We start from the raw sequence: 57,671 nt of genomic DNA, 5'->3' as shown, positions 1-57,671 counted from the left end.
CTTCATCTGCAAAATATTCCTGCAAATAAAGTACAATGTCCTGAGCTTTAAGTAGATAAGCGGAATTACCTGTTACTTCCTGCAATTTAATATATGCCTGTACCAGGTAGGCATAATCATCCAGGAAGGCGGGAAATTTGGCATCCTTTTTCCAGCAATGCTGCCAGCTGCCATCAGCTGCCCGTAATTTATTTTCAAGGAATTGCATGTTTTTTTCTGCAATTTCCAGGTAAGAAGTGTTCCCTAATACTGCGTAGGCTTCGCAATAGGCTGTATTTAAAAGCGCATTCCAGCCCAGCAAAATCTTGTCGTCCAGCAATGGGCGTATGCGGGTGGCCCGGATAGCCATCAGTTGTTGATGCCATTGTACCACTTTCTGCTCCAGCCAGAATAGCTCCAGGTTCTTTTCTGTAGCAAAAGAGGCTAGGCTTTCCGGTAACCATATAATATTAGTATGCTCCTCGTGCCAGTTGCCTTCCGGGGTAATATTATATAGTTCGCAAAAAAGAGCAGCGTCTTCCTGTAAAGCAGCTTCAATTTCTGTGATATGCCAGGTATAAAATAGCCCTTCCACCCCTTCACTATCTGCATCCAGGGCACTATAAAAACCAAAATCAGGCGACAGCAGCTCCCGCTCTATAAATTGCAGGGTTTGTTCTATTACCTGTTTGTATTCTTTTTGGTGTGTAAGCGCATATGCTTCCGACAAAGCACTGATCATCAAAGCATTGTCGTACAACATTTTTTCAAAGTGAGGAGCAAACCATTCTTTATCTGTGCTGTAGCGGGCAAAACCACCACCCATCTGGTCGTAAATACCTCCCTGAATCATCCTGTTCAGGGTAAGCAGGGCTTGCTCTGCCACTTCGGAATTACCCGTTAAGTGATAATGTCTTAACAAAAAACGGATGGTGAATGATTGCGGAAATTTAGGAGCGTTACCAAAACCGCCCCATTCTCTGTCGGAGGAGGTTAACACATTTGCCGCCATTTGCTCCAGGCTTTCGCGGGTAAATAAACCAGCGTTTTCTTTGGCTCCGGCGCGGTTAATACCAAACTGGTTGGCATTTTCTAAATGTGCGGTAAGATTTTCGGCTTGGGTAAGGATGTCATCCCTGCGTTGCGTCCAGGCTTCTTCTATTCCGGAGATAGTTTCCCGCCAGCTGCTTCTGTTAAAAGCACGAACCGGGGGAAAATAAGTACCTCCATAAAAAGGTTTCAAATCGGGAGTGAGAAAAACATTGAGTGGCCAACCTCCGCTGCCGGTCATTGCCTGCACAGCATCCATATAAATATGGTCAAGGTCGGGCCGTTCTTCCCGGTCAATTTTAATGTTCACGAAAATGCGGTTCATTAATGCCGCAGTTTCTTCGTTTTCAAAACTTTCACGTTCCATTACGTGACACCAATGGCAGGCAGCATAACCAATACTTACCAGTATTGGTTTATTCTCTGCTTTCGCTTTTTGCAATGCTTCCTCACCCCAAGGATACCAATGAACCGGGTTGTGGGCATGCTGCAAAAGGTAGGGACTGGTTTCGTGTAATAGCTGGTTAGCCATTATATTTCTTTACTACTCTAAATGTGTTTATTTAGCCAGTTTTTGACTGCTTAAATATTGATCCAGCGCCGATACCATGCTGGGAGCCTGCGGTGCCGGAGCTTTAATTTCCAACGGCAACCCTGCTTCCTCAACTGCTTTGGCGGTGTTACTACCAAAAGCACCTATATGGGTATCAGTTAACTGAAAGTCGGGATAGTTGTCGTATAAACTTTTTACACCACTGGGAGTGAAAAAACAAATAACGTCGTAGCGCTGGCTATCCATCACCTCTTTTACATCATTACTCACCGTGCGATACATAAAGCCCATCTGGAATTCGCACTTGTTCGTTTTTAGCCAGTTTACAATTTCGTTATCCTGCTGGTTTTCGCTGCACACATACAGGAAACGTTCATTTTCCTTATGCTTATTGATAACGTCGAACAAGCTTTTGTTGGTACCATCTGCGCCGTAAAACACCTTACGCTTACGATAGAGGATAAATTTCTGGAGATATAAAGCCACAGCTTCTGTAATGCAGAAATATTTTGTGTCTTGTTTAATACTCACCTTCATTTCTTCGCAGGTGCGGAAAAAATGATCAATCGCGTTCCGGCTGGTGAAAATAACAGCTGTAAACGATGCGATATCCACCTTTTGCTTGCGAAAATCACGCGCAGGGATACCCTCCAGCTTAATGAATGGATGAAAAAACAACTCTACATTATACTTTCTGGCCAGCTCAAAATATGGTGATTTATCGCTTTCTGGCCTAGGCTGGGTAATTAATATTCTTTTAGCACTGCTTTTCTTAGCGCCTAAGCTTTTTGCCCCATTTTTTACCATGCTGTTGTTCCCCTGGTTACAATTAAAAATATTAAATAGATAACCCTAATTTGCTGAACAAAATCTTATATATCAGCAAAACAGGTAATATTTCCACGGCACAAAGGTAAATAAAAAAGTGAAAAGGACTAATACGCACCATGTTGCGCACTGCTGCTAACGACAATATATACCTGTATATGAGTAGAATACCGATTAAAAATGTGGAAATTGTAAATACAATTACATTCAAATCTCCTGTAGAATAGGCTAGTAACCATACCAGTGGTAAAAGTGCCACCGCCAGTAATTTATTCACCAGAAATACAATAAATATATAGGTTTCAGCGGCTTCTGACACTCTGAACACCCACCCGGTGAACCGGAGAAAGAGAAATTTAAGCAAGTAAACAGCTGATAATATCAGCATGCTATATAGTACAAAATACCAAAATGTGATGTGGGTAAGTTTCTTCTGTGTAGCAACGATACTGATGTAGATAGCTGCCACCATAATAAACAGTAAGTTCATCATCAGCGAGGGCAAACGGCCTTGTAATAATTGCTCACGGGTTTGTTTTTGCCGGAAGGAAGTTTGCCTTATCAACATAAACATATAAGTGAAGTACTTCGGGAAACTGGCCCTGATAAACCCTAAAATCAGTAAAAGCCCCATCAATACATAAAACAGCTGATCTTTCTCCTGTAACACCTTGTACTCCGATACCATAAAGACAGGCGTTTTTCCTATAGGCAGGTAAGGATTTTTAAACAGGTGCTGAAACAAAGTGTCTTCCTGCCAGTTTACTGTATGTTGAGTAGCAACAATAGTTGGGGCAGCCGCTTTAGCAAGGCTGTCTGCTTTCATTTTTATAGAATCGGCAGCCCTGTTATGCTTTACGGAATCGGTAGCAGATGTTGCTACTGGTGGCACTGTTGTAGCAGGGGCCTTTCTGGCAGTATCTGTTTTTTTAACCGTATCCCGCGCCGGAGCAATCCGCCGTTGCACAGAATCGGTCTGTGCCCACGCCTGAATAGAAAACAATACAAGGGCTATAAAAATGAAATGCTTTAGCATGAGTGAACAAATATATAAACACCCGTGCAACCTATCAACTTCTGTATTCGGCTATTGATAGATGTTCAATTACTTTTGCACTATAAAGTAGCTGCGGCTATCATCACTCAACATTAATTTTCCGTAAAATGTCAGGCATTTATATTCATATCCCTTTTTGTAAAAAAGCCTGTCACTATTGCAACTTCCATTTTTCTACCAACCTGAAAACAATGGATGCGCTTTTGAGTGCTATTTCTAACGAAATAACCTTGCGCAAAAATTACCTGCACGATACAGTACATACTATATACTGGGGAGGCGGCACTCCTTCTATCCTTCCTGCTGCTGTTATCCATACTATGCTACATCAGATACGGTCACAATTCACGGTTGCGCCAGACGCAGAAATAACACTGGAATCAAACCCTGACGACATTACCACAGAAAACCTGCAGCAATGGAAACAGGCAGGCGTTAACCGGTTAAGCATAGGCATTCAATCTTTTTTTGAAGAAGACCTGGCCTGGATGAACCGGGCACATAATGCCACCCAGGCTAAAGCGGCTATTGAACTGGCACAAGCTGCCGGGTTTGATAACATCACCATCGACTTTATTTATGGTGGCCCCACTTTATCGGACGAACATTGGAAACAAAATGTACAAACAGCCATAGCGCTGGGCATTCCCCATTTGAGTTGCTATGCGCTTACTGTGGAACCTAAAACAGCTTTGGAAAAGATGATTGCCCAACATAAAAAAGAAGATGTTGACACTGATAAGCAGAGCCGGCATTTTGATCAACTGGTGCAATGGGTTACTGCTGCGGGTTTTGAACACTACGAAATTTCCAATTTTGCCAGGCCCGGCTACCGTAGCAAACATAACAGCAATTACTGGGCAGGTACCCATTATTTAGGTGTGGGCCCTTCCGCACACTCTTTTAACGGCATTAGCCGCCAATGGAATATTGCGAATAACACCTTGTATACACAAAGCCTGGAAAAAGGCGAAGTTCCCTTTGAAGTAGAGTATCTAACCACCAAACAGCAGTTGAATGAATATATTATGACCAGCCTTAGAACTATGGAGGGGCTTCATTTAAAAAAGATACAGGAAATTCAACCGGGGCTGGCGGGCGAAAAAACGGTAGAGCAACTGAAAAAAGGAGCAGCCAAATACATACAACAAGGATTGATGCTGCAACAGGAGGATACCCTTATAATTACCAATGCAGGCAAATTTTTAGCCGATGGTATAGCAGCAGACTTGTTTTGTTAGCGCCTGCTTATACCAGGGCTGCTTCTATTTTAGCAAATCCTTCTGCCGCCGGCAAATGCTCCCACAATATCTCGTAAATGGTGGCCGCAACGGGCATCGCCACTGCAAACTGCTGGTTGGTATGGAATACGCACTTGCTGGCGTTATACCCTTCTGCCACCATGTTCAGTTCCAATGTAGCTGCTTTTACAGAATAGCCTTTCCCAATCATGTTTCCAAACATACGGTTGCGGCTGTATAGCGAATAGCAGGTAACCAGCAAATCGCCCAGGTAAACAGAAGCGGTATAGTTAATGGCTTCCCGTTCTACACCAACAGGGTAATGTTCGATAGACCGTTGTAAAAAACGGTTCATCTCATTGGCTGCGTTAGCGATATAAACACTTAAAAAGTTATCTCCGTATTCAAGGCCATGTGCAATGCCTGCCCCTAATGCGTAAATATTTTTTAATACTGCTGCGTACTGCGCCCCTACCACATCGTGATTTACTACAGTATTAATGTAATCAGTGTGGAAATAAGCCGCTATTTCAGCTGCTGCATTTTCATCTAATCCGGAAAAAGTAAGATAAGAAAGTTTTTCGGCCGCCACTTCTTCTGCATGGCAAGGCCCTAGTACTGTAAAGTAATGATGAATATCTAATTGAAACTTTTCGGCCAGGTATTCATGTAACAGCTGGTTGCTGCCAGGTAAAATTCCTTTTACCGCCGAAACCACCTTTTTGCCAGCAAAGGCATCTGCGGGCAAAGCCTGCAAGGCATCATGTACATAGGCAGATGGAACTGCTATTACTATTACATCAGATTCGGCAACCACCTGCTTAACATCGTTGTACATGTTAAGCAGGGTGTTATCGAAATAAGCAGAGCTTAAATAATGAGGATTATGGTGTCGTTGGCGAATGTGCTGCACCGTATCTGCATTACGCACCCACCAGGCAATACAATGTTTGCCATCCGTTAATATTTTCGCCAGCGCCGTAGCCCAACTTCCACTTCCTATTATTCCAAACTGCATAACACGCCTGTTTAAACCAATAAATCAGGCGACAAACATAGGGAGATTTGTCTTAATTCTTTTTAAAAGTCTGAACCAGCTCACTTTTCGGAACTACTTTCACTTTAGTACCCTGCTTCAGCTGCTTGTTCACCACATCATAAGGACCGCTAATCACCTCATCACCTGGCTTCAGGCCTGTTTTTATTTCAATATTATTGATATCCTGTATATCAGTGGTCACTACCACCTTTTTAACAGTACCATCCTGCTGTAGCACAAACACCACTTCCTGCAAGTCATCTTTATTTACTTCGTCGTCGTTATTGCCAGAGGTGCTAGCTTTATCTGCATTATCTTTTTTCTCCTTTTTGTCTTTCCCTGCCGCATCATCACTGTTTTTATCACGCGTGGTAACCGCATTCAATGGCACTGACAAAGCCTGTGCATGTGTTTTGGTTTGAATATCGGCGCTGGCAGTCATATTAGGCCGGAAAGGGAAAGCCTTGCCTTTCACCAGCAAATCTTTATAACTATCCTGCAATAACCGGATATGCACCTGGTAATTGGTGATAGTAGTTGAAGAAGATGCCGAACTGGTAGTGCTGGAAGATGCGCTGGAAGGGTTGGCTATTTTATATACAATTCCTTTGAACTTCCTGTTATTATAAGCATCTACCTGAACAATAGCGCTGTCGCCTATTTTCACTTTAGGAATATCATTTTCGCCTACGTCTACCTGTACTTCAATGCTGTTTAAATCGGCAACACGCATCATTTCTGTACCGGTCATCTGTGCAGTACCCACTACTCTTTCGCCTTTCTTCACCAGCATTAAACTTACCACACCATCCATAGGAGCTGTAATAGTAGTTCTGCTTACATCTTTACTGGCCCTGTTTAAACTAGCCTGGGCACTTCTCACACCTGCCAGGTTTGCATTAATGTTATCCTTTGATGCCTGATAATTGGACTGGGCAGAAAAGTAAGCCTGTGATGCCTGCTCAAATTCAGATTGGGAAATCACCTTTTGATCCAGCAATGTTTTTTGTCTTTTATAAGCCGCTTCTGTCTGGTCCAGTGTAGCTTTCAATGCTCCCAGCTGTGCTTTCGCATTAGCTACCTGTGCTTCTGTTTGGGAAACGGTAGCCGCTGCCTGGTCGCGCTGTGAAGCATAGATATCTGCATAAATGCGCGCCAGCATTTGTCCTTTTCTCACGGTGTCGCCTTCGGCAATTGTGAGCTCTACAATTTCGCCGGAAATATCAGAGCTTATTTTCACTTCTACCTCGGGATATACCTTACCGCTGGCTGTTACCGTTTCTGTAATAGAACGTACAGCAGCCTTCTCCGCTGATACTTTTGTCCCTTCGTCCTTACCCAACGCTCCACTTTTTTTAAGAACTACCAGTAAGATGACCAACACCACCAGTGTACTGATAATCCATATTGCTTTTTTACTCATATACAAAAACAGTTTCTAGGATCATTGAATTATAATTTAAGCCCCTGCCCTTTGTAAAACTCCAGCAATTTCATGCGAAATACATATTCATACTGGTTGCTTAACTGTTGCAGTTTGGCTTTAAGTAAGTTGTTCTGGTTAGTAAGTAAATCTATTGAACTCAATAGCCCTACTTCATATCGTTTAGTGGCAAAGTCATATGCTTTTTGTGCAGAAGCTACGCTTCTATCACCTGCATAAAATTTTTGCATTGCCGATGTTGCATTCACGTAAGCTTTATAAATATTCTGTTGCAAATCCTGATTTGCCTGTGCTTTTTGCAGTTGCAATGTTTTCAAATCCAGTTGCGAACGCTGATAATTGACTTTATAAGTGTTGCCTGAATTAAAGATGGGCACACTTAGCGTGAATCCTATGGACTGGTTAAAATTCTGATCCAGCTGAGAACCATATCCATCCCACCATTTGCCAAATGATTTACGGGAATAAGAACTGGAATAAACCGGTGTTTGCACAGGATATATCTGGCCATTTATATCCGTAAAATAAGGCAAATAATCATAACCGGCTATCGTATTAGTAGCAGACTTCAATGAACTGGAAAAGCGGGACGTAAGGCTATAACCCAGCGATAAAGAAGGATACAATTGCGATTTATACGCTGCAATTGTTTTTTCAGCTCCTTTTATTTTAAGTTCATTTACTTTTTGCAGCGGCTGATTGTTTAAAGCCAGTTGATATACAATATCAGGCTGCATATCTGCAATATTTTCCAAAGGAATTTGTTCCATAGGAGGCGTATCTACCTCAAAGGCATCTCCTGCTTCTATGTTAAGAAGTGCCTTCAAAGAAAGCACGTTTTGCTCAAAAGTAGCTCTGGACGTAATCAGCGCAATACTATCTGTTGCCAGCTGCGATTCAATTTCTGCAAGGTTGAGTTCAGGTAACGCACCTGCATCTACACGGCTTTTGGTATCCTTATATTGTGCCAGATCCTGCTTTATCTGAACTTCTGAAATATTGATCTGCTCTTTAGAAGCTACTACCTGCAAATAATAAGTGGCAACATTCATAGATACATCATTAGCGGCCCGTTCTATATCCTTTAAAGCAGCTTCTGCATTAAATCTGGCGGCCTGAATGCTGTTTTTGAGCTGTCCAAATCCAAATACCTGTACACTCCCCTGCAATCCATAATTCTGATACAATAATTGTGTGGTAGTAAATTGGTTGGTAGTAGGATCAATAGAACGCCCAAACTGTGTCCCCAATCCTGTAGAAAACCCAAGACTGGGAAACCGGTTCATTCTGGCCTGCTTTAGTTGCAGTTCACTAATGCGGGCCTGTACATCGGCCTGCTTAACAGAAATATTATTTTTTACCGCGTATTCCACGCAACGGCGAAGGTCCCATTTTTCCTGTGCAAACAACGCAAAGGGCATTGCAGCAGCCAATAGAATCAGTAAGCGCTTTCCCATGTAACAAAAATAACCGAATAGCCGGCATGTTTCTTAAAACTTGATGAGCGGAAGTTGAACGGGTTTTGCGGATGAATATGATCAGTTTTGTACTTCGCTTTTCAGAATATTCAGCTTAATAGCAATATGAACGATCAGGGTAGCTGCACAACACGCTCCAAAAAGTGCCGCAATCAGAATGGTATAATATTGAATGGTCCACTCCAATGTATTTTTAGTTTGCGTAAAAAAGCTGGCCTTTTTTCCTGCCGAACCTTCAAACAAAGACACCCTCACAGTGCAATACTCATTTTCAGAATTGAAATTCCCCAACTCTACACCTAACTCCTGCAATTCCTTTTCTATCTCCAGAATTTTATCATGTAGGGTAACAAAGTCGGAGATTACGCCGCTTTCCGATTTCAGTTCCTGTAAAGAGGCCAGTGTTTTTTCCAGTGACTCCCTTTTTGCGTTCAGCTGGCGGTACTCATTGGTTTTATCCACTTTTACCACTTCCCGCTCTTTTACGGTGCCTATTTTTTGAATAGCCGTATAAAAACTATCAAAGGCAGATGGTACTACACCAATAGATAAATGTAACTGTCGGCTACCTTTATTTCCCACACTTTGCTCGTATTGTATTACGGCACTAAATTGTTTGGTTGCACTATCCACCGCAGCAGCATCTGCATCAAATTTGGTAGTACGGGTTTGTACCGTAGCTGTTTTTTCATATTTCTGGTTATCGGCCCAATCAGGCGCACTTACCCGTTTCCCACCCTTTTCCGATGCATAGTTTTTTCTTAACTCCCCTATACTGCTAAAGAAATCAGAATCGGCCACCCAATTGTTTCTCTCTACGGAGGAAACCAGGTAGCCATATGACAGCCTGAAAACAAATAATACCAGGAAAGGAATGGTGAGATATATGATTACTTTTTTAGTTCTGCGCTTGAATGTTACATTCATTGGTTAAGATTTTAAGGTTGAAAGCTGAAAGTAACGGAATTTGTTTGTTCTTAATAACACAGGTAAACCCTTTTTATACAGGTGGCATCCCGGAAGCAGAAGTGTATATTTGCTATAGCAGTTAACCTGGTTTAAAGTACAATACGAATGCCTATACATGAAAACAAAATATGTCCCCGCTGCCAGCAGCCCTTTGAATGTAAAGTAGGCGATGTAAGCAACTGTCAGTGTAACGGATTACACCTTACCCAAGCCGAACGCGATCATATTGCACTGAAATACAATGATTGCCTTTGTATCGGTTGTATGCGGGAACTCAAAAACAAATACACCTTATTCAAAGAAAAATTCTTCCCCGATTTTCAGTAATGCCCCTTCTATGTTTCACCCTTGAATAGGGGAATTTTTACCAAATGCCTATGCAGTGAGGGTTCTGTTTATTGTGTAAAAAGTATGCACACCCTGTTTATAAGTTTCTTTCCCATTACCTGTTTTCTGCCCGAGATTGCAGGAACATTAAGGCACTATGCTATCCGTCTTTAAAGAGGAACCGGGTGAGATTCCCGGGCTGTGGCGCAACTGTGTTTTCCGTTTTGCATGGAATTAGTCAGATACTCGGCCTTAATGATATTACTGACAACCCTTACGCTCATAAGCTTGTCGGAGTTTAGACACCATAACATTGTACAATTCCCCCCGTACAGTCATAGGATCTTACACTCTGCCCGGTTAAGAAATATATTGATACTCATTTGATTATATTATAAATGGCCCGGTTTATGGAAACAGAATTATTACTACAGGAGAACAAGGAACGGTTTGTTTTATTACCCATCAAGTACCCTGCTATATGGGAAATGTATAAGCAGCATGAAGCCAGCTTTTGGACCGCAGAAGAAATTGATTTGTCGCAGGACTTAAAAGACTGGGCTGGAATGAATGAAGGGGAACAGCACTTTATTAAACATGTATTGGCATTTTTTGCAGCCAGTGACGGTATCGTAAACGAAAACCTGGCGGTGAACTTTATGAGCGAGGTGCAGCTGCCCGAAGCACGTTGTTTTTATGGTTTCCAGATTATGATGGAAAACATACACTCAGAAACCTACGCCTTATTAATTGACACTTATATTAAAGACCCGGCCGAAAAAAATAAGCTGTTCAACGCTATTGAAACTGTACCTGCGGTTACTAAAAAAGCACAATGGGCACTGCGCTGGATTGAACAGGGCTCTTTTGCCGAACGCCTGGTAGCTTTTGCAGCGGTGGAAGGCATCTTTTTCAGCGGCAGCTTCTGCTCTATTTTCTGGTTAAAGAAAAGAGGATTAATGCCCGGCCTTAGCTTTAGCAATGAATTGATTTCGAGAGATGAGGGCCTGCATTGCGAATTTGCCTGTTTACTATATAGCATGCTTAGCAATAAGTTATCACAGGAAAGGGTTACGGAGATAATTACAGATGCCGTGCGTATTGAAAAAGAATTTATCTCAGAATCATTACCTGTAAGACTGATTGGCATGAACGCCGATTTGATGAAACAATATATTGAGTTTGTGGCCGACCGGTGGATTACTGCACTGGGCTACCCTAAAATATTCAACGCCACCAATCCCTTCGACTTTATGGAAATGATCTCTTTACAGGGAAAAACCAACTTTTTTGAGAAAAGAGTGGGTGATTACCAGAAAGCGGGTGTGAATAGTTCGAAGGAGCAAGAGATCTTTTCAACAGATGAGGATTTCTAATATACATGGAACAATAATTGAGCGCTGAGAACAACGAATAACAAACCAATAACTCTAACACAAAATTCTGTAACCTATGTTCGTTATAAAAAGAGACGGCAGAAAAGAATCAGTAAAATTTGACAAGATTACAGCTCGTATTGAGAAACTGTGTTACAGTCTCAACAGCAAATTCATAGACCCCACTAAAGTGGCTATGAAGGTAATTGAGGGACTTTATGACGGTGTTACCACCACAGAGTTAGATAACCTGGCTGCAGAAACGGCAGCTTCGATGAGTACCATTCACCCGGATTACAGTTTGCTGGCATCCCGCATAGCCGTAAGCAACCTCCATAAGAATACCACAAAGTCGTTCTCCATCACTATGGGGGAGCTATATAATTATGTAGAACCTAAAACCGGGCTAAAAGCATCCTTACTGGAAGATGAAGTATACGCCGTAATCAGCAAGCATTCGGCATTGCTGGACAGCACTATTATATACGACAGGGATTTTGCCTTTGACTACTTTGGCTTTAAAACCCTGGAACGCAGCTACCTGCTGAAACTGAACGGTAAAGTGGTAGAGCGCCCGCAACATATGTACATGCGCGTGGCAGTAGGTATACACCTGGACAATATAGAAGAGGTGATTAAAACCTATAATCTGATGTCGGAAAGATGGTTTACCCATGCTACCCCTACCTTATTTAATGCTGGTACGCCTAAAGCCCAGATGTCGTCTTGCTTTTTATTAACCATGAAAGATGACAGCATTGAAGGCATTTACGATACTTTAAAACAAACCGCCCGTATTTCGCAAAGCGCAGGTGGTATTGGTTTAAGCATTCACAATATCCGTGCTACCGGTTCGTATATCAGCGGCACCAACGGCACCAGCAATGGTATTATTCCTATGCTGCGTGTGTTTAACGATACCGCCCGTTATGTAGACCAGGGTGGTGGTAAACGTAAAGGTGCGTTTGCTATTTACCTGGAACCATGGCATGCAGATATTTTTGACTTCCTGGACCTGCGTAAAAACCACGGTAAAGAAGAATTGCGTGCGAGGGATTTATTCTATGCCTTATGGATAAGCGATCTGTTTATGGAGCGCGTAGAAGCCAATGGCGAATGGAGCCTGTTTTGCCCGCACGAAGCCCCCGGCCTGGCGGATACTTTTGGCGAAGAGTTTGAAAAATTATACCACCAATACGAGCAGGAAGGCAAGGCCCGCAAAACCGTAAAAGCACAGGATTTATGGTTTGCCATACTGGATGCACAGATAGAAACCGGTACACCATACATGCTGTACAAAGATGCCTGTAACCGCAAAAGCAACCACCAGCACCTGGGTACCATCCGCAACAGCAACCTGTGTACAGAAATAGTGGAATATTGTGCGCCGGATGAAGTGGCAGTGTGTAACCTGGCATCTATTGCTTTGCCCCGTTTTGTAATCGACGGCCAGTTTGATCATCAGAAATTATACGAGGTAACTTACCAGGCAGCGGTAAACCTCAACCGTATTATAGACCGTAACTACTACCCTGTAGAAGAAGCACGCAACAGCAATATGCGTCACCGTCCTATAGGATTAGGTATACAAGGTTTGGCAGATACCTTTATATTAATGCGCTATCCTTTTGAAAGCGAGCAGGCTAAACAACTGAACATAGACATTGCCGAAACCATGTATTTTGCCGCAATGACCGCTTCTAAAGACCTGGCCAAAGTAGAAGGCACTTACAGCTCGTATGAAGGCAGCCCACTAAGCAAAGGTGCATTCCAGTTTGATTTCTGGGGTGTGGTACCAGGCAACAGATGGAACTGGAGCGCACTGCAACAGGAGATTAAACAACATGGCGTAAGAAACAGCCTGTTAATTGCTCCTATGCCAACTGCCTCTACTTCACAAATACTGGGCAATAACGAATGCTTTGAGCCATACACATCCAACATCTATGTAAGACGTGTATTAAGTGGCGAATTTGTTATTGTAAACAAGTTCCTGTTAAAAGACCTGGTAGCACTGGGATTATGGAATGACGAAATGAAGAACAGGATTATTTCTGCCAACGGTTCTATTCAGGCTATTGAAGAGATTCCGCAGGAGATCAAGGAAATTTATAAAACTGTTTGGGAGATCAAGCAACGTACACTGATTGATATGGCAGCCGACCGTGGTGCCTATATCTGTCAATCTCAATCATTAAACCTGTTTGTTCAGCAACCGAACAAGGCTAAATTAACCAGCATGCACTTCTATGCCTGGAAAAAAGGCCTGAAAACCGGTATGTACTACTTACGTACCCAGGCAGCTGCACAAGCAGTTCAGTTTACTGTAGAAAAACAAGGCAGTGTGCAAATGCAGCCTTTAAACAACAGAAACCAGGCTGCAACACCAGCTTCTGATGAAGAGATTACCGGTGCGGCTTGCCCCATAGATGGCAGCTGTGAAGCTTGTAGCTCATAAGCTTACTACTCCTACTAAATATCAAAGGCCCATATCTATCGATATGGGCCTTTTTGGGGGCTGATCCCAAAGGCTAAGCTTTAGAAAAAGAAGCTGTCGGCCCTAAAAAGGTCGGCCCCAACTTTTTTAAGCTGAACCTTTTTAGTCAGCCTAATAGCAGAAAAAACAAAGCGCAACAGCAGCAAGTGTCCTCAATAACTGTTAAAACAGAGTTGCACTTTCCGCCCTCCTATTCTAACAAACGGGCGCTTCGCTTGCACTTACGAGTTGCTCGTCCTATAGGACGAGGTATGGGAAAGCACTTCCAGACACCCGGAGCATGCTTTTTTTATGCTCATTCCATCTGCCAGGCCACCGATTCCTTCAATCCCAACGCGTATTCTAACGTACAGGCAACTGATCTGTTGTGCTGAGCTGCTCGTTCTATAGCGCAAGCAGCTCAGCACAACAGACGAGCAGCTCATCCTATAGAGCAAGCAGCTCAGCACAACAGACGAGCAGCTCATCCTATAGAGCGAGCAGCTCAGCACAACAGACGAGCAGCTCATCCTATAGAGCAAGCAGCTCAGCACAACAGACGAGCAGCTCATCCTATAGAGCAAGCAGCTCAGCACAACAGACGAGCAGCTCATCCTATAGAGCGAGCAACTCGCTCTATAGGATGAGGCTTCGGAAAGCTCCCTTTTTAAAGCAACCAGGCACACCTAACAGCTGTTTTTGAAACAGAGATCCTTGCTTCTACTGCATTTACGGGGTATTCGTTCCTGATCAAATACGTATGATTTTCGTGTATCGGTAAGCATACGCCCCAATACTCTGCCGCCTGCATGTCTTTGGCCCAATGATCTTTTTCCATTAATTGCCTGCCAGTCCCTACCTTTGCCCTGTGTTCTTTGTTATAAGGTCAATTCAGTAAAAGGTTTCCGCCAAAAGCGGGATTAATAAGGAACCGTGTGTAAATCACGGGCAGACGTGCTACTGTAAGTTTATTCCGATGATGGGGTTACACTCTGTCAACGGCTGTACAGCAATCACGCCACTACAGTGCGCAATGGCGCAGTGGGAAGGCGCTCTACAGAAAACAAGCCAGGATACTTGCCTTTTTTATTGTAAATGATGAATGCTTTCACGATATAAAGCGTAGTCAGTAATTGATAAGTGCATAATCAGCCCCTTTATATGGCAGGGCTGTGCTTTGTCTTGTCCTTACTCCTACTCCTCTTTTATCCTGTAAACATTTGCTGGCAAAGAGCATGTTTGAATTGTTTCACGTTAAAACAAACAACATGTTCACTAACATTTTGGGCTACCCACGTATTGGTGGCCACCGCGAACTCAAAAAGGCTTGTGAAAGCTATTGGGCTGGTGAGAGTACACTTCGCGACCTTCAGTTAACTGCAAAAGAGATACGCAGGCATAACTGGCTATTACAGCAACAGGCAGGTATTGACCTGATTCCCTGTAACGATTTTTCGTTTTATGACCAGGTACTGGACATGTGTTTAACAGTAAGCGCCATTCCTGAGCGTTTTCACCCCCTGGTAGAGCAACAGCAGTTTCCGGAAACAGATCTTCTTTTTGCCATGGCCCGTGGCTATCAAAAAGATGGTTATGACATTACTGCCATGGAAATGACCAAGTGGTTTGATACCAACTACCACTACATTGTACCTGAGTTTTATGCCAACCAGCAGTTTAACCTGCTTTCGGACAAAATTGTAAATGAGTGCCGCGAAGCTATCCAGGCAGGGATACAACCTAAACCTGTGATATTAGGACCTGTGTCATTTTTATTATGTGGCAAGGAAAAAGAAGAAGGGTTTCACCGTATTGACCTGCTGAAAAATCTGTTACCTGTTTATAAAAAACTGATGCAGCAGCTGGATGAATTAAACATTCGTACCATACAGTTTGATGAGCCTTACCTGAGCTTAAATCTTACTGACGCGGAACGTAAGGGCGTTGTCTATACCTATAATGAACTATCTAAAGTAACACCACGAATTTCTATTTTATTAGCCAGCTACTTTGAATGTTACGGCGAAAACCTGACCACTGTGTTGGGTTTACCGGTACAAACCATTCACCTGGACCTGGTAAGATGCTCTTCTCAATTAGATGATATTCTGGCAACTGACTTTGCGAAAAGCGACAAAAAGTTATCGCTGGGCGTAATTGATGGCCGGAATATCTGGAAGAACGATTTTGAAAACTCATTGAAGCTGATTCAGAAAGCAGTAGCAGCGATTGGCACCGATCGTATTATGATTGCGCCATCCTGCTCTTTATTGCATGTACCATGCGATCTTTCTTTTGAAACAGCGTTACCCGCCGAAATTAAAAACTGGTTGTCTTTTGCTAAGCAAAAGGTAGAGGAAGTGGTTGCCCTGAAACAACTGGCAACCAACGCTGCAGGTGCCGCCGCCTTGCTGGACGAGAACAAGCAAGCCATTGCCAGCCGCCGCACTTCTCCTTTGATTCACAAAACGCATGTAAAAGAAAGAGTAGCTGCTATTACAGATGCAGATGCCCATCGTAACTCGGTTTTTGCAAGCCGCAGGCAACAACAACAGGCACTGCTAAAGCTGCCTTTGTTTCCTACCACTACCATCGGTTCTTTCCCTCAAACAGCCGATATACGTCAGTTACGTGCACAATTGAAAAAAGGCAGTATTACACTGGAAGCTTATAACACTGCCATTAAAGCTTCGACCGAAACCTGTGTAAGAATGCAGGAAGAGTTGAACATTGATGTGTTAGTGCATGGAGAGTTTGAGCGTAACGACATGGTGGAATACTTTGGCGAACAACTGGAAGGTTATGTATTCACTAAAAACGGATGGGTACAGAGTTATGGCTCCCGTTGTGTAAAGCCTCCGGTTATTTTTGGAGACGTAGAGCGTAAAGCGCCTATGACTGTAGAATGGACCAGCTATGCACAATCGTTGACCAACAGACCCATGAAGGGTATGTTAACAGGCCCTGTTACCATATTGCAATGGAGCTTTGTCCGTGACGATCAGCCACGGGAAACCACTACCATGCAAATTGCACTGGCTATCCGGGATGAAGTAAGCGACCTGGAAAAAGCGGGTATTAAAGTGATACAGATAGATGAACCTGCCATCAGAGAAGGTTTACCATTACGCAAAGAAAACTGGGCCGCTTATCTGCAATGGGCAGTGAAGGCGTTTAAAGTTTCGTCGTGCAGTGTAGAGGACAGCACCCAGATACATACGCATATGTGCTATAGCGAGTTCAATGATATTATCGACAGCATTGCCGCAATGGATGCAGATGTCATTACCATTGAAACTTCCCGCTCACAAATGGAGCTGCTGGACGCCTTTGCAGATTTCAAATATCCGAATGAAATTGGCCCCGGCGTTTACGATATACACTCCCCCCGTGTACCTACCGTACAGGAAATGGAGCAACTGCTGCAAAAAGCGGCGGATGTAATTCCTGTAGAACATTTATGGGTGAACCCCGATTGTGGATTAAAAACCCGCAAATGGCCTGAAACCAAACAAGCATTACAAAACATGGTGGAAGCTGCTGCAAAAGCAAGAGCTAAAGCCGGTGTGGTAGTTGCTTAAGAGGACGTTTTTTTACGGCGGTATTACAGTAGTACTGTAATACCGCTTTTTTATGGGTTATTAATACCAAACCTTATGCTGCAGTTATGAAGTAGTGCATAATGGCATACGGCTGTTAATGCTGCCGCCTCCTGCTTCATAATCGCCAATGTGGCAACATCTACACTCCATAACCTCAGCTCTTGTAACAGGGCTTCTTCTTTACCGGATTTGCATTCCTGCTCCAGGTAAATAATCAGCCTGTTGTAGTATTCCAGGTCTTCCAGCATTTTAGCAGGAGATAAAAATTCTTTATTCATGGGTGTAAGCCCTATCACTTCCAGCATATTTTCATCGCCCGCAAAATCGTACACTGTATAATGGTACTGATCCTGTATAAGATCGTGAAACAGATCTCCCATAGATAGTATATACAGTTTGTAAATATCAGCGCTTTGGTTGGGCTCAAACTCTTTAAATCCCGATGCTGCCGGGATATATAACACCTGGAAATAGCTAACTGCCATAAAAATATTACTCCCTATTGAGTGATTTAAGATATCCAGATATCAGCAATAGCCGCCCCCCTTACCTAAGGGTAGTTGCAAAATGGCATAGTTTTTTTCTCCATTGGCTAAAAGCCCTATGCAATTCAACATCGACAAATTCTATGATAAAGCTTATGACTGGCTTATCACTTTTGGCCCGAGGATTCTTATAGCTATCCTCGTTTTTCTTGTGGGCCAATGGCTTATACGCATTCTGAAAAAGAGAACTGCCAGCACTATGCACAATAAGGATGTAAACCCTTCTTTACGGCCTTTTATGCGCAGTATGATTACGGCCGCCTTACAAATAGTGCTGATATTGCTTGTGATGCAGATTCTGGGAATTCAGCTAACCATTTTTGCAGCATTGGTGGGCGCTTTAGGCGTAGCTGCTGGCTTAGCACTAAGTGGTACCCTGCAAAACTTTACCAGTGGCATTCTTATACTGATTATGAAACCCTTTACAGTAGGCGATAACATTATTGCACAAGGCCAGGAAGGTACTGTAACAGATATCAGGATCTTTTATACCGTGTTAACCACCTACGATAACAGAACTGTCATTATTCCTAATAGTAAGTTATCTAACGAGCTGATTGTAAATCTGAGCAGTGAAGGCAAGCGCAGGATGGACATTGAAATAAAAGTTCCCTTTACTGTTGATTATGTAAATTCAGAAGGCGTGTTAAAACAGGTAATTGCAGAAAATAAGAAAGTGTTACAGGAGCCCACCCCACGTGTAGGCGTATCTGCAATAGAAGGAGATGGCTATAAGATTATTGTAAATGCCTGGGTAGATGCGCATGGTTTTCATGATGTTCGACTGGCCTTACAGGAAAAACTGATCGATGGCCTTAAACAGCAAGGAGTAAAACTGCCGGGAATGTAAATGTAGCCGGGTTTTACAGGTGTTCCTTTTTAAAGGCCCAACATTGTTGATAAAATTCTACAGCCATTCCCGGTATTCCGGCATATTAGGGCCCAAACAGTATGCATTGCAGGTATTTAGCCTGTTTTTAGTATGTTTGTATAAAGCCCTCCCTATGTCCATAAATCTTGATCAGATTATTACTATTACATTTACGCTATTTGCGGTAATAGATATTGTAGGGTCCATTCCGCTGCTTATTTCCATGAAAGAGAAAATGGGTGGGCTACGCGCCATGCCTGTTACCATTATTTCCGGCGTTTTAATGATCTCTTTTTTGTTTGTAGGTCAGCAGTTTTTGAAAATACTGGGCCTGGATATCCGGTCTTTTGCTGTAGGCGGCTCTATTGTAATATTCCTGCTGGGCCTGGAAATGGTGCTGGGGCATGAAATTTTTAAAGCAGATGCGAATGCCAAATCAGGCACATTTGTGCCTATTGCCTTTCCTATCATAGCTGGTAGCGGAACTCTTACTACCATCATGTCGTTAAAAGCCAACTATGGAGAATTGTACATTGTAATAGGAGTTGCCATCAACCTTGTTATAATTTACACGGTATTGCGTTCTTTAGTATGGCTGGAGAAAGTGCTTGGCGAAAACGGCCTTACTGCTGTCAGAAAGTTTTTTGGGGTGGTGCTTTTGGCTATTGGGGTGAAAATTTTTGCCACTAACATCTCGTCATTTGGCAGTTTGACAAAATAAATGCAGCCTTTCAGCTCATTTTAATAATAACTATATGTTTATTTAACCTTGAGATTTCATTAGCGAGGTCAACTCAACTATTTTTGTATCTCTAATTCTAAAAGAAAGAACTCCCTATAACTATGAATCCTGATAATTCTCTTTTTCCCAAATTATTCATCATAGAAGACGACCCTTCTATTCAAATGGTTTTGAGCAAATTTTTGTCAAAAACCTTTGAATTAAACGTATTTGGCAGCGCTGCTGATGCTTTATCCTTTTTACATCAGGGAAGCATCCCCGATATTATCATTTCAGATTTAAATATCCCGGAAATCAGTGGTCTGGAATTATTAAAGCAGGTAAAGTCGAGCGGTTTTTTCAAAGACATACCTGTGGTAATGCTATCTGGCGAAGACAATAGTGAAACCCGCATTAAGTGTTATGAAGCAGGCGCTGAAGATTATATTGTGAAACCTTTTAGCCCTAAAGAGCTGGAGGTGAGATTGAAATTAATACTAAAAAGAAACGGCAAACTGGTTGCCTGAAATTAAATGTACCGTATGACCGACGCTCCTGTTCAAATCGCCGGTTCTGTAATAGCAGCAATTAATTGCTCTGCTGATGTTTCAGAGCAGTTATCGGCCGCCTTCCCTGATCTCCAGTTTTTACACTTTCCCAACGAAACCGAGCTGGTTTCCAGATGGGAAAAACAGCGCATCAATATCAGCTGCATTATCACGCAAAGTGAAATTATAGCACCCGCAGGCGTTTCTTTACTAGGCACCCTCCAAAAGAAAAAACTGCCCGTAGTGCCGGTAGTTATTTTATGCGAACATGCCAATAGCAACCTGATGCAGGTAGCTTTAAAAGCAGGTGTGGCAGATGTATTTACGCTTCCCTTTCATTTAGAAGCCGTTCAAACACGTATTGACTTCCTGTTAAAGCATGGACACCTTATTCATAACCGGCCACAAAACCAGCAGTCCAACCTTTTTAAAGAATATAAAACTCCTTTAGGTAAAAGAATTTTTGATATTGTGTTTGCAGGTGGTGCATTGTTGATGTTGTCGCCTGTATTCCTGGTGGTATTCCTCGCTTTAAAGCTGGAATCGAAAGGCCCTGTTTTTTACTATTCCTACCGGGTAGGTAATGGCTATAATATTTTTAAGTTTTACAAGTTCAGGTCGATGTATGTCAATGCCGATAAAAGGCTGAAAGACCTGAAACACTTAAACCAATACGATAAAGCCAGTGAAGAAGAAAGCACAGATGTGTTTACGGAAACGCTTTGCGATGATTGTATAAAAGCAGGCAGCAAGTGTCAGTTTCCACTGTATTCTGATAAAAATACCTGGTGCGAGAAACAATACCGCAACTCTAAAAAATCGGCTTCTGGCTCTGCTTTCTTTAAACTGAAAAATGATCCACGCATTACCAAGGTGGGTAAGATATTGCGTAATACCAGCATTGACGAGCTTCCGCAGTTATGGAATGTGGTAATAGGAGATATGAGCATTGTGGGCAACAGACCGCTTCCTTTATATGAAGCCGAGAAGTTAACCACTGATAAATATGCACTTCGCTTTCTGGCCCCTGCCGGTATTACCGGACTGTGGCAGGTAGAGAAGAGAGGTAAGGGTGAAATGTCGGAAGAAGAGCGTTTAATGCTGGACAATGTATATGCACGCAACCACAGTGTAATGAATGATATAAGACTGGTACTGAAAACAATACCAGCCCTTTTTCAAAAAGAGAATGTGTAAGCTTATTTTCTTTTAGCCTTTTCCCAGGCGGCACTTTGATTACCGGAATAATACCTGCGAATGCCTGCGATAACCGCATAATTCATCATACAGAAATAAAATGGAATAAAAAGCAGCTTCATACGGAGTTGCTTTTTTTCTAATATCCAGCCTAGTAAAGCTGCACCGTAAAACAGAACCTGCAACACCAGCAGTAATAGATAAATACCCGTAGCCCCCATAGCCACCAGTGCTATATTCAGCAAAAACACCAGTAGCATTAAAAACGGCACCACCGTCCATCTTAGCACACGGTGGCTGATATACTGGAAGGACAATACCGGAAATTTAAATGGATTTAATAAAGCCGTGAGCCTGCTAATGGACTGAATGCCTCCGGCAGAAATACGCACTTTACGTTTCAATTCTTCTTCAATACTGGCCGAGCTGGACTCAGAAGCATAAGCATCCGGTTCGTATACAATGCGGTAACCTTTCTGTGCAATAAGCAGGGATATCATAAAATCGTCCAGGATAGAATCGGATGGCACCGGCTCGTATAAAGCGGTTTTAACACTAAACAACTCTCCTGCTGCCCCTACTACCGAATACAATTCAGAATCCCAGGCTTTTAGCTTGGATTCATATTTCCAATATACCCCTTCACCTGCAGTAGCATCAGAAACCTCATCAATCTGAACCCGCTTCTCTCCCGACACCGCACCCACCCTGGCATCCTGGTAATGCCGGCATATCTTTTTAATAGCTTGTTTGTTTAAAGCAGTATTGGCATCGGTAAACACTACTATTTCTGTAGTAACCTGTTGCATAGCACGGTGAACAGCAGCAATTTTCCCGTTTCTCGCCGGCTGGTGCATTAATGTAATTTGCGAATGCTTAGCAATCATTGCAGGCGTTTCATCTGTAGAGCCATCTGTTACAAAAAGAAATTGAATTTTATCTGCCGGATAATCCAGCTGCAAGGTGTTGGCAATCTTTTCTTCTATATAGGCCGCTTCATTATAAGCGGCAACAATTAAAGTAACGGTAGGCCATTCTGTTACTGCTTCGCTAAGCCCTTTATTACGCCTGCCTTTGATAGCAATGCGTATGCGCATGAATATATACAGCACAATGCCATAGCCTATGAATGCGTAAAAGATGATAAATAAACTAATCCAGAATAGAGGGTACATGATTTTATTACTTAACGGGATAACCCAGTTTATGACTATTGATATGATTGGTACAATTCCACCAGATGGCTTTTCCCAACACTTTTATAAAGCCCGGCTTTTTATCTTTCAGGTAGCTTAATATATTACGGGGTGTTACCACCAGTAGAAAATATATCCAAAAAAAACTGCGTTGTATAAAGCTGCCATTGCGCCTGATAAACAACAGGCGATTGCGATTCATAAAATATTCTTTCAAGGCACTTTTAGCACCTACACTTACCGATTCTTTATGATATATAAGAGCGCTGGTATTTACCCATATACTATAACCAGCTTGCTTCATACGGGCACACCAGTCCATTTCTTCATAATACAGGAAAAAGCTGTCCAGCATCACTCCCACCTTTTCAATAGCCGTGCGCTTTACCATCATAGCAGCCCCATGCGCAAACCCTGTTTCGCCGGTAGCATTATCATACTGCCCTTTGTCTTCTTCAAACTGGCCTATACAAGCATTGCGTGCTGTATAGTAGTTCATTTCGGTAAACCCTGCGTATTGTAGCAATCCCGGCTGTTGAAAATAATGGATTTTGGGTGACACCATAGCCACCTGCTCATGTGTTTGCAGTGTACCAACAAGCGTCTCTACCAGGCCTTCTGTAAAAATGGTGTCATTGTTTACAAAAAAGAGATAGTCCCCTTTAGCCTGCAAAATAGCTAGGTTGTTACCTCCGGCAAACCCCAGGTTTTTATCAGACCTTATAAATTGAATATCCGGGTATTCAATTTGCCACTTTGGTACGGGATTAGCGGTACTACCATTGTCTACTACAATGATATCAAGTAACTTAAAGGTATTTTTGAGCCTGATAGAAGCGAGTAATGCTTCTGTCACCTCAGGCTGATTAAAATTCACTGTAATAACAGAAACAGAGGGCATAGAACAAAACTTACATGTAATAATTCAGTTACTTTGATAAGTGAAAGTATTTAAACTTGGGCACAAAGAAAGGTATAGAGCAACAAATTTTTGACCTTCAAAAAGTCAACAACAGCTCTTCTGAAATAAATCAGAAGCTGGATGAGCTCATTTCCCTACTGTCCAGTACAGAACTTGACAGTGATACTATTCAATCGCTACAGGAAAAGTTCAACACAGCTGTAGATAACACCCCGCAACAGAAAGAGTCGCTGAAAGCCTTTCGGCAGCTGGATAATCCGGACTTATCGCGTGAAGAAATCCTGGACAATTTAAGTTTACTGCTTACCACACATCCGGTGGATAGTAATATTTCCAATGCGTATATAAAGAAATCGTTACTAAGCAAAGTAGTGCTGGCGCTGATTGCAGCCACTATGATTGTGCTGGGCATGGGTATGATTATAATGCCCGCCCCGCCTTATTTTGAGATGTTTACCCTGTTTTATTTTACGCCGGATGACGGAGTTACACTCATGGATGTGATTGCATTGCTGATTGTGCTGTGTGGCGTATATATTTTGATAAACGTATTTAAGAACAATAAAAATGGCAAGCGTACCCGTTAAGAAAATACTCATTGTAGAAGACAACGAGTTATTTCTAAAGCTGCTGGATAAGCATTTCAGCAGGGCTGGCTATGACTGCATGCTGGCAAACTCGCCCAGCGCAGCACTTCATTTATTAGAACACCAGGTGCCGGAGTTGATTTTGTCGGATTATGAAATGCCCGGCATGAATGGCTTTGATTTCCGGCAGCAGCTATTAACCAACAAACGGTATTCTCATATCCCTTTTGTATTTCTTACAGCCCATTCCAGCGATGGCATGGTGATGGAGGGCCTGGGCATGCAAGCCGTTGATTTCATTGATAAACAAACGCCTTTTCCGGTGCTTACGTCTAAAATAGACAACATTATACACACCGTACATAAAACCCAGGAGCTGAATACAGAAGAGTTGAAGAAAGCTGCGCACGCACTGAATATAAAATCAGTACCCGCTGCTCCTCCTCAACTAAAAGGCTTTTATACCAACTTCTGGCACCAGCCTTTTCAAAACTATCCCGGTGGTGATTTTATTGACTTTATAGGTATTAATGAACGTTATACCTTTTTGGTGCTAGGTGATGTGATGGGCAAAAAATGGCAGGCCTGGTTTTTTAGCTTTGGCTTTTTGAGTTATGTACGCTCTGCCATCAGGATATGTATTATGGACCAGGTGTTTTCACCCGCACGCATCCTGGAAAAAATAAACAATGTTATCTGCTACGATGAAGTGCTGCATGATGTGTTATCCAGCCTGTCTTTGCTAATGATAGACAATGAGAATGGCAGCATTAAATATGCGGGTGCAGGAGATTTGCCCCTATTGCATTATCATCATGCTTCTCAAAAAGCTGACCAGGTAAGCTCCAGCGGGCTATTGCCGGGGTTGATGAAAGACGGCAGGTATGAAGAGCAATTGATTGAGCTGCAACCTAACGACATACTGCTTATTTTCAGCGACGGGATGACAGATTTCAGGGATGCACAAGGAAAACACAGTAATTACAATGCCTTTGTTGAATTGATTACCCCTACACTGGCACGTGAAAACAGCTTTTTATTTATGAAGACAGCTTTTGCCAAACGCTTTACAGAAGAAGCGCAGGTGGATGATTGCAGTCTCATATTTATACAGAAAAAATAACCCATATGATAATAGCTACAGAAGAAAAGAATGGACATTTACTGGTTACTATACAAATAGCGGAAGCAGGCCTGAACAATGCTGAAGCCTTTAAAACTGCAATAACGCAGCTATTGGATGCAGGCGAAAAGCACATGGTTATCAGCTTTGAAAAAGTTACCTATATAGACAGCTCTTTCCTGGGCGCGCTGGTTTCCTGTCTCAAATATGCAATAGCCAAACAGGCCGATATTGCTTTAATCTCATTGCAGAAAGACATTTACAACTTAATGCACCTGATACGCATAGACAAGGTGTTTTCTATTTACAACAGCTTTGATGAAGCCACCCAAAAACAACAGTAGTGTCTGAACAGCCATTACATACACATATTTTCCCCGTTTCGTACCTAAAACACCTTCCCACTTACCTGGAGGAAGTGCTGTCTTTTATTGAACAGCATCTACCACCATTGTACACGCACAGCCCTTCTTTACTGTTTTATTGCAAAACCATCCTGTCTGAACTGCTTACCAACACTATTAAACATGCAGAACAGGATGCCACAGAATTGCTGATCACGTTGTATCCCCAGTACCTTACCATTATACGTCGTGACCAATGCCCGCCATTGCATTTCAGCTGTACAGCCCAAAACACCAGCCTTCAATGGCCTTTGGCGGCATCGCTGCTGAACACACGTCATGTTATTTATAAAGATGATTTAAACGTGCTGCATCTGCAGCTTACTGCGGAGGGGCAGGCAATATTTGAAGCCTGGCAGAATACCGGTAACACCTTCGATATCAATACGCTTCACGAGCATTACGGGCTGCTGATGATTACCCTCTCAAGCAAAATATTTACCTATCTTTACGATGCTGGTACTCAGCAAAATATTTTCACAGCCACTGTAGAATACCAGTAGAAGGATATTTAGAATGCCTTAATAACTTAAATAAGCATTATAAAATTCCGGTATAAATATCCAAATCCTTATTGGCTTAATTTTACAGGGAACTGATTAGTTTTTAACCGTTAAAGTAGCTCGATGTCTGCACCTGTTTTCTATGAAAAAGTAACGCTATTGATTACGCACTATAACAGAAGTGCTTCACTGGCAAGACTTTTAAAAGCTTTTGCTGAACTCAATTGCCGTTTTGGAGAAATTATAGTGAGTGATGATGGTAGCAAACCAGAGCATCTTGATGTGATAAAATCGCTACAGAATTCCTACACATTTACCCTGCTTACCGTACCTAAAAACAAGGGGCTGGGTAATAACAATAACAAAGGGCATGATGCAGTAAAAACGCCTTACACACTGTATGTACAGGAAGACTTTGTGCCTAAGCCTGTTTTTCCGGCGCACTTTTCAGATGCACTGGCATTCATGGAGGAAGATGAAAGTATTGATATAGCTCGCTTTTATGCTTACCAGCTTTTCCCGTATCTGACGCCGTATAAAAAAGGTTTTGACCTGATGCGTTTTAAAATATGGTATCCCGGGCATATGAAGTTTTTCAGCTATAGCGATCACCCACACCTGAAACGTCGCAATTTTTTAGAAAAATTCGGACGATACAGAGAAAATTGTAATTCGGATGTAACCGAACACAGCATGTGCATCTCTTTTGTGAAAAACAAAGGAAAAGGTATTTACTATAGGGATTTCACCAGTCTGTTTGATCAAATGAACAGTTCTGACGAACCCAGTACTGCTGCATTTCGTACGCAATGGCAGAACAAAAAAACGCTTCCCGTTTTATTTTTACGCCAATTATACCTGCAGTATAAAACAGCAAAACTTACTAAAGAATATATTGCCCATAAATAATGACCGCACCCCAACACTTTAAAGACATTACGCTGCTGATAACCCACTATAACAGAAGCAGTTCGCTGGAAAGACTTCTTGCCACTTTCCGGCAATTACAGGTTTCTTTTGAAGCCATTGTTGTTTCTGACGACGGTAGCCAGTCAGAACATCTGGCCTACATCGCTGAACTAACAAAAACGTATCCGTTTACGCTTGTTACTGCTGCTAAAAACAGCGGACTGGGCAATAATATTAATAAAGGGCAGGATGCAGTACGTACCCCCTATACTGTTTATGTGCAGGAAGACTTTGTACCCTCATCGTTGTTTTCTGGCCGCTTACTGGATGCCTGGCAATTTATGGAAGACGATGCTTCGCTTGACGTGGTAAGATTTTATGCTTATTTTAGATATCCTTCGTTAAAGCCTTTTAAAAATGGGTTTAGCGAAATGCGGTTTAAGCCATTAGCTATTTTTAATACTTACCGGAAGTTCTATTTCTATAGCGATCATCCGCACTTGAGAAGAAGTAACTTTTTCAACAAGTTTGGCAGATATAAGGAAGGTGTGAAAGGAGATGTTACAGAGTATAAAATGATGATGTCGTTTTTAAAGAACAAAGCCCGGGGCTTGTTCTACGATGATTTCACCACTTTATTTGAACAAAGGAACTCAAGCGATGAACCAAGCACTATGCATAGACGTTCCTATAAGAATTCGACAAATGTGTTTATTAGTTTCGTTAGACATGTGTTCCGGCACGTTAAGTTCAACATCAACTATTACCTGGTTAAATTATAAAACTTATGTCAGTTTTTGCCTTACCTGGATGGATTAAACCTCATTTGTATCCGGGGAAAAAATATGCAGACTTAACAAGGGAAGAAATTCTTCACCTTCAAAATCAGCTTGCGGCATACAAACCAGAGCAGCCTGATGTATCTATTATGATTCCTGCCTGGAATGAACAGGATAATATATTCAGAACCCTGTCTTCCTTAAGCGCATCACGCAGTAAGTATAGTATTGAAATAGTGGTGATCAATAACAACTCCACCGATAATACACAAAAGGTATTAGACGAACTGGGTGTCAGAAGCTTTTTTCAACCGGAACAGGGCACCTCCTTTGCCCGCCAGATGGGGTTGGAAAAGGCCCGGGGTAAATATCATCTTTGTGCAGACTCTGATACGTTTTATCCTCCGGACTGGGTTGACCTGATGGTAAAACCCATGGACAATAGCAGCAATGTAGTTGGCGTATATGGCCGATATGCATTTGTACCTTCTGCAGGTGACGGCCGATTCCTGTTTTTTGTTTACGAAAAAATAACAGGCATACTTGTTCGTTTACGTAAGTCTAAACGGGAGCATTTGAATGTATTAGGTTTTGACATGGGCTTTATCACAGAAACCGGTAGAACTACTGGTGGCTTTAATGTAAAAAATGTTAGAAAATTTGACAACGCCGCCGGCAGTGATTATTTTGTTGATGAGGCAGAAGACGGCAGAATGGCGCTGAACCTCAAAACAAAAGGAGTACTGAAACTGGTAACCCACCCCCGGGCTGTGGTATTTACCTCGTCGCGCAGGTTAAAAGCAGAAGGCGGTCTTGTACAGTCTTTTGTAAACAGGTTTAAAGTACATGCAAGCAGGATTGGAGAATATATTAATGGTAAAAAAGTAACGGGCTAAAAAATATTTCATGTTTACACCTCTCATAAACAAAATACTCAGCTTACTGGTAAGCATACGTTATGGCGATAGACTTCCCATTGATGTAAGGTATTTTTACAGAGATACATACTACTGTCAACTGGTACAATGGAAGTACCTGATTAAAGATTACATTACTAAAAAGCCGTATAAGGAAATTGACTTCCAGGGTGAGTTTACACCCGAACTGGCATTTGTGTTGCCCTTTGCTTACTGGCATCACCAAAATGGTACTTTGCAAAAAACCGTGTCCTCTAAGTATACCAAAGAGCTTTATTTCTTTTCAAAAGAACATGAAGAACGGTTTGATGTTCGCACCACTATAGGCAACTACAATTACGAAACGCCACGCATCTTATATAGCCAGAACTATAACATGAGCAAGTGGATTCAGGTGCCATTGAAACAACAATACCAGAATGACATTTACGTTTTTGACAAACCGGTACTGATTCTGGCCAACAGGTATAACATGGAGTGGGATGGGCCGCCTATCAGCTTTTTTAGTATTGAAATGCTGGCCTTTATCATTGAAAAACTGAAACACAAATACACCATTATTTATAACCGCCCACGCCCTCAGAATATCACCAACGACAACAGTGATATTTACGATATGGATGAATATGAGTGGCTGGAGAAACAGTACCCAGAGGTGATATTAATGGAAAACCTGTGGAAAGAGAATAAGGGTAAAGCACGCAACTTCAACCATCTTCAATTGATGGTATATGCCAATGCCAGCCACTTTATTTCCATTCACGGAGGAACTTGTGCGCTTGCCAGTTATTTTGGCGGTATCAATCTTATTTTATCTAAAAAAGGACCTGAGCATCACTTTAAGTGTTTTGAAATTTTATATCCCCGATTGTCAGGAGCTAAAATTTTGCACGCCAAAACAGATGAAGATGTGCAAAATTTTGTGGAAGCGTATTACGTGTAAGAGAAGACAGCAAACAAAATATGAATACAAAAGCTAAAGATCATTACTGGTTAAAGTCAGGCTTTCTGAACATTCTTCAGAACTTTTCAGGAGTGTTTTTTGGCACAGCCAGTTTTGTGCTGCTGGTGCGGGTATTACCCAGCAAAGAAGAATATGGTATCTGGACGCTGTTTATGACCACCACCGTTATACTGGAATTAATACGGAACGGGCTGGTGCAAAGCGCCCTGGTACGGTTTATTTCTTCTTCACCGGCAGAAGAGCATGAGAACATTATCACCGCCTCTTTAAGCATCAGCGGTGTTCTTACCATCTTATGTATAGCTGCCAACCTGTTGCTGGCCCCTATGGTGGCTACCATGTGGAAAGCGCCTATACTGGTGCCTATGTTCTATTTGTATAACATCATTTTTTTATTTACCGGCTTTGTTACACAAGCCAATTGCATAGAACAGGCTAACCTAAAATTCAATGGAGTGTTTGCCACCAACTTTGCCCGGCAGTGTATCTTCTTTGTATTTATACTCATCTGCTTTATTACCAAATATCCTGTTACCCTGGTGGCTTTGGTATATGTGCAGATTTTGTGTGCAGGTGTGGCAGCGCTGATGGCCTACTTTTACGTAAAACCATACCTCCACTATAATTTCCGGTTTCAGAAAGAGTGGATTAAGAAGCTTTTCCATTATGGCAAATTTGCCTTTGGCACTTCTATCAGCTCGCAATTATCCAACACATTAGATCAATGGATGCTGGCTGCATTAATGTCGCCTGTAGCTTCCGGCGCTTTTAATATCGCTGTGCGCATTACCAACCTGGTAGATATCCCTACCAGTGCTATTGCCACTATCGTTTTTCCACAAAGTGCCAAGCGTATTGAAACAGACGGAAAAGAATCTATCAAATACCTGTATGAGAAGTCGGTAGGCACCACCATGGCCCTAATGATACCCGGCTTACTGGTGCTGTATATATTTACCGACCTGGTAATTCATTTATTAGCAGGAGCCAAGTATAATGATAGCATTCCCTTATTAAAAGTAACCCTGCTTTGCTGTTTGTTAATGCCTTATGGCCGCTTATTTGGCACCATACTGGATTCTATTGGCAAAACCCGGCTTACGTTTACCATGGTAGTTTGTACGGCCACCATGAACCTTACCTTAAACTATTTCTTTATCAAAAGGTGGGGAGCTATGGGCGCAGCTTATGCCACCCTGTTATCCAATTCCGTGGGATTTACTGTAGCTCAGATTATTTTGCGCCGCTTTTTACGGGTAAATATCTGGAATACATTTATATACGCTTACCAGTTTTATCCTGAGTTTTATCAGAAGTACGTTAAGAAGTATATTCGACCGTCTAAACCCCTTGCATCATAATTTAATTATAAGCTTAAAAAACAAAGTATGATTGGCGTACCCTTCAAAGGAAGATTAGGAAACCTGCTTTTTCAATATGTTTACCTGCAATACCTCAAATCAAAGCATCCAGGGAAAACATTCTTCTTTCCTAATCCGCATCATGGCTATTTAACCAAATACTTTGACCTGGGTAATTTTGACAATATTACGCTTAGCTCTAAATTATATTCTGTTTACACCCGTGCCTTAACTAAAGTGCTTCCCTTTAAAGATGTGTATGTACAGAATTGGGCAGCGCCCCGGGAAAGGAAAATAGAGAACTGGACCATTATAAACGGCTATTTTCAATCGGACTGGTATTACCAGCAAATTCCTCAAAAGCCGGCTTTACAATTGAAAGAAGTGCATCAGCAAGCTTTCCAGAATAAGTTTGGTGCCATCTTTAACAACAGCAAAACACTGGTAGTACATATTCGACGCACCGATTATATGAGCTATGGCAAAAGGGATATTTCCCTGCCCATGGATTATTTTAAAAGACAGCTGGACAGTATTGAAAATCCCGATCAATACCAGATATTCTTTGTAAGTGATGATATGGAAGCGGTAAAGACCTACTTTCCTCAAAAGCCCAACTATCATTTCTCATCCAATAGTGAGATTATAGACTTTCAGTTGATTATGCATGCCGATGTTGCTATCATCTCTAACAGCACATTTGCCTGGTGGGCCGCCTATTTAAGTCCTAAGAAAAACCTGGTACTGGCCCCTAAAAACTGGATCGGCTATCGTGTAGGCCGCGAGCATCCCCGCGGCATTATGACCAGCAAATTTACCTGGCGCGATGTGCTGGTTACAACTTAAGTGTGTCGGCCAGTTGCTTTGAATATTCTTCTGCGCCTTCTTTGTTTAAATGAAACTCATCTGCAAACTTCTGATACAGGTTATTATACCTGGTATCATGCGTATAATCTAAAAAGGTTACGTTAGGGTATCGCTGCGCAATGGTGCCTATGAGTTTCTTCTCTTCTGTTTCCGGCTCGCTGAGTATGGTGGGAGATATAATAACATATACTTTCACATTTTTTGCGCGGGCCTTATCCAGCATGCTTTCAAAGTATTTTACCGCCTTTTGATCCAGCACAATATGTTCCTGTGCCCTTTTGGCATCGTACAGTTTTTTCTTCTGCTCATAGTTGTCAAAATCATGCTTGCTCATTTGCCTGTCCAGCGGCAAATAGCCATTTTCATCTTTAGGTAAAGAACCGCCCAGTAAAAAGTCGTGCATGGCAATGAACAAAGTAGAATTATATAAGTAGGTGTGGCAGTATAACTTCAGTTTTTCCCATTTACCCATTTCTTCTATATAAGGCACCAGCTCGGGATGATTTTGCACATAAGGCAGAAATATAGACAAACGGTCGTACTTCTGACTATTGGGCGAGAACTCCCACACGTTCATATCAAGGATTAATAGCTTAGGAGTATGCTTGGCAAATACCACATCTTCTATCGCTGAGTAATAAGGTAAGAACTGTGCATCGCGGCCCGCATTATAGCAAGACAGGTGCAACTTATCAGACAAAATAGAAGTATTATAATGACGTATGGCCCTGGAGCTACCTAATATGATAACATCCTGGTTGGCACTATCTATAGAATAGGTAGTTTGTGCAAACTGCCCTTTGGGCACTGAGAAATAGAGCTTATGTAACAGATAGCCAATAGCCCTGTCGGCTATAAAAACTACCACAAAAAACAGAACCAGTTTTTTAAAGAATTTTATAAGTGCTGCGGATTGCATAACTAGAATTGAAAGTAAATAAATTGTCCCCCGTTAAACACACCAAATAGCAGGATAATAAATAAAGTTGCTACTACAGAGCCCCATCTTACCCATGCATATTTATGCCGGTACAAACTAAAGTCGGGCTTATATTCCATACACCATTCCGCTACAAAAAGCAGTACAATTGCCAGGATGCTATGTGCAAACTGATTAATACCATTTCCAAGGAATGGAGCCGCGCCCGTAGTTTTCAAATCTTTAATCAGCGTAATAGCATCCTTCATAGTATTGGCCCTGAAAAATATCCAGGCAAAGGTGACTATCACAAACGTAAGCAGCATTTTGCCTACATACAGCACTTTGCTTTTTGATATCCCCAACCGCTCTTCCAGTTTAATACCATGCGGTTTTATCAGCAAGGTTATTACCTGGTAAACGCCATGCAAAGCACCCCATACAATAAACGTCCAGCTGGCACCGTGCCATAAACCACTTACCATAAACACGATAAAGATGTTTCTGAACCGCAGGAATTTTGTGCCCCTGCTACCTCCCAACGGAATAAACAGGTAATCTCTGAACCAGGTGCTTAAAGAAATATGCCACTTGCTCCAAAACTCTGGAACGGAGGTTGAAAAATAAGGACGACGGAAGTTAAGCATCAGGTCGAAGCCCATTGTTTTGGCACAACCTATTGCAATATCTGTATAGCCGGAAAAATCGCAATAGATCTGAACCGCAAAAAACACAGATGCCACTATCACAGAGCTACCGTTATGTAATTCGGGATTGCTATACACAGAGTCAACATATACAGATAACCTGTCGGCCACTACCAGTTTTTTGAAAAAGCCCCATAACATCAACCGTCCCCCTGCTATCATGTTTTCATAACTGAAAGCATGCTTTATATGCATCTGATGCAAAATATTCTGCGGACGTTCAATAGGACCTGCTACTAACTGGGGATAAAACATGACATACAAACTGTAGATGCCAAAGTGCCTTTCCGCCTTCTGATTTCCCCTGTATACTTCAATGGTATAACTCATTGCCTGAAAGGTGTGAAACGACAAACCAATAGGCAATATAAATTTCACAAAAGGAATAGGATTGCTCCAGCCGCCTTCGCTAAGCAGCAAGGTAAGGTTCTCGTTCAAAAAGTTGAAATACTTGAAAAAAGCCAATATACCAATATTGGCTACCAGGCTACATATCAACAATAGCTTTCGTGCCTTCCCTGCCGATTTTTCTATATATATCCCTGCGAAGTAGTCAATAATAATAGTAAAGAACAGGATTAAGATATACTTAGGCACAAAGGCCATGTAGAAATAACAGCTTGCCAGTAACAACACCAACCATCGGCCTTTAAAGGGCAACAAAAAGTACAGCAAGGTTACTATAACATAAAAGAATAGGAATTCAATTGAGTTAAATAACATGTTATATAGGTATAAGGATTATGAGTGTTGAGGATTTGATGAAGGTTTTAAATAGGATGCCAGCAACTCAGAAAAAGCCTGTCCTCTTTTATCCCAGGTATTTTGCGCGGCAATGTGAATACGTTGCTGCTTTTTACCCACCTCATTCTCCTCTGCCAGCGCTTTCTCAATAGCTGCTGTAAAAGCATCTGCCGACGCACAATAAAATACGGCATCTTCTGTAAACTCCTGTAAATCGGGGTTAAAGTCAGTAGCTATAACCGGCTTGCCCGCTCCCAGGTATTCAAATAGTTTTAGCGGAAAAATAGTTCTGCTGAATTCATCTTTCTTAAAAGGGATCATAGCCACATCAAACCCTTTTACCACTGCCGGCATATCCTGGTAAGGCACCTTACCAATCAGGTGAATGTTAGGCGTATGAAAAAACCAGTCCGGTACAAATTCTTTAGAATAAGGCCCAACAAAAGCAAAGCTTTTATCCTTGTTTTCGGCCACCACCTGTTTTAGCAAATCAAAATCCATTCTCCGCTCAATATTGCCAAAGTAGCCCATCACCGGAGAGGGTAATGCAGCTATAGCATCATACACTTTTACATCATCGTTCAATGCTTTGCTGCTGTGTGATACATCCGCCGCATTGGCAATAAAATAGGAATCCTTGTTCTGCAGCTTCTTTTCTTCGTACAGCTGTCTGCTGGTGCATACTACCAGATCGCTCTGGCTTACCAGTATCTTTTCGGATATCACTCCATGCTTCTTATCATAGTCAACTACCAGCGGATCAACACAGTGATAGGCAGTAAGAGAAGGCCTAAGCCCTGCTGCGATATCAGGATAGTGAAAATTGAAAGAATTAATGAAAATATAGTCTGTGATGCTATACCTGCGGATCAGCTTTTTTATTTTCCCGATAATCCGCTGCTGGTTAAAGCGCAAAGCTGCTCTGTACAATTTGCCTTCGGGTAAAATATTAATAGATGCCACAGGAGGAACAATGCCAATATGAAACCCTGGCAAATCGCTGCTCATTAATGCAGAGCTGAAGAAAAAAGGCTTTCTTCTGTTGACTTCCTCTTTTTTACCTGCATCAAAATAATCTTTCCAGGTTAAGGGATAATCAATATAGTACACTGTATTCTCTGCCGCCAGAAACCTGGCAATAGTAATAGTAGTTGATTCGATAGGCGAATCAAACTTTGCAGAACCCAGTATTATAATGTTTTTTCCCTTAAGCATACATTAAACGACCTGATTTTCACGCTTTTGAATGTCTAATTGCAGGGTTACGTTAATCAACGCCGCTACCAGGTAAAAATAGATATTGGTAGGGTACTGCACAATAGCTTCCTGCGGGAAGTTACCGATATTCAAGGCAAAAACAATCAAAGTCATTCCAAGACACATGCTTTTCAACTCCGGATCTCTTATCTTATAAAAGTTATTGATGCCGGTTTTCATAATTACAAACATGAGCATACAAAACAGGAAAAGTCCCACCCAACCCATTTCGGCCGCAACACGCATATAGCCACTATCCGGGGGAAAATTGGCCAGGAACGATCCTGGAGCAAACCTCACTCCCCAGGCGCCTGTAGCCCCTAAACCACCACCAATAGGGTGCGCTAATATATAAGGCTGAACACGCTTCTGGTTTTGCTTTCTCACATTATAAGAAGCGTCATCAGAAGGCGCAAAGGCTGTTTGAAAGCGATATAAGGTGGGATTATGTGTAGGCATTTTTATCAGGATGATAAAAACAACCGCTCCAAAAATAGCAAAGGGTAACAGTTTTTTGGTAAATGTCAATATGAAATACAACAACATCGCTACCGGAATTAACACATAAGCTCCCCGTGTACCGGAAAATAACATAGCCCGGAAATACACTAATATCATTATGCCCAATATTACTTTTAGCCACCTGGGAGTAGGCCCCCAGATTAATGCCACACACATCAGACAGCAAATAGCCATATTATAAGAAAAAGCTACGGGATCGCTGAATATGCTGAATTTACGCCAGTGGCCATCGATAAAATACAATGCTGCTGTAAGCGGGTCGGCCAGCGAGGCTTCTTCAAAGCTGGAGAACCCTATATATTCCTGTTTAAAAGCATAGATAGCTGCAATAAACGCCAGCGTTAACCACATACCAATGATAATGCGGATAAGCTGAACACTTCTGATGTTGTACATGAAAATAAAATACATCAGCATTACCAGCGCCAGGCTTCTGATAGTATATACCCATGCCAGCCTGGAAGCCGCAGCCGGATTCACTACTTCAAATAAACAGTACCCTATCCAGATAGATATTACAATACTAACAGGCTTTTTAATAAAAGACCAGTCCGGGTTAAATTTTTGTTTTATCAGAAAACCCAGTATCAGCAATGCTTCCAACCCATCCATCAATGTGCCCAGTGGAAAACTGGTTACATTTAACCGGATAATAAACATAATAGTATAGGCCAGTAGCAATAATACGAGGATACCAAAAGACGGATAAGCTATAATAGCAAATACAGCAGGTAAGGCTACTACCATAATCATAGCCATAACGCCATAAGCCATCCCTCCTTTAGCGATAAGAACAGCCAATACACCAGAGCCGGCCATTAACAAGCAGCAAAGTAGTGCAGTAAGTAAACGCTTTCTTTTGTGTTTACCCTGCTCTAATGGAATGGATATACGGCTAATATTCATCAGAAAAACAAGATTTTAATGAAAAATACAAACACGCTTGCAAAGGCTACTCCAATAGCCACCTTACGGGCAATATCCTTCTCTTTCTCTTCCGGCGTTTGCTTAGGTGGTATTGGGTTAATTCTCATTGGTTACAGGTTTTATTTATTAGCTAACACATCATCTATTTTAGAAGAATAGGTATGCTTAGACGCTACTGATTTTTTATTGGCATTCCGTGCACTCAATAAAGAGAGTACCTGCAAAAACATAAACTTCGGAATTTTAACCAGCGACCTGTATACCCTTACATCAATGCCTGGTTTTAATAACGGAATAATAAACCCGGTAACAAACAGCAACAGGCCAGCCAGCCAGGCGGCCGCAAACCAGGAATGTAGCAACAGGTTAATACCCATGAATAATACAGACAGTATCAGGAATATGAATAAAGGCGGCCTTACCAGGATTACGCCAAACAAAAACTGGTTTCTGCTGGCATTTCTGATTCCGGATGCCATTAAGCGAAAGCCCAGTGTAAAATATTTGAACCAGGTATTTATCCACCGGGCACGTTGTGAAACAAGCTGGTTGGCTCCTGCTGTTTTTTCATCATACACGATGGCGTTTTCCACAAAAGCAATACGCAGGTCTTTTTGAACGATAGCCGCCTGTAGCACTTTATCAAAACCAGCACCATTAATATCCCGGTGTTCCAGGCATTGACGATAGAGCACAGTGGTAAAAGCCATTCCCGAACCTGCCAGCGTAGCAGACGATCCCAGTTCAAATAAAATTTTGCCATCGTAAAAATGATAATAAATATCCCGGGCAGCATCCAGGCAAGCCAGTGTGGTATTCAGGTTCTTAGCCTGCCTTACCCCCTGTACAGCCTGAAACCCTTTATCAAAGTATACGTTTAGTTCTTTCAGGTAATCGGGATGCACCAGGTTATCACTATCAATAATCGTAAGCCTTTCATGCGCACGTTTGAAGCGATGGATGGCATAAAAATGAGAACGTGTATTACCCGCCAGCACCGTTTCAGGTTTTAAAAGCACCACCTTGTTACTGTTAAAATGCAGCCCGGTAATATCACAGTTATCTGCTACTATATAAATAAGGTAGTTCTCGTAATTCATTGCCAGCAATGAATCCACTACCGAAGACAGCATACTGGTTTGTTCATATGCAGTTACAATCACCGCATAATCAGCTTCAACAGCAACACTATTGGTAATGGGTCTTTTACCTGTTAACAGATGAAACAGGTACAGGACCACAGGTATTACCAGGTGTACTCCTACCAGCAACTGTATCAAAATCCATATGCTATAGCATATTGAAAGTATCATTCCAAACGTTTTTTATGCCTTATTTACTATCCAGCCCAACATGCGCTGTTCTTCTGCCAGGTATTGTAACTGTTCTTTTTTAGATGCAGAAACCGATTTACCCGATTCAAACACAGCCACTGTTTTGTCGGATACAATCAGCCATTCTTTGGCGTTGTCCATCACATCCAGTGTTGCGGTATCTATTATAATGAAATCGAATTTTTGCTTTAACGCCTGCAGTTTTTCTTGTATAGTAGCACGATCTGCAATTTCCATTAAAGAAGCATCACCGCCCCTGTTTCCTAATATGGTAAGATTACCATCCTGCTGACCTGATAAGGAAGCTTTACCAGACAGATAGTCTTCTATAAATGTTGCCGGTTTTACCAGGTTGGTAATGGCAGGGTTAGAAAAATTACCATCTATCAGCAATACCTTGCTGTTAGCCACCGACCACGCATACGCCAGGTTTACGGCTAAAAACGTTTTTCCTTCTTTCGCTTCCAGACTGGTAATACCCAATATTTTATCCTGTTCGCTCAAATCACTTCCTATTTCCAATCGCAATGCACGTAGTTGATTTTTCAACAACCGTGTATTTTCAGAAGTATCAGACCAGATGGAATGTAAATCAATATTCCCTCGCTTGACCAGGTTGACAGTTCCTAAAACAGGTATACCAGTTTTATTAGCCAGCAGCTGGCCATCTTCTATCGCATTGTTCATCATAAACAGGATAAAGATGATGAAGGTGCAAAACACAAAACTGATAACACCAGACAAAATCACCAACAGCATTTTTTTAGATGGCTGCGGCGGGCCTGCTATGGCCATTTCTACCTGTTTCAGTTTGTTGGTAGAACCGGTGCCCATATTAAACTCATTCCATTTATTCAGTATTTCCAGGTATTCGCGCGAAGCCACATCGATATCAGTTTCAAAAGACTGTACCATTGCTTCATGCGGCACCAGGTGATACAAGCGGCTGTTTAATCGGGTGAGCTCATTGCTTATAGAAGATACACTGTTTTTAGACAGGTCTAATGCCACTTCCAGTTTCAACTTTTCGCTCACCAGTTCGGTTTTAGCACTCAGCGGACTGTAGATGTATTTATCGGAAGACTCCGCAATTTTATCACCCAGCTTATTACGCAGAGAATCCATTTTTAGTTTGATGCCCTGGTTAAAATTGCTGGTTACATATTGCTGATTCAGCATTTTAAGCTGGTCTTTCAACACCAGTATTTCCTGCTGTACACCTGTCATAGTACCTTCCAGGTACTTTCTGTCTTTAGGCGAAAATTTATTCTCTATTCCCTGCAACGCGGCTTCTGTACTTACAATTTCTCTTTCCGTAACCTCTCTTCTGGTTTCAAAATCGGAGATCTGGCCATAGAGCGCTTTTGCCTGTTCCTGCAGATTTAAAATATGGTTCTGAATTTTGTAGTTTTTCAGCTTCTCCATCTTGGCGTTCATAGCAGCCAGTTTTTCCATTAACAGACGATACAACCAGTCACTGGTTTTAGTTCTGTTGCCTGCTACCCGCGCAGCATAAATGCTGATAAACTCGCTGGTAACAGTATTGGCTATAAAAGCAGATAAGTCTGCATTCTCCGATTCGGATTCTACATCAATATAATCACTGTTGCTTACGCGGTATACCTGGATCGTATTTCTGATAGAGCCTTCATCGTACTTCATAGACTTCACCAGATCATATAATCTTGTATGAAGTTTGGAATCGGGCAACAGCTCTCCCTGCTTTTTATGCAGATTGGTAAATTCCAGAATGGCTTCCTGCTTCTCCTGTTCGGAATAAGCTTCCAGCAATTTGCTGGGTTTTCGGAACGGCTGTTTCGAACCCAGATCGTGCAACATTAACTGGTAAGAAACCTGGTCCAATGTCTGTTTTAACATGATAATCTGGATCATGTTACTGAAATCACGCACCAGTTCATTTTCCTGGCTCTCTGGCTGTCCCGGAATATGTTGGGAAGCATCTGTTAAACCAGTTGAAATGCGTGCGCGTGATATATATTGGTCAGGCATATGACGTACCAGGAAGTACGTGATAATGACTGTGACAATCGGGATGATGATCAACAGCAGCCTGCGGCGATACAGTGCCTTTAAAAAATTGAGGATTTCCATTAGTTTATCTCTTCTAATTTTTTACCTAATATTTCTTCCAGCGAGCTTTTGGCAATAAGCAAATTGCCCTCTGCTGTTATTTTTGCGTTAATCTGGTCAGCTAATCCTGTTGATGCGGTGTTATACTCTGCCAGGGTGGCTTCTCCTTTTTCATACCGGTATCGGGTATCTTTTAAGGACGCTTCCATATCCAGGATGGATTGGCCACGCAAGCGAACTACTGCCATGTATTGAACATACAGGTAGTAACGCTGTTTTACCTGGGCCTCTATCGTAAGCTGATATTCAGCAAACTCGGCTTCGGCAAACTTTTTCTCTTCTTTGGCCAGTTTAATGGCAGGTGCTTTGGTAAGAATACTTCCAAAGTTGATCACCAAACCTAACTGATAACCATTAAAGATGCTGGGATTGACAATGTTTGTACTGTTGTTAGGGCTGTACAGGTATGAGAAGCTCAGGATATCGAACCATCCTGCCTTTGCCTTTTTAACATTCGCATCGGCCATGGTCATCCGGAATCCATACATTTTCACCCGTGGGTAATTCGTTTTTGCAGTTTGAATAAGCTTTTCAAGCAGTGGGTAATTTACATCGGGGATCATCGACTCTTGCCCCCGAACAGCGCTCACAGCAGTTAAACTTAAAACAAGCAAAAGTAACTTTAACCTGTTGTGCATAGAGTTAATCAATTTTATATAAGGTACTGACAATACAGCGATATATGCAAAAATGAAGCATTTAAGTTAGTTTTTACTTAAAGAGCCCTTTAATATTGTCAATTAAACTTAAAAACGCTTTAAGACGCAACAATAGTTTTGCTATAAATACAGTAACATTGTTTTCTAAACCCCTTATCAGCGTGAAGCATCCTCTAACATTTTATCGCTTTGTGTTCCATGAAAAGGAACAAAGAAATTATTGTGCCATAGGCATAGTTGCAGGCATCATTTATCTGATACTGTTAAGACTTTTATTTCCCTTTCCCAGCTTTTATGCAGACTCGTATACGTATATTGATGCAGCAGCAGACAACCTTGCCATCAGCTACAGGCCTATACAATACAGCGAGTTCATCAATTTCTTTCATCACTTTGGCAGTTCTGATTTTGCATTAATAGCATCACAGTATTTAGCAAACGTTATAGCCAATCTATTCCTCTTCTTTACATGCGTGTTCCTTTTTCCATTATCGCGCCTATCAAAGAATATACTATTTGCCATACTTGTATTTAACCCGCTTTACCTGTTCGCTGCCAACTTTGTATTAAGTGACTCTTTATTCTGTAGCCTTACAGTAGCCTGGTTTACACTATTGCTATGGGTTATATACAAACCCAACGTAGTGAATATGCTGGGCCAGTTTATTTTAATGATATTGTTGTTTAAGCTGAGATACAATGCTCTTATATTTCCTGCGTTTACGACACTGGCATTACTGTTTAGCAAACAAGCCTTGTGGAGAAAGATAAGTGTGGTGATAGTAAGCTTTGGTATTATGTTTTTACTGGTGCAGAAAATAAGCGAGAAAACAGAGTCGCTTACCGGCACCCATACTTTTTCGGCATTTAGTGGCTGGCAAATGGCCAGCAATGCTATGCACATACAACGACATATCCCTGAAACCGACACTGCCGATTTTGATGATGATGAACTGGCTATAAACCAGCATATCGTTGAATACTTCGCAGCTCACAAGAATGAGCCATATGAAGAAGTAACAGCAGCCTTCATATGGGACAAGGGCAGCCCATTAAAGAAGTACCTTTATAAATATGGCAAAAAGAATGGCTATTCCACTTATTTTGAAACTTGGACCGCCCTTGGACCTGTGTATAATCAATTTGGTGTAAAAGTGATTTCGCAACACCCTGCGGCCTACCTGCAATATTTCTTATGGCCTAATACCAAACGCTACTTCCTGCCACAAATGGAAGCCTACAGCACTTATAATGAAGGACGTGACAGTGTAGATAAAAGTGCTGCTAAGTATTATCATTATAGAACTAATAAAATCACAAACGCCAACGCAAAACTGCATGTTGCTATGCTAGCGCCCTGGGAGTATCTGTTTCCTGTGCTGAACTTTATATTTATACTGGCAGGACTGTTGTACGTAGTAATGAGGGCTTATAAAAAAGCGCCCCGCTTATTTAACCAGGCGCTGATTCTCTTTAGTACATTTTATCTGGGTAACCTGTTTTTTGTATCGGCCGTAGCGCCTAACGTGTTCAGGTATCACCTGTTTATTATTACACTGGCCATACCTTTTATCATTTATCTCTGCTCGTTTTTAATAGGGCAGAAAGAAAAAGCTCAATAGTATAAAAGCAGAATGGGCATTGTAACATGCCCATTCTGTCGATATTATTGTTTCTGTAAACCTGTTTTCGTAATCACGCACGACTCCTGGTAAGACTCATAGTCGGTATTAATTTCCCAAAGATTGTGATGCGCTTTATTCAGGATATTCTCTGCTGCCAGCCTTCCCATTAAAATGCTATGGTCCTGGTTATTATATTTAAAAGCACCATAGCGACCAATTACCTGCAAATTCTGTATGGAGGAAAGATATTGTTCAATGGGCTGCAGGTGATGTTTATAATTGGCACTATATACCGGGTAGCACCTTGGTATCCTGTATACCAATCCATCAGTGATAGCCGCATCTTTAATTAATCCGGTACGCTTCAACTCTTCTTTGGCTAAATTAATGAGTTTATCATTATCCCATTTCCAGAACTCATCGCTATCATAACACCAGTATTCCAACGCACAGATGGTGCTATTCTCCTCTCCGTACAATCCAGGCACCCAGTTTCTGAAATTGGTAAGCCGTCCCATGCGTAAATCATTGCTATGTACATAAATCCAGTTATCCGGAAATAAGTCCTTCGCCTGCACATTCAGGAAAACGATCACCGTATTTCTGTAAGTAAGGCTGGACGCATGTTGCTGAATAGATTCTGGAACATCTGGCAGTCGTTGCGTAAGTAATGACAGCGGCATGGAAGAGATAATCTGATCGTATTCTTTGATGGTTCCATCTTCCAGCTCCAGTGCATAAGCAGTATTATCACGGGTAAGCACCCTTTTTACAGGCGTATTCAGGTACACATGGCCACCTTGTTTTTGTATAAAATCAGCCATCCGCTCGTAAATGATACCCGATCCATCAGTAGGATATGCAAACTGATCTACCAATGTTTTATGCTTGTTGCCTTTTCCCCCGGTAAAACCGTTGATAATAGCCTCCCATAAAGAAAGCTTTTTAATACGCTGTGCGGCAAAATCGGCGTTCAGCTCACGGGTAGAAATGCCCCAGAGTTTTTCGGTGTAAGTTTTAAAGAAAATTTCAAACAGTCTTTTTCCAAAGCGGCTTGTAACCCAGCCTTCAAAAGAGGATTCATCTGTTCCCTTACGCATTTTTTGTACACCATAGCTGGTTAAGCTACGGCCTGCTTCTATCAGACCCAGATTTTTCAGGGCATTAAAAGGCTTCAGCGGATAATGGAAAAAGCGTTTCTTATAATAAATACGGGTTAACCTGTTGACCATTTCATAATCGGTTCCCGCCAGTTCCAGCCATAGTTCATTCACCCTCACATCGTTACTAAAAAAACGATGAGGCCCCAGATCTACCTTTTGATTCCACAAGCTAATAGTTTTAGCCAGCCCTCCTACTGCATCTGAAGATTCGTAAATATCAACTTCCTTTAATTGTTTTGATAACTGGTACGCAGCAGTGATTCCTGCCGGTCCAGCCCCTATAACAGCTACTTTCAAGGTATGAGGGTTTTAAATTATTCGCATGAAAATATAGTTTTATGCGGAAAAAAAAGGGAATAAATACATTCATTTGATGCAGCATTTACGAAAGGACTGTTGTCTACTTTTTAATTACCGTTTTTTCGGCCAAAACTCACTGGCTTCATTAATAAGCAGCCCCGCCCAACCAGGCGGGGTTTTATTTTTCCCGATTTAATAATTTATTTACTGATCGCGTAAGCATCCTTTTTAAAGAGCTTAGTATGTTTGCACTGCTTATTTATGAAGACCAGCGGACAACAGGCCCAATGTGTACTGCCTGTTTTCCGCCTGGCACAAGTTTCTCCCCTAAAAACGATATGCAATTGATTATAAAAGCCTTTTTTTGCATATCAATCAAAATCTACTATGTTTTTTAACCTGGTTGTTACCTTATTATTAGTTGCCTTAAACGGCTTTTTTGTGGCCGCAGAATTTGCTATTGTTAAAGTAAGAGCTTCACAGCTGGAAATAAGAGTTAAAACCGGCAATAAAACCGCAGCCCTCGCCAAACACATTGTTTTACATTTAGATGGCTACCTGGCAGCCACCCAATTAGGAATTACCCTGGCAAGTCTGGGGCTTGGCTGGATAGGCGAACCCGTGGTATCTGAAATGATCATCAGCCTGGTGTCTATTTTCAACAAAACACCTAATCTGGAACTGATTCATCACATTTCCCTTCCGGTAGCTTTTGCAATCATCACCGTTTTGCATATCGTGTTTGGAGAACTGGCACCTAAGTCACTGGCTATACAACGTTCAGAAAAAACAACTTTACTGATAGCCTACCCGTTACAGTTTTTCTATACTATTTTCCGTCCGTTCATCTGGTTATTAAACAGTATTGCCACTGTTATTTTAAAAGCCATAGGCATTACCAATACTCACGGATCGGAAATACACAGCAGTGAAGAGCTGCGCTATATTGTGGAACAAGGACGTGAAAGCGGTACTATTGAGGAAGCCGATTTTGATATCATTATCAATGCCTTTGATTTTTCAGGCCGCATGGTAAAGCAGGTGCAGATACCACGCATACAAGTTACCGCTGTAGACCTGAATACCTTTAATGAAGAAGTACTGGAAAAACTGATTGAAGATGGTTATTCCCGGATGCCTGTGTACGACAAATCGTTCAATGACGTAAAGGGTATTATTTATATGAAGGACATTCTGCTGAAACTGCGCAGGAAAGAACCTTTGGATTTAAGAACCATTACCCGCCCGGCATTATTTATTCCTGAAAACATGCACATTGGTAAGCTGCTAAAGGAATTTCAGGTGAAACACCACCAAATGGCTATTGTAGTAAATGAGTATGGCGATGTAACCGGTATTGTAACAATGGAAGATCTGCTGGAAGAGCTGGTAGGCGAAATACAGGATGAGTACGATAACGAAACACCGGTAGTACAACAAACAGGCGATAAATTATATAAAGTACTGGCATCCGCTTCTCTGGACGATATCAACGAATTATTACCACGCCCCATTGAAAAAGAAGGCCAGATAGTAACCCTGGGCGGAATTGTTATTTTTCATTTGCGCAGAATTCCCCGTTTAAATGATACAGTGGTAATTGACAATTATGAGGTAACAGTGGTGCAGATGAAAATGAACAGCATTGTAAGCCTGTTGGTGAAAGATCTGAACTAAGGCTCCATTCTATTCTTACTCCTTAACTTTTTATGTTCGAATAACTACCGGCAATTAGAGTATGTAAAAACACCTTAAATTGCCGGCAAATAGGCATTGCTGCTATTTATGAACGATTTCTAAAAACTATACAGTATGAAGAAGGCGCTAATTTGTGGGATCTCTGGCCAGGACGGTGGATACATAGCTAAATTTCTACTGCAAAAAGGATTTGAAGTGTACGGAGGCTCCCGTGATGCCCAGATGGCTTCTTTTAAAAATCTTGATATTCTGGGTATTAAAAACCAGATTCAGCTCATCTCTATTAATATTAATGATTTCAGAAGCACGCTACAAACTATTATAAAGGTTAAACCCGATGAAATATACAATCTGGCAGGTCAAAGCTCTGTTGGCTTGTCTTTTGAACAACCAGTGGAAACCCTGGAAAGTATCACCATAGGTACTTTAAATATCCTGGAAGCCATCCGCTTTTCTAATTTACCCATCAAATTTTATAACGCAGGCTCCAGTGAATGCTTTGGAGATACCGGTGAAGAAGCGGCTACTGAAAAAACGCCGTTTATGCCCCGTAGCCCTTATGCAGTAGCTAAATCTACAGCTTTCTGGCTGGTGAACAACTACCGGGAATCTTATCAGCTCTTTGCCTGTACGGGCATTTTGTTTAACCACGACTCCCCTTTACGGCCTGAACGGTTTGTTACGAAGAAAATTATTGCCGCTGCCTGTCGTATATATAAAGGCTCAACAGAGAAGCTACAACTGGGTAATGTGGAAATAGCCCGTGATTGGGGCTGGGCGCCTGAATACGTAGAAGCGATGTCACTGATGTTACAACAACCACAGCCCGATGACTATATTATCGCAACAGGCAAAACACACAAGCTGGTTGATTTTATAGATTACACTTTCAAATACCTGGGAATGAACTGGGCCGAGCATGTGACAGTAGACAACTCGCTGTTGCGACCAGCAGACTTGAAAACAGGAAGGGCTAACCCGCAAAAAGCTTATGATAAGTTAGGTTGGAAAGCAGCATTTTCTATGGAAAATGTTATAGAAAATATGATCGCCTTTGAACTGGAGCGTTTGTAAGTGGCCTCGCCAGGAATCGAACCTGGATCTGGAGCTTCGGAAACTCTTATACTATCCATTGTACTACAAGGCCAAAAGTAATTACCACAGATTTTGTGATAGCGGGCACAAAAGTAGGGTTTCTTTCATTAAAGATGATAAAAATATAAAGGTGGGTAATTACCCACCTTTATATTTTTATCATTTAGCTACAATGATATAACCAGAGAATCAGCATAACAGGAAGATTATTCCACGATAATCCCTTTACGAATATCAACCCATTCTATCACACGAGGCAATGCTATATGAAACCAGGCTGTATACTTGTGTGGCTGTAATTGTAAAGACTCCAGAATGCTTTCTATGCTTTTAAAACAATAATCTTTTACTTCAGCAGCATCAGGCAGAATCAAGCCATTATACTCCCCAATAAACACATGGTCTAATTCATGTTCAATAAGATTATTATCTAACTCTGCCCTATAAATAAAATCGAAAGCTTTTTCTAATTCAGTAGTAAAGCCCATTTCTTCCTGTAAGCGCTTTTGCGCAGCCTGCATAATATTCTCGCCAGGCTTGGGATGACTACAACATGCATTGGTCCACAATCCTCCGCTATGATATTTTTGAACAGCACGTTGCTGCAAAAGCATATCACCCTTACTATTAAAAATAAATACGCTAAATGCCCTGTGTAAAGCAGCTTCTCTATGAGCTGTCATTTTCTCCATTGTACCAACCTCACGGTCAAATTCATCTACTAAAGTAACCTCTTCCATGTATTGCATAATTTATTTCAGGAAACCCCATGAGTAATCATAACCTATTGATGATAGGAAAAGATAAAGGTTTATATTATTGTACTACGTAAAATCTTACCAGTTTGTGTAAGAGATCAATGAATTTGTAGAAAAAAACGGACAATTTCCTTTTTATTCGAATCAATAACGTTGCAAGTGAGTTTTAAGCATTTTTCGTGCAAAGTGAATTCTGCTTTTAATAGTACCTAATGGCTCCCCTAAAATTTCAGAAATTTCAAAGTATTTAAACCCATCATAATAAAGCAGGAATGGATTCCGGAATATCTCTGGTAAATCTCTTAACGCTTTATGAATTTCGCGCATATTAATCGCGCCGATGGCTCCATTGGTGGTGACACATTGATTGGTATTTAACAGAAAATCGTTGGGAGTACTATCAAACAGTACATTCTGTTTACTTCTGCGTCTGTAATTGTTGATAAAAACATTACGCATGATAGTATACAACCACGCTTTAATGTTAGTTCCCACATTGTATTTTTCCTTGTTGGCAAGGGCACGGAACAGAGTTTCCTGATACAAATCTTTAGCGGATTCTGTATCACGAGTAAGCGTAACGGCAAATGGCTTTAAAAAATCCACATTGCTCATTAGCATTTGGTTGAATTCTAAAGTAGACATAAGGCAATGGTGCTTGTAAGGTATTATACCTAAATCTACTCAAAAAGACGGCCAAATACAAATTTTACCGTTAAATTCTTTAACAAATTATCCTGACATGTGTATCACCATAAATCAGGGGGTATTACCTTGCAGTCCAACTGGTTTGCCCATGCTGGGTAAAGGAAAACTTCTTAACCTCACCCCCCATTGCTTTTAACACTTCTGTGACTGCGTATCTAGTATTACCCGGACAATAAAAAAACATAAATCCGCCACCGCCTGCCCCTGATATTTTTCCTCCGGTAGCACCTGCATTCTTGGCTTTATTGTATACCTCTTCAATAAGAGAATTGGAGATATTATGGGCCATTTTTGTTTTTTCCTGGAAACCATAGTCCAAAATTGCACCAATTTCGTGCAACTGGCCCCGCAACAACGCTTCTTTCATGAGGCGAGCCTGTTCCTTCAGGTTATGCATAGCAACCAGCGAATCCTGCCTGTTATTATTCACATTCGCTTGTTGTTCTTTAATGATATTGGCAGATTCTCTGCTGGTAGCAGTAAAATATAAAACCAGATTATTCTCCAGCTCGTGCAGATATTCCTGTCGGATGCGCAATGGGTTTACAATTACTTTATCATCTGCGTAAAACTCCATAAAGTTAAACCCGCCAAAAGTAGCAGCATATTGATCCTGTTTCCCTCCTGCCAGTTGCAGATCCTTTCTTTCTATTTCAAATGCGTAATGCGCAATATCATATTCACCCAGTGGCAGTTTTAAAGCCTCGGCAAATGCCCCTATGATAGAAACGACCAATGTAGATGATGTGCCCAGCCCTGAACCTGCTGGCGCATCCACATAGGTAGATAATTTAAAACCAGGAGCTTTGGGCATACCATAGTCTTTGGCTATACGATTAATAATTCCTTTAGCCAACTGTAATTTGCCTTCGATAGGCAAAGGCAATGTTGCATCAAACACTTCCATCTCCCCTCTATCCAATGCTTCCAGTACTATTTTGGGTTCATCCAATAGTTCGATAGAGGAATGGGCATGTAAAGAAATGGTGGCATTTAAGATAGCACCACCATATAAATCGCTGTAGGGACTTACATCTGTTCCACCGCCTGCCAGTCCTAACCTAAGGGGGGCTTTACTCCTATATAACATACTATTTTACCAATCCTTTCAAATACCTGCCATATCCGCTTTTGGCATATTCTTCAGCCAGCACCAATAATTGATTTTCATCTATAAAGCCCATACGATAAGCCACTTCTTCAATACAGCCTACTTTGGTGGCCTGCCTTTTTTCTATTACGCGCACAAACTCACAAGCATCACTTAACGATTCAAAGGTACCTGTATCTAACCAGGCAACCCCCCTGTTCATTACGCCCACATGCAGGTCGCCTTTTTCCAGGTAAACTCTATTCACGTCCGTGATTTCATATTCTCCACGCGGAGAAGGTGCTATGTTTTTAGCTATTTCAATCACCTGGTTATCATAAAAATATAACCCGGGCACAGCGTAGCTGGATTTTGGAACAGCTGGCTTTTCTTCTATAGACAGCGCTTTGAAATCTTCATCAAATTCTACTACTCCATACCTCTCCGGATCATGCACCTCGTAGGCAAAAATAGCAGCACCATCCACATTGTTGAATGACTGAACTAACTGACTAAAACCAGCACCCCAGAAAATATTATCTCCCAATATAAGGGCAACTTTATCATCCCCCACAAACTTTTCTCCTATAACAAATGCCTGAGCCAATCCATTAGGAGTTGCCTGCACTGCATAAGAGAAAGAACATCCCAGCTTTTTGCCATCTCCCAAAAGACGCTTAAACTGAGTACTATCTTCAGGAGTAGTAATTACCAGAATATCCTTAATACCCGCCAGCATCAGAACTGACAACGGGTAGTAAATCATTGGTTTATCATAAATAGGCATTAACTGTTTGCTAATGCCTTTTGTAATAGGATATAAACGGGTGCCAGACCCACCAGCAAGAATAATTCCTTTCATACAAGGTTGTTAGTATGCTAAGATAGGGATTGAACGGGAATTACTTCTTACTGGTTTTGTCAATTGTTATCTAATTGGTTCCTGAAGAAGCTAATTCCTGCAAATGAGCATCAATCCAGTTTATTCTGCTGGTTAACCAGCTTTTCAAATAGGCGACTTCACCATCATACGACCCCGTTACTACTGCATTGGGCATTACATATATGTTTAAGATATCCCAGGTTTTAAAATTAGCACCCTGCGAATACTTCAGGTAAGCAGCTGTTGCGTCAATTTTGTCCTGCAACTTATTAAGCCTGGTGCGCACACTTTGCCAACGTGTAATTGCCTGCTGAGCAAATACCTTATCTTCAAACAAACGTGACATCCATTTGGCATTCTTCACCCACCAGCCCTCAGGGTTATCATTTCCGTTATAGTCGATGTTTCCAGCTGCAATATCAAAGTCCCATACCGGGCCCATTTTCAATAAACTATCCCGATCTTTATACATTAAAACACTTTGATGAAACAACGCATCATTATTCTTAAATAATTCATTCACCCAAAACCAGTTAATAAAGGTGGTGGGATTGATATAAGCAGCATATCCTTTAGTGGGATCGGTAAAGCTGCTTCCATAAATAGCATCTTCGGTAGCCTGTATATAGTTTTGGATATAAGTGTTCTGAGCAATTACTCCCTCATCAGGATCTTTAATAGTAAAGGGAACACCTTGCGCACTATAGAACCAATTAGGCTCATCCAGGCGAGCATCTACTTCCAACCTGTATCCCCCCGATATTTTAGACGCACTTATATCATCTTCATCCAGCTCTTTAATATTTACCCTGTTCGTGGCAACTTTAATATGTTCCCCTAACTGATAATTTCCTACATAGGTTCCATTCAGAAATACTTCTACAAATTGATAACGAGGAGTATATTCTAATTCCAGAATTTTGCTCGTTTCAAATGCCAGATAGTTACGCATCAATGATTTATCAGAATAATTAGCCAGCAATGCCCATTCTTTATCAGCAGGCATCCCTAATATTTCCGCTTTACTGTTCAATTTTATTTTATATGGCTTCTTAGGCATATCCCAGGTAGTGTTGCCCCTGCCCCTGATTTGCATATCCCCCTCATAGCTATTAAATAGCAGTCCGTTACCATTAATAGAAATGTGCCCGTTTACATAATCTTCTTTTGAGGTGATGGCCGCAGCGTCAACCGTGGTAAGATAAACTATAGGTAAACCCGTAAATTGAGAGAGAGAAACTGTATACTTTTTTTCGTCGCCATTGTCTGCCTTTACAGTGTATGTAACCGGCGCAGTAAAATCATTCAATGTGGTATCTGAGTGTTGAACAACACTACCGGCAAGTACTTCCTTTCCATTGATTTCAAAAGTGGCTATTAAAGAATCCATCTTACCGTTTAATGCAGGAAACACACCTGTAACTGTACTATCGCCCACAATACATATTATATCTTCTGTTAAACGGCCGGGGTTATTTACTGCCTTAAATTTTAGAGAAACGAGTGCTTTGTCTGAAGATTCCGGCACAACAACGGCTTCTACATGGTCTTTTTTACAGGCTGTATTCAATAATACTACAGCTAAAGCAAAGACTGCAAGCTTTTTTAAACGGGAGAACATAGGATTTAAGTGGTTTGGGTTTGGGGCGCGAAATTAAAAAAAACTTAATAAAGCCTGATTAAAAGAGAATTTATGTCCTGTGAAATAGCAAAAACTTAACAATTTATTAAACTCAGTGTTATAACACTTTAGACATTATCATTTTGTTAATTTAGAAACATGACACGCATATTTGCAATATCTCTACTGCTTGCCATTCTGGTGATGACGCTTAGTCTCACCAAATGGGATACAAATGAGATTGGCGTAGACTATACTCTGGCTTATATTCGCAATAATTGCGTAGGTTTTGCCTCGGCCACCAGTCAGCTAAATAGTGAAATTGAAAAGTTGGCTTCAGGCAATTCAGCTTCCCTGGCAAAAGCGAAAGAAAAACTGTTTACCTGCAGGGCTAACTACAAAAAACTGGAATTTTTTTTAGAATACTTCCTGCCATATCCAACCAATATTTATAACCGACCGGTAACATTTGAAATAGAGGATCCATTACCAGAATATCAAAGCCCTATAGGCTTACAAGTGATAGAGCAGCTACTCTATGGCAACCAAGAGGAGATAGACCTGAAAAGCTTAAAGGAACAAGCAGCTGCAGTTGCTGATGCTGCCCAGGATCTTCGCAAATCACTTTATGGCTTATCTATATCAGACTCCAGGATTCTGGAAAGCATTCGCCTGGAAATGATCAGAATTGCCACACTAGGAATTACAGGTTACGACACACCTGCTTCCGGAAATTGTATCACAGAAACAAATGCAGCTCTGGGGGCTGTGCAAACAGTATTACAACCTTATCTGCAAATAAAAAATGTACCTGTTGCTGATACGGTGGATAAATACCTGAACCAATGCCTGCATGCCACTATGCAGACTGATTTTAATTCTTTCGACAGGCTAGCATTTCTACATGATGCCATGCTCCCTCTTCAAAACAGCCTGGGGCAACTGATTAAAGATTTAAAACTTGAAATCTGTTCTCAGCCTTATATCAATTATAACGCTCCGCATATTTTTAGTCGGGACTTTCTTACAGTAGATGCACCTAATGAAAATGCATTAACAGATAGAAAGCTAATAGCCATTGGCAAAAAGCTTTTTTTTGACCCCATTCTATCCGCCAACCATCAAAAAAGCTGTGCGTCATGTCATCAACCTGGCAAATTCTTTACAGACAAGCTTGCCAAAGGGCTTTCTATTGATAACCATACCTTCCTGAAACGGAATACTCCCGGATTGCTATACGCTGCATTTCAACGGAAACAGTTCTGGGATGGCAGAGTTAGCAGTCTTGAAGATCAGGTAACAGATGTAATAACCAATTCAAAAGAAATGAACGGAGATACAACTGTGATCCTGCAGCAGCTCAACCAGCATCCGGAATACAGCAAACTTCTCCAGCCATATGTTCAGGCTACATCAGATAACACTATCAATATGGCGATTGTTACTAAGGCAATAGCTGCTTATGAACGCAGCCTGGCTCCTATGAATTCGCTGTTTGATAAGTATATGAATGGACAAATCTCTAAACTTACACCACTACAAAAAGAAGGCTTTAATTTATTCATGGGCAAAGCCCAATGCGCTACCTGTCATTTCCCCCCCTTGTTTAACAGCTTGTTACCACCTGCATTTGACATTTCAGAATTTGAAGTGATTGGCACTCCTCTGAATAAGCATTTAACAAAAGCTATTACGGATACAGATAGCGGCTACTATCATACGGTACCATTATCCTTTACAATACAATCTTTTAAAGTACCTACAGTAAGGAATATCGCGCGCACTGCCCCTTACATGCACAACGGTGCCTTTTCTAATCTACAGCAGATACTGGATTTTTATAACAAAGGAGGTGGAGTAGGCATTGGCATAGCAGTTCCACATCAAACCCTTTCTGAACAACCGCTTCAACTAACAGGCAGAGAATTGAAAGCCATTAAAAGCTTTTTACATACACTCACCGACCAACTATCCGACACGCAAAATAATACCTTACAACCATGAGAATAATTTTTGTATTGCTCGTTTTATGTACACAATTGTCCTATCCCTATGCACAGGAATTAATAAGAGGTCCTTATTTGCAAATAGCTACTTCCAGCAGCATTGTTATCAGATGGCGAACAGACCTTCCAGCGACCGGCCTGGTTACGTTTGGAACAGATAGCTTACAAAGCAATACCATCATAGAAGACTCATTCCCAACTAATGAACATGTAGTTCAATTAATCAATCTGCTACCTCATACAAAATACTATTATAAAATAGGCATCAGTAAAAGCCACCTGCTCTCAGACACCTACAACTTTTTTTATACCATGCCTGTACCAGGCACTTCAGAACTATACCGCATTGGCGTATTTGGAGATTGTGGCAATAACTCAACCAACCAACGAAATGTAAGAGACCAACTGGAAAAATATCTTGATACCAATCATCTTGATTCCTGGATTCTTTTGGGAGATAACGCTTATTGGAGTGGGACTGAAGACCAGTACCAATCTGGTTTTTTTAATCTTTATAAAAACAACCTGCTAAAAAACGCTCCCTTATGGCCCAGCCCTGGCAACCATGATTATGCCAATAGTACCAGTTTGCAAATCAGCCATGCAATGCCCTATTACAACATTTTCAGTTTTCCGGTCAATGGCGAAGCTGGTGGAATAGCCTCACATAATGCTTCTTATTACTCTTTTGACTTGGGGAATATTCACTTCCTATCCTTAGACTCGTATGGAATGGAAACAGAAAAGAGATATAAACTTTATGATACATTAAGCCCGCAGGTTCAATGGATAAAAAAAGACCTGGATTCCAATAAAAACAAAGATTGGATTATAGCCTACTGGCATCACCCACCTTATACTATGGGCTCACACAACTCAGATGTAGAAACTGACCTGGTAAGAATAAGACAAAACTTCATCCGTATATTAGAAAGATATGGGGTAGATCTTATTTTATGCGGGCACAGCCATGTTTATGAAAGATCTTCGCTTATGAAGGGATTTTACGATAATGCAGCCTTGTTTAATCAGGACAAGCATACACTGAGTAGTTCGTCGGGCCTTTATGATGGAAGTGATAACTCTTGTCCTTATATTAAAGATTATGATGGCACTGTGTATGTAGTAACAGGTTCTTCAGGACAGCTGGGTGGTCAAGCCCCGGGATTTCCAATGAAAATGATGCAATATTCTAACTCACAAAATGGCGGCAGTATGCTATTAGAAGTGCAGCAGAACAGATTGAATGCAAAGTGGATTTGTGCTGATGGAACAATCCGTGACCAGTTTGTAATGATGAAAAGTGTAAATCAGTTTCATCAATATACCGTTGCTGAGGGAAGTAATCTTATGCTACAAGCTTCTTATTTAGGCAGCTACAACTGGAGTACAGGCAATACAAACAAATCAGCCTTATCAATAACCCCATCCATAGGCTTACATAACTATACTGTTCGCGACAATTACAATTGCCTGGCAGATACCTTTTCAGTACAAGTCATTGCCGCTGACTGGAAGAAAGAAGTTACTATAGTACCTAACCCTTCTCCAAGTGGCACGGTAAAAATAAAAATTCAAAATGACTACCCAATAGCCGCCTCATTGATACTCACCGATATGTCAGGCAGAATCATTTATCAAACCCATTTATCCCTAACAAAAAGCCCCCAGGCATTTTTACCTGGAGGCTTACCAAAAGGAATATATAACTTAACTGTAATTATTAACAGTAAAATAAGTACGCAAAAAATGCTAATACTGGAATAACCATTTAGCTATTCCAGCGATTTCAATGTTGGTAAAAGCAGATCTTTCTCAGATAATTCAAACAAATCGGAAGACAACTGCCAATCTATATTAATATCTGCATCATTATAAATGAGACCGCCCTCAGCTGCCTTATTGTAATAGTTATCACATTTGTAAAAAAAGGTAGCGGTTTCACTTAACACCACAAAACCATGGGCAAAGCCCCGTGGAATAAACAACTGCTTGCCATTTTCAGCCGTTAATTCAACAGCCACATGCTCGCCATAAGTAGGAGAGTCTTTACGTATATCTACCGCAACATCCAGCACCTTCCCGGTTAATGCGCGAACAAGTTTAGCCTGTGCAGCATCTCCTTTTTGAAAGTGGAGTCCACGTAAAACTCCTTTCGATGAAAAAGATTGATTATCCTGTACAAAAGAAACATCCCAACCTGTTTGGTCAGCAAATTTTTGTCTGTTGAAGCTCTCAAAAAAATATCCCCTGCTATCATGAAATACAGTATCATGAATAATAAAACAACCATCCAGTTTTGTTTTTTCCGCCTTCATAATCTTTTTAAAATATACTATCTGTCCAGATATTGTTTTTCATAATATTGCTGATAAGCACCTGATGTTACATTTTTCAGCCATGCCTCATTTTCTAGGTACCAGTCAATGGTAGCACTCAGGCCTTCTTCAAAAGTAACAGATGGCTTCCACCCCAACTCCTTATTGATTTTTGAGGCATCAATAGCATATCTGAGGTCATGCCCTGGCCTGTCTTTCACATAAGAAATCAGCTGCTCACTATTTCCAGCCTCTCGGCCCAGCTTTACATCCATTTGTTTACACAATAGTTTCACCAGATCAATATTCTTCCATTCATTAAAACCACCCACATTGTAACTGTCATGGTTTTTTCCCTGATGAAATACTACATCAATAGCTCTGGCATGGTCTATTACGTATAACCAGTCCCGCGTATTATCTCCTTTTCCGTATACCGGTAAAGGCTTATTGTTGATGATGTTATTAATAAACAGGGGAATCAGCTTCTCTGGAAAGTGATTGGGGCCATAGTTATTGGAACAGTTAGTTATTACATAACCTAATCCATATGTTTCACCATATGCTCTCACAAAATGATCCGAGCCTGCTTTGCTTGCAGAATAGGGAGAATTGGGAGAATAAGGAGTCGTTTCTGTAAAAAAGCCGGAGTCACCCAATGTGCCGAAAACTTCATCTGTAGAAACATGATGAAATCTATGATTTTGATAATCGCCTTTCCAGGCTTCCTTCGCTACATTTAGTAAGTTAACAGTTCCAATGATGTTAGTATACACGAAATCAAGAGGAGAAAGAATAGACCTGTCTACATGTGACTCTGCTGCCAAGTGAATAATATCAGTAATTTCATGTTTTTTGAAAATATCAGCCAAAGCAGCTGCATCCAGAATATCAGCCTTTTCAAATTTGTAATTTGTAGCATTTTCTATATCACTCAAATTTTCCAGATTCCCCGCATAGGTTAAAGCATCCAGGTTCACTATTGCGTAATCAGGATAACGATTTACAAACAAACGAACCACATGTGAGCCTATAAAACCAGCTCCTCCGGTAATCAATATTTTCTTTGACATTAAACGTTATTTAAAATAAACAGCTACGGGAAACTAAAGAATAAACTTACTAGTAAAGTACACATCCACCACACACCTTCATTTTTAATAGTACTAGTTGACGAAGATAGGGTAAGGAAATTCATGAACAAATACAATAATTTTGCAATTTATAAAAAACTGACTTAAAATACCTTTTGTGGCAAATCCCTAAACATTTTATATGTAAGTGAACTTTGGGGGAAAACTACTACCCACACGGTCAGGAACATAATTTTGAAATCTACTGCAAGACTTTTAT

At 41.3% G+C, this 57,671-nt stretch carries 51 protein-coding genes, 1 tRNA gene and 2 riboswitches (2 of these 54 only partly in view); of the genes, 24 read left to right on the top strand and 28 right to left on the bottom strand.

Annotation, left to right across the window (positions count from 1 at the left end; translation table 11 throughout):
• The 3 genes in view from FLA_RS30450 to FLA_RS30440 are tightly spaced (at most 31 nt apart) and all read right to left on the bottom strand, a layout consistent with a single transcriptional unit that may run on beyond the window.
• Window positions 1-1,561, bottom strand: partial view of a thioredoxin domain-containing protein gene (locus tag FLA_RS30450; RefSeq protein ID WP_076379690.1) — the 5' portion only. 482 nt of this gene lie to the left of the window's left edge; 1,561 of the gene's 2,043 nt are visible here — the first part of the coding sequence; it begins with the start codon at window positions 1,559-1,561; its stop codon lies off the left edge, out of view.
• A 27-nt stretch (window positions 1,562-1,588) separates the two neighbouring features.
• Window positions 1,589-2,389 (bottom strand): uroporphyrinogen-III synthase, encoded by an 801-nt coding sequence (locus FLA_RS30445; protein WP_076379691.1) that lies wholly within the window; start codon window positions 2,387-2,389, stop codon window positions 1,589-1,591.
• A gap of 31 nt (window positions 2,390-2,420) precedes the next feature.
• Window positions 2,421-3,446, bottom strand: a complete 1,026-nt coding sequence (locus FLA_RS30440) for a DUF4271 domain-containing protein (RefSeq protein WP_076379692.1) — start codon at window positions 3,444-3,446, stop codon at window positions 2,421-2,423.
• A gap of 128 nt (window positions 3,447-3,574) precedes the next feature.
• Between FLA_RS30440 and hemW the strand changes: the two genes are divergently transcribed.
• A complete protein-coding gene (gene hemW, locus FLA_RS30435) occupies window positions 3,575-4,708 on the top strand; it encodes a radical SAM family heme chaperone HemW (protein WP_076379693.1) in 1,134 nt (377 codons plus the stop codon).
• A 7-nt stretch (window positions 4,709-4,715) separates the two neighbouring features.
• Here hemW and FLA_RS30430 read toward each other — a convergent pair whose 3' ends face one another.
• The 4 genes from FLA_RS30430 to FLA_RS30415 all read right to left on the bottom strand — a co-directional run bounded on the left by FLA_RS30430 (window position 4,716) and on the right by FLA_RS30415 (window position 9,596).
• Entirely contained in the window at window positions 4,716-5,726 is a 1,011-nt protein-coding gene (locus FLA_RS30430) for an NAD(P)H-dependent glycerol-3-phosphate dehydrogenase (RefSeq protein WP_076379694.1), read from the bottom strand.
• A gap of 52 nt (window positions 5,727-5,778) precedes the next feature.
• The gene (locus tag FLA_RS30425; protein ID WP_076379695.1) at window positions 5,779-7,170 is read right to left on the bottom strand and encodes an efflux RND transporter periplasmic adaptor subunit; all 1,392 of its coding nucleotides are present in this window, start codon (window positions 7,168-7,170) and stop codon (window positions 5,779-5,781) included.
• A 29-nt stretch (window positions 7,171-7,199) separates the two neighbouring features.
• Window positions 7,200-8,648: a TolC family protein gene (locus tag FLA_RS30420; protein WP_084206271.1), complete on the bottom strand. Its 1,449-nt coding sequence runs from the start codon at window positions 8,646-8,648 to the stop codon at window positions 7,200-7,202.
• Window positions 8,649-8,729: 81 nt separating this feature from the next.
• Entirely contained in the window at window positions 8,730-9,596 is an 867-nt protein-coding gene (locus FLA_RS30415; RefSeq protein ID WP_076379696.1) for a DUF4349 domain-containing protein, read from the bottom strand.
• A gap of 147 nt (window positions 9,597-9,743) precedes the next feature.
• Between FLA_RS30415 and FLA_RS30410 the strand changes: the two genes are divergently transcribed.
• The 4 genes from FLA_RS30410 (at window position 9,744) to metE (ending at window position 17,398) form a co-directional block, all read left to right on the top strand.
• Entirely contained in the window at window positions 9,744-9,965 is a 222-nt protein-coding gene (locus FLA_RS30410) for a cysteine-rich CWC family protein (RefSeq protein ID WP_076379697.1), read from the top strand.
• A 133-nt stretch (window positions 9,966-10,098) separates the two neighbouring features.
• Window positions 10,099-10,234, top strand: a riboswitch (cobalamin riboswitch).
• Between the two features lie 141 nt (window positions 10,235-10,375).
• Window positions 10,376-11,341 carry a ribonucleoside-diphosphate reductase small subunit gene (locus tag FLA_RS30405; protein WP_076379844.1) on the top strand — a complete coding sequence of 322 codons (966 nt, stop codon included), beginning with the start codon at window positions 10,376-10,378 and terminating at the stop codon, window positions 11,339-11,341.
• Window positions 11,342-11,417: 76 nt separating this feature from the next.
• Window positions 11,418-13,799, top strand: coding sequence for a ribonucleoside-diphosphate reductase subunit alpha (locus tag FLA_RS30400; protein WP_076379698.1), 2,382 nt, complete (start codon window positions 11,418-11,420; stop codon window positions 13,797-13,799).
• Window positions 13,800-14,699: 900 nt separating this feature from the next.
• A riboswitch (cobalamin riboswitch) is annotated at window positions 14,700-14,916 on the top strand.
• A gap of 169 nt (window positions 14,917-15,085) precedes the next feature.
• Window positions 15,086-17,398 (top strand): 5-methyltetrahydropteroyltriglutamate--homocysteine S-methyltransferase, encoded by a 2,313-nt coding sequence (gene metE / locus FLA_RS30395; RefSeq protein ID WP_076379845.1) that lies wholly within the window; start codon window positions 15,086-15,088, stop codon window positions 17,396-17,398.
• Between the two features lie 50 nt (window positions 17,399-17,448).
• Here the strand turns inward: metE and FLA_RS30390 are convergent, their stop codons facing one another.
• Entirely contained in the window at window positions 17,449-17,904 is a 456-nt protein-coding gene (locus tag FLA_RS30390; RefSeq protein WP_076379699.1) for a hypothetical protein, read from the bottom strand.
• A gap of 118 nt (window positions 17,905-18,022) precedes the next feature.
• On the opposite strand from FLA_RS30390, the gene FLA_RS30385 reads away from it, so the two are divergent.
• From FLA_RS30385 to FLA_RS31995, 4 genes are all read left to right on the top strand, one after another.
• On the top strand, window positions 18,023-18,814 hold the full coding sequence (locus FLA_RS30385; RefSeq protein ID WP_076379846.1) for a mechanosensitive ion channel family protein: 792 nt from the start codon (window positions 18,023-18,025) through the stop codon (window positions 18,812-18,814).
• Window positions 18,815-18,968: 154 nt separating this feature from the next.
• Window positions 18,969-19,556, top strand: a complete 588-nt coding sequence (locus FLA_RS30380) for a MarC family protein (RefSeq protein WP_076379847.1) — start codon at window positions 18,969-18,971, stop codon at window positions 19,554-19,556.
• Between the two features lie 122 nt (window positions 19,557-19,678).
• Window positions 19,679-20,083, top strand: a complete 405-nt coding sequence (locus FLA_RS30375) for a response regulator transcription factor (RefSeq protein ID WP_076379700.1) — start codon at window positions 19,679-19,681, stop codon at window positions 20,081-20,083.
• 15 nt (window positions 20,084-20,098) lie between these two features.
• Window positions 20,099-21,301 carry a sugar transferase gene (locus tag FLA_RS31995; RefSeq protein ID WP_076379848.1) on the top strand — a complete coding sequence of 401 codons (1,203 nt, stop codon included), beginning with the start codon at window positions 20,099-20,101 and terminating at the stop codon, window positions 21,299-21,301.
• A 2-nt stretch (window positions 21,302-21,303) separates the two neighbouring features.
• On the opposite strand, the gene FLA_RS30365 is transcribed toward FLA_RS31995, so the two are convergent.
• Window positions 21,304-22,476 (bottom strand): glycosyltransferase family 2 protein, encoded by a 1,173-nt coding sequence (locus tag FLA_RS30365; protein ID WP_076379701.1) that lies wholly within the window; start codon window positions 22,474-22,476, stop codon window positions 21,304-21,306.
• 7 nt (window positions 22,477-22,483) lie between these two features.
• On the bottom strand, window positions 22,484-23,398 hold the full coding sequence (locus FLA_RS30360; RefSeq protein ID WP_076379702.1) for a glycosyltransferase family 2 protein: 915 nt from the start codon (window positions 23,396-23,398) through the stop codon (window positions 22,484-22,486).
• Between the two features lie 56 nt (window positions 23,399-23,454).
• Between FLA_RS30360 and FLA_RS30355 the strand changes: the two genes are divergently transcribed.
• The 10 genes from FLA_RS30355 to FLA_RS30310 all read left to right on the top strand — a co-directional run bounded on the left by FLA_RS30355 (window position 23,455) and on the right by FLA_RS30310 (window position 31,812).
• Complete coding sequence (locus FLA_RS30355) at window positions 23,455-24,006, top strand: hypothetical protein (RefSeq protein WP_076379703.1); 552 nt, start codon at window positions 23,455-23,457, stop codon at window positions 24,004-24,006.
• Window positions 23,987-25,129: a fused response regulator/phosphatase gene (locus FLA_RS30350; protein ID WP_076379704.1), complete on the top strand. Its 1,143-nt coding sequence runs from the start codon at window positions 23,987-23,989 to the stop codon at window positions 25,127-25,129. Before FLA_RS30355 ends, FLA_RS30350 begins: the two co-directional genes overlap by 20 nt.
• 5 nt (window positions 25,130-25,134) lie before the next feature.
• Window positions 25,135-25,473 carry an STAS domain-containing protein gene (locus tag FLA_RS30345; RefSeq protein WP_076379705.1) on the top strand — a complete coding sequence of 113 codons (339 nt, stop codon included), beginning with the start codon at window positions 25,135-25,137 and terminating at the stop codon, window positions 25,471-25,473.
• Window positions 25,473-26,036 carry a hypothetical protein gene (locus FLA_RS30340; protein WP_076379706.1) on the top strand — a complete coding sequence of 188 codons (564 nt, stop codon included), beginning with the start codon at window positions 25,473-25,475 and terminating at the stop codon, window positions 26,034-26,036. The genes FLA_RS30345 and FLA_RS30340 overlap by 1 nt, the downstream gene beginning before the upstream one ends.
• A gap of 123 nt (window positions 26,037-26,159) precedes the next feature.
• The gene (locus FLA_RS30335) at window positions 26,160-26,945 is read left to right on the top strand and encodes a glycosyltransferase (RefSeq protein ID WP_076379707.1); all 786 of its coding nucleotides are present in this window, start codon (window positions 26,160-26,162) and stop codon (window positions 26,943-26,945) included.
• Complete coding sequence (locus FLA_RS30330) at window positions 26,945-27,727, top strand: glycosyltransferase (protein WP_076379708.1); 783 nt, start codon at window positions 26,945-26,947, stop codon at window positions 27,725-27,727. Before FLA_RS30335 ends, FLA_RS30330 begins: the two co-directional genes overlap by 1 nt.
• A 5-nt stretch (window positions 27,728-27,732) precedes the next feature.
• A complete protein-coding gene (locus FLA_RS30325; RefSeq protein ID WP_076379709.1) occupies window positions 27,733-28,620 on the top strand; it encodes a glycosyltransferase family 2 protein in 888 nt (295 codons plus the stop codon).
• Between the two features lie 10 nt (window positions 28,621-28,630).
• Window positions 28,631-29,584 (top strand): hypothetical protein, encoded by a 954-nt coding sequence (locus FLA_RS30320; protein ID WP_076379710.1) that lies wholly within the window; start codon window positions 28,631-28,633, stop codon window positions 29,582-29,584.
• Between the two features lie 20 nt (window positions 29,585-29,604).
• Window positions 29,605-30,966 carry a flippase gene (locus tag FLA_RS30315; RefSeq protein ID WP_076379711.1) on the top strand — a complete coding sequence of 454 codons (1,362 nt, stop codon included), beginning with the start codon at window positions 29,605-29,607 and terminating at the stop codon, window positions 30,964-30,966.
• Between the two features lie 27 nt (window positions 30,967-30,993).
• Window positions 30,994-31,812: an alpha-1,2-fucosyltransferase gene (locus tag FLA_RS30310; protein ID WP_076379712.1), complete on the top strand. Its 819-nt coding sequence runs from the start codon at window positions 30,994-30,996 to the stop codon at window positions 31,810-31,812.
• Here FLA_RS30310 and FLA_RS30305 read toward each other — a convergent pair.
• The 8 genes from FLA_RS30305 to FLA_RS30275 are packed head-to-tail and all read right to left on the bottom strand — an operon-like array spanning window position 31,802 to window position 40,882.
• Complete coding sequence (locus FLA_RS30305; RefSeq protein ID WP_144264052.1) at window positions 31,802-32,701, bottom strand: SGNH/GDSL hydrolase family protein; 900 nt, start codon at window positions 32,699-32,701, stop codon at window positions 31,802-31,804. The two genes, FLA_RS30310 and FLA_RS30305, sit on opposite strands and share 11 nt — an antisense overlap.
• A gap of 53 nt (window positions 32,702-32,754) precedes the next feature.
• Window positions 32,755-34,182 (bottom strand): MBOAT family O-acyltransferase, encoded by a 1,428-nt coding sequence (locus FLA_RS30300; protein WP_076379714.1) that lies wholly within the window; start codon window positions 34,180-34,182, stop codon window positions 32,755-32,757.
• Window positions 34,183-34,200: 18 nt separating this feature from the next.
• Complete coding sequence (locus FLA_RS30295) at window positions 34,201-35,418, bottom strand: glycosyltransferase (protein ID WP_076379715.1); 1,218 nt, start codon at window positions 35,416-35,418, stop codon at window positions 34,201-34,203.
• Between the two features lie 3 nt (window positions 35,419-35,421).
• Window positions 35,422-36,888 carry an O-antigen ligase family protein gene (locus FLA_RS30290; protein ID WP_076379716.1) on the bottom strand — a complete coding sequence of 489 codons (1,467 nt, stop codon included), beginning with the start codon at window positions 36,886-36,888 and terminating at the stop codon, window positions 35,422-35,424.
• Entirely contained in the window at window positions 36,888-37,016 is a 129-nt protein-coding gene (locus FLA_RS31970; protein WP_262495952.1) for a hypothetical protein, read from the bottom strand. Before FLA_RS31970 ends, FLA_RS30290 begins: the two co-directional genes overlap by 1 nt.
• A gap of 12 nt (window positions 37,017-37,028) precedes the next feature.
• Complete coding sequence (locus FLA_RS30285) at window positions 37,029-38,222, bottom strand: glycosyltransferase (protein ID WP_076379717.1); 1,194 nt, start codon at window positions 38,220-38,222, stop codon at window positions 37,029-37,031.
• 12 nt (window positions 38,223-38,234) lie between these two features.
• Window positions 38,235-40,355: a GumC domain-containing protein gene (locus tag FLA_RS30280; protein WP_076379718.1), complete on the bottom strand. Its 2,121-nt coding sequence runs from the start codon at window positions 40,353-40,355 to the stop codon at window positions 38,235-38,237.
• Window positions 40,355-40,882 carry a TolC family protein gene (locus FLA_RS30275; protein ID WP_231940365.1) on the bottom strand — a complete coding sequence of 176 codons (528 nt, stop codon included), beginning with the start codon at window positions 40,880-40,882 and terminating at the stop codon, window positions 40,355-40,357. The genes FLA_RS30280 and FLA_RS30275 overlap by 1 nt, the downstream gene beginning before the upstream one ends.
• A gap of 332 nt (window positions 40,883-41,214) precedes the next feature.
• On the opposite strand from FLA_RS30275, the gene FLA_RS30270 reads away from it, so the two are divergent.
• Entirely contained in the window at window positions 41,215-42,675 is a 1,461-nt protein-coding gene (locus FLA_RS30270) for a hypothetical protein (RefSeq protein ID WP_144264053.1), read from the top strand.
• 44 nt (window positions 42,676-42,719) lie between these two features.
• On the opposite strand, the gene FLA_RS30265 is transcribed toward FLA_RS30270, so the two are convergent.
• The gene (locus tag FLA_RS30265; protein ID WP_076379721.1) at window positions 42,720-44,138 is read right to left on the bottom strand and encodes an FAD-dependent oxidoreductase; all 1,419 of its coding nucleotides are present in this window, start codon (window positions 44,136-44,138) and stop codon (window positions 42,720-42,722) included.
• Between the two features lie 390 nt (window positions 44,139-44,528).
• Here FLA_RS30265 and FLA_RS30260 point away from each other — a divergent pair, with 390 nt between their 5' ends.
• Together FLA_RS30260 and FLA_RS30255 are read left to right on the top strand one after the other, a co-directional pair.
• Window positions 44,529-45,818, top strand: coding sequence for a hemolysin family protein (locus FLA_RS30260; protein WP_076379722.1), 1,290 nt, complete (start codon window positions 44,529-44,531; stop codon window positions 45,816-45,818).
• A 135-nt stretch (window positions 45,819-45,953) separates the two neighbouring features.
• The gene (locus FLA_RS30255; protein ID WP_076379723.1) at window positions 45,954-46,913 is read left to right on the top strand and encodes a GDP-mannose 4,6-dehydratase; all 960 of its coding nucleotides are present in this window, start codon (window positions 45,954-45,956) and stop codon (window positions 46,911-46,913) included.
• Window position 46,914: 1 nt separating this feature from the next.
• On the opposite strand, the gene FLA_RS30250 is transcribed toward FLA_RS30255, so the two are convergent.
• The 6 genes from FLA_RS30250 to FLA_RS30225 form a co-directional block, all read right to left on the bottom strand.
• Window positions 46,915-46,986, bottom strand: a tRNA-Arg gene (locus tag FLA_RS30250).
• A gap of 154 nt (window positions 46,987-47,140) precedes the next feature.
• Window positions 47,141-47,674, bottom strand: coding sequence for an isopentenyl-diphosphate Delta-isomerase (gene idi, locus FLA_RS30245; RefSeq protein ID WP_231940364.1), 534 nt, complete (start codon window positions 47,672-47,674; stop codon window positions 47,141-47,143).
• 162 nt (window positions 47,675-47,836) lie between these two features.
• The gene (locus FLA_RS30240) at window positions 47,837-48,337 is read right to left on the bottom strand and encodes an RNA polymerase sigma factor (protein ID WP_076379725.1); all 501 of its coding nucleotides are present in this window, start codon (window positions 48,335-48,337) and stop codon (window positions 47,837-47,839) included.
• 124 nt (window positions 48,338-48,461) lie between these two features.
• A complete protein-coding gene (locus tag FLA_RS30235; RefSeq protein ID WP_076379726.1) occupies window positions 48,462-49,490 on the bottom strand; it encodes a GHMP family kinase ATP-binding protein in 1,029 nt (342 codons plus the stop codon).
• Window position 49,491: 1 nt separating this feature from the next.
• Window positions 49,492-50,352 (bottom strand): glucose-1-phosphate thymidylyltransferase RfbA, encoded by an 861-nt coding sequence (rfbA, locus tag FLA_RS30230; RefSeq protein WP_076379727.1) that lies wholly within the window; start codon window positions 50,350-50,352, stop codon window positions 49,492-49,494.
• 70 nt (window positions 50,353-50,422) lie between these two features.
• The gene (locus FLA_RS30225) at window positions 50,423-51,994 is read right to left on the bottom strand and encodes a CotH kinase family protein (protein ID WP_076379728.1); all 1,572 of its coding nucleotides are present in this window, start codon (window positions 51,992-51,994) and stop codon (window positions 50,423-50,425) included.
• Window positions 51,995-52,153: 159 nt separating this feature from the next.
• Between FLA_RS30225 and FLA_RS30220 the strand changes: the two genes are divergently transcribed.
• Together FLA_RS30220 and FLA_RS30215 are read left to right on the top strand one after the other, a co-directional pair.
• On the top strand, window positions 52,154-53,998 hold the full coding sequence (locus tag FLA_RS30220) for a cytochrome-c peroxidase (protein ID WP_084206272.1): 1,845 nt from the start codon (window positions 52,154-52,156) through the stop codon (window positions 53,996-53,998).
• A complete protein-coding gene (locus tag FLA_RS30215; RefSeq protein ID WP_076379729.1) occupies window positions 53,995-55,767 on the top strand; it encodes a metallophosphoesterase in 1,773 nt (590 codons plus the stop codon). Before FLA_RS30220 ends, FLA_RS30215 begins: the two co-directional genes overlap by 4 nt.
• A gap of 8 nt (window positions 55,768-55,775) precedes the next feature.
• On the opposite strand, the gene rfbC is transcribed toward FLA_RS30215, so the two are convergent.
• From rfbC to FLA_RS30200, 3 genes are all read right to left on the bottom strand, one after another.
• Window positions 55,776-56,318 carry a dTDP-4-dehydrorhamnose 3,5-epimerase gene (gene rfbC, locus FLA_RS30210; protein WP_076379730.1) on the bottom strand — a complete coding sequence of 181 codons (543 nt, stop codon included), beginning with the start codon at window positions 56,316-56,318 and terminating at the stop codon, window positions 55,776-55,778.
• Between the two features lie 17 nt (window positions 56,319-56,335).
• Window positions 56,336-57,391 carry a dTDP-glucose 4,6-dehydratase gene (rfbB, locus tag FLA_RS30205; RefSeq protein WP_076379731.1) on the bottom strand — a complete coding sequence of 352 codons (1,056 nt, stop codon included), beginning with the start codon at window positions 57,389-57,391 and terminating at the stop codon, window positions 56,336-56,338.
• A 164-nt stretch (window positions 57,392-57,555) separates the two neighbouring features.
• A protein-coding gene (locus FLA_RS30200; protein ID WP_197705841.1) for a sugar transferase crosses the window boundary here: on the bottom strand, window positions 57,556-57,671 show its end. The gene runs 547 nt beyond the window's last position; the window shows 116 of its 663 coding nt (coding positions 548-663); its start codon lies off the right edge, out of view; the stop codon is at window positions 57,556-57,558.

The organism is Filimonas lacunae, from assembly GCF_002355595.1.
Taxonomy (GTDB): Bacteria; Bacteroidota; Bacteroidia; order Chitinophagales; family Chitinophagaceae; genus Filimonas; species Filimonas lacunae.
This window is presented reverse-complemented; position numbering and strand designations above follow the sequence as displayed.

Excerpts from the sequence above, each read along its gene's own strand:
- FLA_RS30215 (WP_076379729.1), top strand. The coding sequence starts at position 53,995 with ATGAGAATAATTTTTGTATTGCTCGTTTTATGTACACAATTGTCCTAT.
- FLA_RS30285 (WP_076379717.1), bottom strand. The coding sequence starts at position 38,222 with ATGATACTTTCAATATGCTATAGCATATGGATTTTGATACAGTTGCTG.
- FLA_RS30350 (WP_076379704.1), top strand. The coding sequence starts at position 23,987 with ATGGCAAGCGTACCCGTTAAGAAAATACTCATTGTAGAAGACAACGAG.
- FLA_RS30225 (WP_076379728.1), bottom strand. The coding sequence starts at position 51,994 with ATGTTCTCCCGTTTAAAAAAGCTTGCAGTCTTTGCTTTAGCTGTAGTA.
- FLA_RS30430 (WP_076379694.1), bottom strand. The coding sequence starts at position 5,726 with ATGCAGTTTGGAATAATAGGAAGTGGAAGTTGGGCTACGGCGCTGGCG.
- FLA_RS30255 (WP_076379723.1), top strand. The coding sequence starts at position 45,954 with ATGAAGAAGGCGCTAATTTGTGGGATCTCTGGCCAGGACGGTGGATAC.
- FLA_RS30345 (WP_076379705.1), top strand. The coding sequence starts at position 25,135 with ATGATAATAGCTACAGAAGAAAAGAATGGACATTTACTGGTTACTATA.
- FLA_RS30365 (WP_076379701.1), bottom strand. The coding sequence starts at position 22,476 with ATGTACCCTCTATTCTGGATTAGTTTATTTATCATCTTTTACGCATTC.
- FLA_RS30315 (WP_076379711.1), top strand. The coding sequence starts at position 29,605 with ATGAATACAAAAGCTAAAGATCATTACTGGTTAAAGTCAGGCTTTCTG.
- FLA_RS30320 (WP_076379710.1), top strand. The coding sequence starts at position 28,631 with ATGTTTACACCTCTCATAAACAAAATACTCAGCTTACTGGTAAGCATA.
- FLA_RS30415 (WP_076379696.1), bottom strand. The coding sequence starts at position 9,596 with ATGAATGTAACATTCAAGCGCAGAACTAAAAAAGTAATCATATATCTC.
- FLA_RS30300 (WP_076379714.1), bottom strand. The coding sequence starts at position 34,182 with ATGTTATTTAACTCAATTGAATTCCTATTCTTTTATGTTATAGTAACC.
- hemW (WP_076379693.1), top strand. The coding sequence starts at position 3,575 with ATGTCAGGCATTTATATTCATATCCCTTTTTGTAAAAAAGCCTGTCAC.
- FLA_RS30425 (WP_076379695.1), bottom strand. The coding sequence starts at position 7,170 with ATGAGTAAAAAAGCAATATGGATTATCAGTACACTGGTGGTGTTGGTC.
- FLA_RS30235 (WP_076379726.1), bottom strand. The coding sequence starts at position 49,490 with ATGTTATATAGGAGTAAAGCCCCCCTTAGGTTAGGACTGGCAGGCGGT.
- FLA_RS30385 (WP_076379846.1), top strand. The coding sequence starts at position 18,023 with ATGCAATTCAACATCGACAAATTCTATGATAAAGCTTATGACTGGCTT.
- FLA_RS31995 (WP_076379848.1), top strand. The coding sequence starts at position 20,099 with ATGACCGACGCTCCTGTTCAAATCGCCGGTTCTGTAATAGCAGCAATT.
- FLA_RS30400 (WP_076379698.1), top strand. The coding sequence starts at position 11,418 with ATGTTCGTTATAAAAAGAGACGGCAGAAAAGAATCAGTAAAATTTGAC.
- FLA_RS30420 (WP_084206271.1), bottom strand. The coding sequence starts at position 8,648 with ATGGGAAAGCGCTTACTGATTCTATTGGCTGCTGCAATGCCCTTTGCG.
- FLA_RS30360 (WP_076379702.1), bottom strand. The coding sequence starts at position 23,398 with ATGCCCTCTGTTTCTGTTATTACAGTGAATTTTAATCAGCCTGAGGTG.
- FLA_RS30310 (WP_076379712.1), top strand. The coding sequence starts at position 30,994 with ATGATTGGCGTACCCTTCAAAGGAAGATTAGGAAACCTGCTTTTTCAA.
- FLA_RS30390 (WP_076379699.1), bottom strand. The coding sequence starts at position 17,904 with ATGGCAGTTAGCTATTTCCAGGTGTTATATATCCCGGCAGCATCGGGA.
- FLA_RS30275 (WP_231940365.1), bottom strand. The coding sequence starts at position 40,882 with ATGTATGGATTCCGGATGACCATGGCCGATGCGAATGTTAAAAAGGCA.
- FLA_RS31970 (WP_262495952.1), bottom strand. The coding sequence starts at position 37,016 with ATGAGAATTAACCCAATACCACCTAAGCAAACGCCGGAAGAGAAAGAG.
- FLA_RS30240 (WP_076379725.1), bottom strand. The coding sequence starts at position 48,337 with ATGTCTACTTTAGAATTCAACCAAATGCTAATGAGCAATGTGGATTTT.
- FLA_RS30290 (WP_076379716.1), bottom strand. The coding sequence starts at position 36,888 with ATGAATATTAGCCGTATATCCATTCCATTAGAGCAGGGTAAACACAAA.
- rfbB (WP_076379731.1), bottom strand. The coding sequence starts at position 57,391 with ATGTCAAAGAAAATATTGATTACCGGAGGAGCTGGTTTTATAGGCTCA.
- FLA_RS30445 (WP_076379691.1), bottom strand. The coding sequence starts at position 2,389 with ATGGTAAAAAATGGGGCAAAAAGCTTAGGCGCTAAGAAAAGCAGTGCT.
- FLA_RS30280 (WP_076379718.1), bottom strand. The coding sequence starts at position 40,355 with ATGGAAATCCTCAATTTTTTAAAGGCACTGTATCGCCGCAGGCTGCTG.
- FLA_RS30440 (WP_076379692.1), bottom strand. The coding sequence starts at position 3,446 with ATGCTAAAGCATTTCATTTTTATAGCCCTTGTATTGTTTTCTATTCAG.
- idi (WP_231940364.1), bottom strand. The coding sequence starts at position 47,674 with ATGGAAGAGGTTACTTTAGTAGATGAATTTGACCGTGAGGTTGGTACA.
- rfbA (WP_076379727.1), bottom strand. The coding sequence starts at position 50,352 with ATGAAAGGAATTATTCTTGCTGGTGGGTCTGGCACCCGTTTATATCCT.
- FLA_RS30405 (WP_076379844.1), top strand. The coding sequence starts at position 10,376 with ATGGAAACAGAATTATTACTACAGGAGAACAAGGAACGGTTTGTTTTA.
- FLA_RS30410 (WP_076379697.1), top strand. The coding sequence starts at position 9,744 with ATGCCTATACATGAAAACAAAATATGTCCCCGCTGCCAGCAGCCCTTT.
- FLA_RS30260 (WP_076379722.1), top strand. The coding sequence starts at position 44,529 with ATGTTTTTTAACCTGGTTGTTACCTTATTATTAGTTGCCTTAAACGGC.
- FLA_RS30330 (WP_076379708.1), top strand. The coding sequence starts at position 26,945 with ATGACCGCACCCCAACACTTTAAAGACATTACGCTGCTGATAACCCAC.
- FLA_RS30220 (WP_084206272.1), top strand. The coding sequence starts at position 52,154 with ATGACACGCATATTTGCAATATCTCTACTGCTTGCCATTCTGGTGATG.
- FLA_RS30295 (WP_076379715.1), bottom strand. The coding sequence starts at position 35,418 with ATGCTTAAGGGAAAAAACATTATAATACTGGGTTCTGCAAAGTTTGAT.
- FLA_RS30325 (WP_076379709.1), top strand. The coding sequence starts at position 27,733 with ATGTCAGTTTTTGCCTTACCTGGATGGATTAAACCTCATTTGTATCCG.
- FLA_RS30335 (WP_076379707.1), top strand. The coding sequence starts at position 26,160 with ATGTCTGCACCTGTTTTCTATGAAAAAGTAACGCTATTGATTACGCAC.
- metE (WP_076379845.1), top strand. The coding sequence starts at position 15,086 with ATGTTCACTAACATTTTGGGCTACCCACGTATTGGTGGCCACCGCGAA.
- FLA_RS30380 (WP_076379847.1), top strand. The coding sequence starts at position 18,969 with ATGTCCATAAATCTTGATCAGATTATTACTATTACATTTACGCTATTT.
- FLA_RS30375 (WP_076379700.1), top strand. The coding sequence starts at position 19,679 with ATGAATCCTGATAATTCTCTTTTTCCCAAATTATTCATCATAGAAGAC.
- rfbC (WP_076379730.1), bottom strand. The coding sequence starts at position 56,318 with ATGAAGGCGGAAAAAACAAAACTGGATGGTTGTTTTATTATTCATGAT.